This is a genomic window from Janthinobacterium sp. PC23-8, from assembly GCF_002250505.1.
Lineage (GTDB): Bacteria > Pseudomonadota > Gammaproteobacteria > Burkholderiales > Burkholderiaceae_D > Janthinobacterium.
On sequence record NZ_NJGY01000003.1, the window covers coordinates 432359 to 490029 of the forward strand.

The 57671-nt window shown below is 64.2% G+C and carries 54 protein-coding genes (2 of these 54 running past the window's edge); 38 read left to right on the forward strand and 16 right to left on the reverse strand.

What is annotated here, in order from left to right; all coding sequences use genetic code 11:
• Positions 1 to 136, reverse strand: the start of a protein-coding gene (locus tag CD932_RS21470) for a prolyl oligopeptidase family protein (protein ID WP_176461085.1). 1979 nt of this gene lie to the left of the window's left edge; only the first 136 of its 2115 coding nucleotides appear in the window; it begins with the start codon at positions 134 to 136; its stop codon lies beyond the left edge, outside the window.
• Positions 137 to 321: 185 nt separating this feature from the next.
• Complete coding sequence (locus CD932_RS21475) at positions 322 to 720, reverse strand: RidA family protein (RefSeq protein ID WP_094445307.1); 399 nt, start codon at positions 718 to 720, stop codon at positions 322 to 324.
• Between the two features lie 128 nt (positions 721 to 848).
• On the opposite strand from CD932_RS21475, the gene CD932_RS21480 reads away from it, so the two are divergent.
• Positions 849 to 1769 (forward strand): LysR family transcriptional regulator, encoded by a 921-nt coding sequence (locus tag CD932_RS21480; protein ID WP_094444829.1) that lies wholly within the window; start codon positions 849 to 851, stop codon positions 1767 to 1769.
• On the opposite strand, the gene CD932_RS21485 is transcribed toward CD932_RS21480, so the two are convergent.
• The gene (locus tag CD932_RS21485) at positions 1757 to 3385 is read right to left on the reverse strand and encodes a CehA/McbA family metallohydrolase (protein ID WP_094444830.1); all 1629 of its coding nucleotides are present in this window, start codon (positions 3383 to 3385) and stop codon (positions 1757 to 1759) included. The two genes, CD932_RS21480 and CD932_RS21485, sit on opposite strands and share 13 nt — an antisense overlap.
• A gap of 332 nt (positions 3386 to 3717) precedes the next feature.
• Here CD932_RS21485 and CD932_RS21490 point away from each other — a divergent pair, with 332 nt between their 5' ends.
• The 6 genes from CD932_RS21490 to CD932_RS21515 all read left to right on the forward strand — a co-directional run bounded on the left by CD932_RS21490 (position 3718) and on the right by CD932_RS21515 (position 14101).
• The gene (locus CD932_RS21490) at positions 3718 to 5010 is read left to right on the forward strand and encodes an MFS transporter (RefSeq protein ID WP_094444831.1); all 1293 of its coding nucleotides are present in this window, start codon (positions 3718 to 3720) and stop codon (positions 5008 to 5010) included.
• 22 nt (positions 5011 to 5032) lie between these two features.
• On the forward strand, positions 5033 to 7573 hold the full coding sequence (gene nirB, locus CD932_RS21495) for a nitrite reductase large subunit NirB (protein ID WP_303396101.1): 2541 nt from the start codon (positions 5033 to 5035) through the stop codon (positions 7571 to 7573).
• 3 nt (positions 7574 to 7576) lie between these two features.
• A complete protein-coding gene (gene nirD / locus CD932_RS21500; protein WP_094444833.1) occupies positions 7577 to 7939 on the forward strand; it encodes a nitrite reductase small subunit NirD in 363 nt (120 codons plus the stop codon).
• On the forward strand, positions 7936 to 9174 hold the full coding sequence (locus CD932_RS21505; protein WP_254926702.1) for an NAD(P)/FAD-dependent oxidoreductase: 1239 nt from the start codon (positions 7936 to 7938) through the stop codon (positions 9172 to 9174). Before nirD ends, CD932_RS21505 begins: the two co-directional genes overlap by 4 nt.
• A gap of 22 nt (positions 9175 to 9196) precedes the next feature.
• Positions 9197 to 11893: a nitrate reductase gene (locus tag CD932_RS21510; RefSeq protein WP_254926703.1), complete on the forward strand. Its 2697-nt coding sequence runs from the start codon at positions 9197 to 9199 to the stop codon at positions 11891 to 11893.
• A gap of 171 nt (positions 11894 to 12064) precedes the next feature.
• Positions 12065 to 14101: a diguanylate cyclase gene (locus CD932_RS21515; RefSeq protein WP_094444834.1), complete on the forward strand. Its 2037-nt coding sequence runs from the start codon at positions 12065 to 12067 to the stop codon at positions 14099 to 14101.
• On the opposite strand, the gene CD932_RS21520 is transcribed toward CD932_RS21515, so the two are convergent.
• Both CD932_RS21520 and CD932_RS21525 read right to left on the reverse strand, forming a co-directional pair.
• Positions 14098 to 14619 carry a MarR family winged helix-turn-helix transcriptional regulator gene (locus CD932_RS21520; RefSeq protein ID WP_094444835.1) on the reverse strand — a complete coding sequence of 174 codons (522 nt, stop codon included), beginning with the start codon at positions 14617 to 14619 and terminating at the stop codon, positions 14098 to 14100. The genes CD932_RS21515 and CD932_RS21520 overlap by 4 nt on opposite strands.
• 277 nt (positions 14620 to 14896) lie before the next feature.
• Entirely contained in the window at positions 14897 to 15658 is a 762-nt protein-coding gene (locus CD932_RS21525) for a DeoR/GlpR family DNA-binding transcription regulator (RefSeq protein ID WP_176461086.1), read from the reverse strand.
• A 139-nt stretch (positions 15659 to 15797) separates the two neighbouring features.
• Here CD932_RS21525 and glpD point away from each other — a divergent pair, with 139 nt between their 5' ends.
• From glpD to glpK, 8 genes are all read left to right on the forward strand, one after another.
• The gene (glpD, locus tag CD932_RS21530; protein ID WP_254926704.1) at positions 15798 to 17333 is read left to right on the forward strand and encodes a glycerol-3-phosphate dehydrogenase; all 1536 of its coding nucleotides are present in this window, start codon (positions 15798 to 15800) and stop codon (positions 17331 to 17333) included.
• A gap of 84 nt (positions 17334 to 17417) precedes the next feature.
• Positions 17418 to 18509 carry an ABC transporter ATP-binding protein gene (locus CD932_RS21535; protein ID WP_254926705.1) on the forward strand — a complete coding sequence of 364 codons (1092 nt, stop codon included), beginning with the start codon at positions 17418 to 17420 and terminating at the stop codon, positions 18507 to 18509.
• Position 18510: 1 nt separating this feature from the next.
• On the forward strand, positions 18511 to 19602 hold the full coding sequence (locus CD932_RS21540) for an ABC transporter ATP-binding protein (RefSeq protein WP_094444838.1): 1092 nt from the start codon (positions 18511 to 18513) through the stop codon (positions 19600 to 19602).
• Positions 19603 to 20472, forward strand: a complete 870-nt coding sequence (locus tag CD932_RS21545) for a carbohydrate ABC transporter permease (RefSeq protein WP_094444839.1) — start codon at positions 19603 to 19605, stop codon at positions 20470 to 20472.
• Positions 20472 to 21275 carry a carbohydrate ABC transporter permease gene (locus CD932_RS21550; protein ID WP_094445311.1) on the forward strand — a complete coding sequence of 268 codons (804 nt, stop codon included), beginning with the start codon at positions 20472 to 20474 and terminating at the stop codon, positions 21273 to 21275. The genes CD932_RS21545 and CD932_RS21550 overlap by 1 nt, the downstream gene beginning before the upstream one ends.
• 31 nt (positions 21276 to 21306) lie before the next feature.
• The gene (locus CD932_RS21555; protein WP_094445312.1) at positions 21307 to 21582 is read left to right on the forward strand and encodes a DUF2160 domain-containing protein; all 276 of its coding nucleotides are present in this window, start codon (positions 21307 to 21309) and stop codon (positions 21580 to 21582) included.
• 74 nt (positions 21583 to 21656) lie between these two features.
• Complete coding sequence (locus tag CD932_RS21560; protein WP_094444840.1) at positions 21657 to 23387, forward strand: ABC transporter substrate-binding protein; 1731 nt, start codon at positions 21657 to 21659, stop codon at positions 23385 to 23387.
• 75 nt (positions 23388 to 23462) lie between these two features.
• On the forward strand, positions 23463 to 24956 hold the full coding sequence (glpK, locus tag CD932_RS21565) for a glycerol kinase GlpK (protein WP_094444841.1): 1494 nt from the start codon (positions 23463 to 23465) through the stop codon (positions 24954 to 24956).
• 4 nt (positions 24957 to 24960) lie between these two features.
• Here the strand turns inward: glpK and CD932_RS21570 are convergent, their stop codons facing one another.
• Entirely contained in the window at positions 24961 to 25512 is a 552-nt protein-coding gene (locus tag CD932_RS21570; protein ID WP_094444842.1) for a YdcF family protein, read from the reverse strand.
• A 26-nt stretch (positions 25513 to 25538) separates the two neighbouring features.
• On the reverse strand, positions 25539 to 26171 hold the full coding sequence (locus CD932_RS21575; RefSeq protein ID WP_094444843.1) for a cysteine hydrolase family protein: 633 nt from the start codon (positions 26169 to 26171) through the stop codon (positions 25539 to 25541).
• Positions 26172 to 26266: 95 nt separating this feature from the next.
• Between CD932_RS21575 and CD932_RS21580 the strand changes: the two genes are divergently transcribed.
• A complete protein-coding gene (locus tag CD932_RS21580; RefSeq protein WP_094444844.1) occupies positions 26267 to 27280 on the forward strand; it encodes a GlxA family transcriptional regulator in 1014 nt (337 codons plus the stop codon).
• On the opposite strand, the gene CD932_RS21585 is transcribed toward CD932_RS21580, so the two are convergent.
• From CD932_RS21585 to CD932_RS21600, 4 genes are all read right to left on the reverse strand, one after another.
• Positions 27214 to 28611 carry a chemotaxis protein CheW gene (locus tag CD932_RS21585; protein WP_094444845.1) on the reverse strand — a complete coding sequence of 466 codons (1398 nt, stop codon included), beginning with the start codon at positions 28609 to 28611 and terminating at the stop codon, positions 27214 to 27216. The genes CD932_RS21580 and CD932_RS21585 overlap by 67 nt on opposite strands.
• A gap of 2 nt (positions 28612 to 28613) precedes the next feature.
• The gene (locus CD932_RS21590; RefSeq protein ID WP_094444846.1) at positions 28614 to 30335 is read right to left on the reverse strand and encodes a PAS domain-containing methyl-accepting chemotaxis protein; all 1722 of its coding nucleotides are present in this window, start codon (positions 30333 to 30335) and stop codon (positions 28614 to 28616) included.
• Positions 30336 to 30753: 418 nt separating this feature from the next.
• Positions 30754 to 31101, reverse strand: coding sequence for a hypothetical protein (locus CD932_RS21595; RefSeq protein ID WP_141213333.1), 348 nt, complete (start codon positions 31099 to 31101; stop codon positions 30754 to 30756).
• A 150-nt stretch (positions 31102 to 31251) separates the two neighbouring features.
• Positions 31252 to 31752: an Lrp/AsnC ligand binding domain-containing protein gene (locus CD932_RS21600; protein ID WP_065308736.1), complete on the reverse strand. Its 501-nt coding sequence runs from the start codon at positions 31750 to 31752 to the stop codon at positions 31252 to 31254.
• A 116-nt stretch (positions 31753 to 31868) separates the two neighbouring features.
• Here CD932_RS21600 and CD932_RS21605 point away from each other — a divergent pair, with 116 nt between their 5' ends.
• From CD932_RS21605 to CD932_RS21615, 3 genes are all read left to right on the forward strand, one after another.
• Positions 31869 to 33158 carry a D-amino acid dehydrogenase gene (locus CD932_RS21605; RefSeq protein WP_094444848.1) on the forward strand — a complete coding sequence of 430 codons (1290 nt, stop codon included), beginning with the start codon at positions 31869 to 31871 and terminating at the stop codon, positions 33156 to 33158.
• Between the two features lie 6 nt (positions 33159 to 33164).
• A complete protein-coding gene (gene alr, locus CD932_RS21610) occupies positions 33165 to 34313 on the forward strand; it encodes an alanine racemase (RefSeq protein WP_094444849.1) in 1149 nt (382 codons plus the stop codon).
• A gap of 98 nt (positions 34314 to 34411) precedes the next feature.
• A complete protein-coding gene (locus tag CD932_RS21615; protein ID WP_094444850.1) occupies positions 34412 to 34969 on the forward strand; it encodes an NADPH-dependent FMN reductase in 558 nt (185 codons plus the stop codon).
• Positions 34970 to 35009: 40 nt separating this feature from the next.
• On the opposite strand, the gene CD932_RS21620 is transcribed toward CD932_RS21615, so the two are convergent.
• The 4 genes from CD932_RS21620 to CD932_RS21635 are packed head-to-tail and all read right to left on the reverse strand — an operon-like array spanning position 35010 to position 37868.
• Positions 35010 to 35588: a YceI family protein gene (locus tag CD932_RS21620; RefSeq protein WP_094444851.1), complete on the reverse strand. Its 579-nt coding sequence runs from the start codon at positions 35586 to 35588 to the stop codon at positions 35010 to 35012.
• Between the two features lie 41 nt (positions 35589 to 35629).
• Complete coding sequence (locus tag CD932_RS21625) at positions 35630 to 36184, reverse strand: YceI family protein (RefSeq protein WP_094444852.1); 555 nt, start codon at positions 36182 to 36184, stop codon at positions 35630 to 35632.
• A 33-nt stretch (positions 36185 to 36217) separates the two neighbouring features.
• A complete protein-coding gene (locus tag CD932_RS21630) occupies positions 36218 to 36787 on the reverse strand; it encodes a cytochrome b (protein WP_094444853.1) in 570 nt (189 codons plus the stop codon).
• A 28-nt stretch (positions 36788 to 36815) separates the two neighbouring features.
• Entirely contained in the window at positions 36816 to 37868 is a 1053-nt protein-coding gene (locus tag CD932_RS21635; protein ID WP_094444854.1) for a porin, read from the reverse strand.
• A 239-nt stretch (positions 37869 to 38107) separates the two neighbouring features.
• Between CD932_RS21635 and CD932_RS21640 the strand changes: the two genes are divergently transcribed.
• From CD932_RS21640 to CD932_RS21730, 19 genes are all read left to right on the forward strand, one after another.
• The gene (locus CD932_RS21640) at positions 38108 to 38821 is read left to right on the forward strand and encodes a GntR family transcriptional regulator (RefSeq protein ID WP_094444855.1); all 714 of its coding nucleotides are present in this window, start codon (positions 38108 to 38110) and stop codon (positions 38819 to 38821) included.
• The gene (locus tag CD932_RS21645; protein ID WP_094444856.1) at positions 38818 to 40041 is read left to right on the forward strand and encodes a VOC family protein; all 1224 of its coding nucleotides are present in this window, start codon (positions 38818 to 38820) and stop codon (positions 40039 to 40041) included. Before CD932_RS21640 ends, CD932_RS21645 begins: the two co-directional genes overlap by 4 nt.
• Positions 40042 to 40204: 163 nt before the next feature.
• Positions 40205 to 41080 carry a fumarylacetoacetate hydrolase family protein gene (locus CD932_RS21650; RefSeq protein WP_094444857.1) on the forward strand — a complete coding sequence of 292 codons (876 nt, stop codon included), beginning with the start codon at positions 40205 to 40207 and terminating at the stop codon, positions 41078 to 41080.
• Entirely contained in the window at positions 41077 to 41526 is a 450-nt protein-coding gene (locus tag CD932_RS21655) for a DUF3237 family protein (protein ID WP_094444858.1), read from the forward strand. Before CD932_RS21650 ends, CD932_RS21655 begins: the two co-directional genes overlap by 4 nt.
• A 21-nt stretch (positions 41527 to 41547) precedes the next feature.
• The gene (locus CD932_RS21660) at positions 41548 to 42984 is read left to right on the forward strand and encodes an aldehyde dehydrogenase family protein (protein WP_094444859.1); all 1437 of its coding nucleotides are present in this window, start codon (positions 41548 to 41550) and stop codon (positions 42982 to 42984) included.
• A gap of 52 nt (positions 42985 to 43036) precedes the next feature.
• Positions 43037 to 44320, forward strand: a complete 1284-nt coding sequence (locus tag CD932_RS21665; protein ID WP_094444860.1) for a CaiB/BaiF CoA-transferase family protein — start codon at positions 43037 to 43039, stop codon at positions 44318 to 44320.
• A gap of 96 nt (positions 44321 to 44416) precedes the next feature.
• Positions 44417 to 45772, forward strand: a complete 1356-nt coding sequence (locus CD932_RS21670) for an MFS transporter (protein WP_254926706.1) — start codon at positions 44417 to 44419, stop codon at positions 45770 to 45772.
• Positions 45772 to 46233 (forward strand): cache domain-containing protein, encoded by a 462-nt coding sequence (locus CD932_RS21675; protein WP_094444861.1) that lies wholly within the window; start codon positions 45772 to 45774, stop codon positions 46231 to 46233. Before CD932_RS21670 ends, CD932_RS21675 begins: the two co-directional genes overlap by 1 nt.
• A gap of 21 nt (positions 46234 to 46254) precedes the next feature.
• Positions 46255 to 47085, forward strand: coding sequence for an enoyl-CoA hydratase-related protein (locus CD932_RS21680; RefSeq protein WP_094444862.1), 831 nt, complete (start codon positions 46255 to 46257; stop codon positions 47083 to 47085).
• Between the two features lie 193 nt (positions 47086 to 47278).
• Entirely contained in the window at positions 47279 to 48865 is a 1587-nt protein-coding gene (locus CD932_RS21685) for a diguanylate cyclase (RefSeq protein ID WP_094445314.1), read from the forward strand.
• A gap of 14 nt (positions 48866 to 48879) precedes the next feature.
• Positions 48880 to 49389 carry a hypothetical protein gene (locus tag CD932_RS21690; RefSeq protein ID WP_141213334.1) on the forward strand — a complete coding sequence of 170 codons (510 nt, stop codon included), beginning with the start codon at positions 48880 to 48882 and terminating at the stop codon, positions 49387 to 49389.
• Between the two features lie 33 nt (positions 49390 to 49422).
• Entirely contained in the window at positions 49423 to 49812 is a 390-nt protein-coding gene (locus CD932_RS21695) for a hypothetical protein (protein ID WP_094444864.1), read from the forward strand.
• An 88-nt stretch (positions 49813 to 49900) separates the two neighbouring features.
• The gene (locus CD932_RS21700; protein WP_094444865.1) at positions 49901 to 50215 is read left to right on the forward strand and encodes a hypothetical protein; all 315 of its coding nucleotides are present in this window, start codon (positions 49901 to 49903) and stop codon (positions 50213 to 50215) included.
• Position 50216: 1 nt separating this feature from the next.
• On the forward strand, positions 50217 to 51584 hold the full coding sequence (locus CD932_RS21705) for a TolC family protein (RefSeq protein WP_094444866.1): 1368 nt from the start codon (positions 50217 to 50219) through the stop codon (positions 51582 to 51584).
• Between the two features lie 2 nt (positions 51585 to 51586).
• The gene (locus tag CD932_RS21710) at positions 51587 to 52966 is read left to right on the forward strand and encodes a multicopper oxidase family protein (protein ID WP_094444867.1); all 1380 of its coding nucleotides are present in this window, start codon (positions 51587 to 51589) and stop codon (positions 52964 to 52966) included.
• Positions 52967 to 53132: 166 nt separating this feature from the next.
• Complete coding sequence (locus CD932_RS29690) at positions 53133 to 54782, forward strand: methyl-accepting chemotaxis protein (protein ID WP_094445315.1); 1650 nt, start codon at positions 53133 to 53135, stop codon at positions 54780 to 54782.
• Positions 54783 to 54856: 74 nt separating this feature from the next.
• Complete coding sequence (locus CD932_RS21720; RefSeq protein WP_094444868.1) at positions 54857 to 55378, forward strand: hypothetical protein; 522 nt, start codon at positions 54857 to 54859, stop codon at positions 55376 to 55378.
• A gap of 19 nt (positions 55379 to 55397) precedes the next feature.
• Entirely contained in the window at positions 55398 to 56696 is a 1299-nt protein-coding gene (locus CD932_RS21725; protein ID WP_254926707.1) for an NAD(P)/FAD-dependent oxidoreductase, read from the forward strand.
• Positions 56697 to 56724: 28 nt separating this feature from the next.
• The gene (locus CD932_RS21730) at positions 56725 to 57243 is read left to right on the forward strand and encodes a DUF6265 family protein (RefSeq protein ID WP_141213335.1); all 519 of its coding nucleotides are present in this window, start codon (positions 56725 to 56727) and stop codon (positions 57241 to 57243) included.
• 6 nt (positions 57244 to 57249) lie between these two features.
• On the opposite strand, the gene CD932_RS21735 is transcribed toward CD932_RS21730, so the two are convergent.
• Positions 57250 to 57671: the 3' portion of a sensor histidine kinase gene (locus CD932_RS21735; protein WP_094444871.1), read on the reverse strand. It continues 289 nt past the right edge of the window; only the last 422 of its 711 coding nucleotides appear in the window; its start codon lies beyond the right edge, outside the window; the stop codon is at positions 57250 to 57252.

Here is a 57671-nt window from a genome sequence, read left to right on the forward strand (position 1 = left end):
CCACGTCTTCCAGCCATTGCAGGGGATCGGTCGGGGGATGGGAAGCGGCGGCGGCATCAGGCGCTTGCGCATGGGCGACGCCCGCTGCGGCCATGCCGAGCAGCATGCTGCCGGCAAATTTGCGATAAAAAGACATGGACAGGGTTCCTTGACATGATCGGTTGTTGCGCGTTGCTTGTCAAAACGGCGCAGCCATGTTGCCATGGATTGCTTCAAGGAACCAGAGGCAGCAGGCACTTGGTCGGCAAAAGCCATGCTTTTCCAATATTGTTTGCTGCAATGGAAGACGGCCGCAGAATCTGCGGCCTGTACCACAGTGTGTCAGGCCTCCGGCAGCCTTGCCACCACCTTGATCTCGAAGTCAAAGCCATACAGCCACGTCACGCCCACCGCCGTCACGGTCGGATGCGGCGCCACGCCCCAATGGTCGGCCTGCACGATATCCCAGATACGCTGGAAGTTGGCCTCCGGGTTGACGATAAAGATGGTCACGTCCTGCACGTCGTCGAAGGTGCAGCCGGCGGCGGCAAGAATGGCGTTCAGGTTGTCGAAGGCGCGCCGGACCTGGGCGCCCAGCTCCGGTTCTGGCGAACCATCGTCGCGGCTGCCGACCTGGCCGGAGACAAACAGCAGGCCGTTGGCGCGCACGGCGGGCGAATAGCGGTTCTTTTCATACAGGGCCTGGCGGCCCGGGGGGAATACGACGTCGCGTTTCATCACGGTTCCTTTGTTGTTGCAGCCAAGTTGCTGCCTGGAGAACACTGTAGCTGTCAATTGCCTGCCGATAAAGCGGCCAGAATCGCCTGCACTGTTTGTATAATCCAAACAATCAAGTGGCAAAGGGATCTATGGACAGGTTTGATGCGATGCAGGCCTTCGTGCGCGTGGTCGAGACCGGCAGTTTTACAAGGGCGGCCACGACCTTGCACATGAGCCGCACCACGGTAACGCAGCTGGTGCAGCAGCTCGAAGCGCGGCTGCGCCTGAAACTGCTGAACCGCACCACGCGCAAGGTCCATGTCACGGCCGATGGCGCCGCCTATTACGAGCGCATCGTGCAGGTGCTCGATACGCTGGAAGAAATCGAAACGAGCTTGCCGCAGGCGGCTGCGCTGCCGCGTGGGCAGTTGCGGGTGGACGTGCCCAGCCCGCTGGCCGCCTTGCTGCTGGTGCCGGCGCTGCCGCGCTTTCATGCGCTGTATCCCGATATCGTGCTCGACATGGGCGCCAGCGACCGCATGGTCGACGTGATCGCCGACAATGTCGATTGCGTGATACGCGGCGGGGAACTCAGTGATCAGTCGCTGATGGCGCGCAAGCTGGCCGACTTGCCACTGGGCGTGTATGCGGCGCCCGGCTACCTGGAACGGGTGGGCACGCCGCTGCATCCGCTCGACTTGCAAAACAGCGCGCACCGCATCGTGCGCTTTCGCTGGGCGCGCGCTGGCAATGGCTTTCCGTATGTGATGCATCGCGAGGGAAAGAGCGTCAACATCGATGGCCAGCATGTGCTGTCGATTGACGACGGCAACGCGTATCTCGCGGCCGGGGTGGCGGGGCTGGGCGTGCTGTGGCTGCCCGACTATATGGCCAGGCTGCCTGTGGCTGCGGGCGAGCTTGTGCCGCTGTTCGACGGCTGGACCGTCGACGCCATGCCTTTGTTCCTCGCCTATCCGCCGAACCGCCATGTCAGCAAGAAGCTGCGCGTATTTATCGACTGGGTGGTCGAACTGATGGCCGATCCACCCGTGGCTACTCAGGGCAGCTGATCAACCCATACCGGCGCCGACCAGACGAGATTGCCATCGTCCTGGGTCACGCGCGCATAGTAGAAGTGCGGGCCGGGCGCAGGCGTGAAGTCGACTCTGGCCTGGTCCGACAGCGCGGTGACGCTGCCATTGGCGCCCGGGACGCCCTGGAAGATGGTGATCGCCGCCGGCTGGCGCCCGCGCGCGTTGCTGAAGCCCACCGCCAGCCGCAAGGGACCAAGATTATCAAAGCGCTCGCCCATCATCCTGCCGTTGGCCGTGAAGATCAGCTGTGCGTGCTTGTCCATGGTGGCGAACACGCGCCGCGCGCGCAGGGCCTCGAACACGCTGTCGCGCGACAGGGGGACGTCGCGTTTGACCAGGATGGCGCTGCGGTTGCCATACGCGGCGCCCCAGTTGGCGCAGTGGTTGTCCTGGTTGCTGCTGAAGGCCAGGTGGTAGCCGGCGGCGAGGGCGCGGTTGCAGGCCGCTTCGAAATTGCTGCGCCGGTTTTCCGTTTCCAGGTCGTTGGTGGAAAAGGCCGAGGTGTTCATCACTTCGCACAAGACCATGGCCGCGTCGCCATCGGGCGTGTAGCCCAGCGCTTCGCCGCCCACCAGGAACTGGCCCGAGCGGGCAGGGTGGTTGAACTGGCCCAGCCAGCCGCGCTCGCGCATCAGGGTGTAGAGGCCTGCATAATCGCCTTTCGGCGTGTCGATGTCAGCCAGCAGCTCGCCCTGGCCATTTCTTTCCCAGCCCAGCAACTGATCGCTGTTGAATATATTCAGATGGCCGCCCTTGTTGATCACGCCCCATTCCATGCCATACAGGGCCAGGAAGCCGGGATGTGCGGCCGTATAGGCTGCTGCTGCCGCCAGACCGTCGTGGTACAGGGTGATGGCGTCAAGCGGCCTGGCCGCCGCATTGGTGCCGTCGGAGCCGTCATACATGTGGTTGTGCTCGGAGGCCATCAGCACGTCCAGTCCATGCTCCTGCGCGTAGCGGTAGGCGTCCAGCGGGCCGTGGGGCGCCGATTGCGGCTCCTGCGCGCCCTTGCAGGCATCGAGCGCGGCGCCACCGTCGCTGTGGCTGGTCTGGCTGTGCAGGTTGGCGTAGACGATGCGGTACGGCGAGGTGCTGTCCAGCGCTGGCGGCGGCGCCATCGCCATCAGGCGCGGCGCGTCGGGGACGCCACGCTCGACGGCGATCTGCCATTGCTGCTCCACCGCATCTTCACCGCTGCCGGCCACCAGGCGCAATGTGTACAAGCCTTGCGGCGCCGGGCGGCGATGGTTGCCACGGCCATCCCAGTGCAGGCGCACCGTGGCGCTGCCGCCATCGAGCCGCTGCCGCCCCGACCAGCTGCGCTGCAACGGCCCTTGGGCGCCTGAACCGGGACCGGGACCGGACAGGGTCAAGCGCCAGTCGACGCTGTGCGTGCTGGCGTTATCGCGGTGATCGAGCTGCACGACAAAGGTGCGCGCCTGCGTGCGGCGCTGCGCCGGCGCGGCCCGGAACGGCGCAGCCACGGTTGCTTCCAGCTCGCTGTGCTCTTTCGGTTCCGCCGCCCGCGCTGACACGTCAAAGACCAGCAGACACGCCAGGCTGCCGAACACTTGCCGCCATCGTCCAGGCATGATCGCCTCCGCATCGGTGACTTCGATAGTGATTGGACAAGCTTTGCCATGTTTCGGTTCCCTTCGCGCACCACGAAGTGGCAATGCTGCACCGCGATAAACCATGCTCGGGCGCAAACAGCCATTATTTGACGCGCCAGCCCCTGTGCCGCCCCATAAAAAGCTGGCACGGCGTTTGCTAATGGATAGATACGGATCAACGGCGATCCCCTGAACAAACAACGGTCCAACGACGGACCACCATGGACAACGGCGTCCGCTCAAACTGATTTTGTGATCGGTGTGAGCGGGCGCCGTTTTTGTTTTTCTAACGGGATACTTCGGGAACCATCATGGCCAGCAAAGCTACCAGCATCGCGCTCTTCTCCCTCGCCACACCACCCATGCGCGTCTTCCATCTGACATGGATGGCGTTTTTCGTCTGTTTTTTCGCCTGGTTCGCCTGCGCGCCGCTGATGCCCATCATCAAGGGCGAGTTCGGCCTGTCGCTGGCGCAAGTGGCCAATATCAATATTGCGGCCGTCGCCATCACCATCCTGGTACGCCTGATCGTCGGCCCCATGTGCGACCGCTACGGCCCGCGCAAGACCTATACCGGCCTGCTGCTGCTGGGCGCCATTCCCGTGCTGGGCGTGGCTGCCTCGCAAAGCTATGAAAGCTTCCTGTTCTTCCGCCTCGGCATCGGCGCGGTGGGTGCGAGTTTTGTCATCACCCAATACCACACCTCGGTGATGTTCGCGCCGCGCGTGGTCGGCACGGCCAATGCCGCCGCCGCCGGCTGGGGCAATGCGGGCGGTGGCGCGGCGCAGGCGCTGATGCCGCTGTTGCTGGGCGTATTGGTGATGCTGGGCGTGTCCGAGTCGATGGGCTGGCGCATGGCGCTGCTGGTGCCGGGCGTGCTGATGCTGGTGATGGCCGCCCTCTACTGGCGCTTTACGCAGGACTGCCCGCAAGGCAATTACTCGGACATGCGCAAGGCCGGCATCGCCATCGAAGGAGGAAAAAAGGGTGGCTGGGACAGCTTCAAGGCCGCCAGCGGCAACTACCGCGTGTGGCTGTTGTTCGTCACCTACGGCGCCTGCTTCGGCATCGAAATCTTTATCCATAATATCGCCGCCGTCTATTACGTCGACCATTTCGGCCTGTCCCTGAAGTCCGCCGGCCTGGCCGCCGGCAGTTTTGGCCTGCTGGCGCTGTTTGCCCGCGCTTTGGGCGGCTGGCTCTCCGACAAGCTGGCGCTGCGCGGCAACCTCAACAGCCGCGTCACCCTGCTGTTCATGTTGATGATCGGCGAAGGCGTGGGCCTGCTGTGGTTTGCCAAGGTCGACAGCGTCACCTGGGCCGTGATCGCCATGCTGGTGTTCGGCCTGTTTACCCACATGGCTTGCGGCGCCACCTATGCATTGGTGCCCTTTATCGACAGCAAGGCTCTGGGCGGCGTGGCCGGCATTATCGGCGCCGGCGGCAATGTCGGCGCGGTGGCCGCCGGTTTCCTGATGAAGGGCACCGGCGACATCGGCCAGACGCTCATCATCCTGAGCGTGCTGGTGGTGGTGTCGGCCCTGTGCGCCATCGCGGTGCGTTTTACGAGCAGCGCGGCCGAATCGAAGATGGCTGCGGCCTGAGGAGAATATGATGAGCAACCCCCTGAAAATCGTCGTCCTGGGCCATGGCATGGTCGGGCATAAATTCCTCGAACGCCTGGCGCTGGAGAACAACACCCGCCTGTCCGTCACCGTCTTGTGCGAAGAGCCGCGCCCCGCCTATGACCGTGTGCACCTGTCGGAGTTTTTCAGTGGCAAATCGGCGCAAGACCTGTCGCTGGTGGCGCCCGGCTTTTTCGAGCGGGGCAATGTGGCGCTGAAATTGAATGCGCGCGCCATCGCCGTTGACCGTGCGGCAAAAACCGTTACCGTCAGCAGCGGCGAGATCCTGCCCTACGACAAGCTGGTGTTCGCCACCGGGTCGACCCCGTTCGTGCCGCCGCTGCCGGGCAAGGAGCGCGATGGCTGCTTCGTCTACCGCACCATCGAAGACCTGGAAGCCATGCTGGCCTGGGGCGGCAAGTCCAGAACCGGCGTGGTGATCGGCGGCGGGCTTTTGGGCCTGGAATGCGCGAAAGCGCTGCGCGACCTGAAACTCGACACCCACGTGGTGGAGTTCGCGCCGCGCCTGATGGCGGTGCAGGTCGACGAAGGCGGCGCGCGCGTGTTGCGCCGCAAGATCGAAGAGCTGGGCGTGACCGTCCACACGCAAAAAAACACGCTGGCCATCGTTGACGGCGAAGCGGCCACCCACCGCATGCAGTTTGCCGACGGCAGCCATCTGGAAACAGACATGATCGTCTTTTCCGCCGGCATCCGTCCGCGCGACGAACTGGCGCGCGCCTGCGGCCTGGAAGTGGGGCCGCGCGGCGGCATCGCCATCGACGACAGCTGCGTCACGTCGGACCCCGATATCTACGCCATCGGCGAATGCGCGCTGTGGGGCGGCCTGATTTTCGGCCTGGTGGCGCCCGGCTATGAAATGGCGCGCATTTGCGCGCGCCATGTGCTGCAGGAAGAGGGTGAAGCGTCGTTCAAGGGCGCCGACATGAGCACCAAGCTGAAACTGATGGGCGTGGACGTGGCCAGCCTGGGCGACCCGCACGGCCACGCGCCGGGCAGCCGCTCCTACCAGTTCATGGACGAGCGCAAGCAGATCTACAAGAAGATCGTCGTCTCCGACTGCGGCAAATACCTGCTCGGCGGCGTGATGGTGGGCGACGCCAGCGAATACGGCACGCTGCTGCAGATGATGCTCAATAAAATCGAGCTGCCCGAGTCGCCCGAGTTTTTGATCCTGCCGCAGGCCGACGGCCAGCAAAAGGCCGGCCTGGGCGTGGACGCCTTGCCCGATGGCGCGCAGATCTGCTCGTGCAATGACGTGTCGAAAGGCGCGCTGTGCGCGGCCGTGGCCGATGGCGCCACCACCATCGGTGCGTTGAAATCCTGTACCAAAGCCGGCACCGCCTGCGGCGGCTGCGTGCCGCTGGTGACGCAAATCATGAAGGCCGAAATGAAAAAGCAGGGCATGGCGGTCAACAACCATGTCTGCGAACACTTTGCCTATACGCGCCAGGAGTTGCACCACCTGGTGCGGGTCGGCAAGATCCGCAGCTTTGGCGAGCTGCTGGCGGCCCACGGCCACGGCCTCGGTTGCGACGTGTGCAAACCGCTGGCGGCCAATATCCTGGCTTCGTGCTGGAACGATTTCGTGTTGACGCCCGTGCACGCCAGCCTGCAGGACAGCAACGACTATTTTCTGGGCAATATCCAGAAGGACGGCACCTATTCCGTGGTGCCGCGCATGGCCGGCGGCGAAGTGACGGCCGATGGCCTGATTGCGGTGGGCACGGTGGCAAAAAAATATGGCTTGTACACCAAGATCACGGGTGGTCAGCGGGTCGACCTGTTCGGCGCGCGCGTCGACCAGTTGCCGGCCATCTGGGAGGAGCTGATCGCCGCCGGATTCGAGTCGGGCCATGCCTATGGCAAGTCGCTGCGCACCGTCAAATCGTGCGTCGGCTCGACCTGGTGCCGCTATGGCGTGGCCGACAGCGTCGGCTTTGCTATCCAACTGGAAAACCGCTACAAGGGCCTGCGCACGCCGCACAAGATCAAGTTTGGCGTCTCGGGCTGCACCCGCGAATGCGCCGAGGCGCAAGGCAAGGACATCGGCCTGATCGCCACCGAAAAAGGCTGGAACCTGTACGTGTGCGGCAATGGCGGCATGAAGCCGCGCCACGCCGAACTGATCGCCTCCGATCTCGATGAAGCCACCCTGGTGCGCTATGTCGACCGCTTTTTGATGTTCTATGTACGCACGGCCGACCGCCTGCAGCGCACCAGCGTGTGGCGCGACAACCTCGAAGGCGGCCTCGATTACCTCAGGCGCGTGATCATCGACGACAGCCTGGGGCTGGCGCAGGAACTCGAAGCGGACATGCAGCACGTGGTCGACACCTATGCCTGCGAGTGGAAGATGGCCGTCAACGACCCGCAAGTGCGCCAGCGTTTCCGCCATTTCGTCAACAGTGACCAGCACGATGAAAACGTGGTGTTCGTCGAAGAGCGCGGCCAGATCCGCCCGGCCACCGAGGTCGAACGCCGCAGTACCGTGATCCCCATCCTTGCCGTGGAGGCTTGATTCATGAACGCGATTAACGAACTTTCCGGCGTTACCGCCGACAACTGGATGGCCATCTGCCAGCTCGACGATATCGTGCCCGACACCGGCGTCTGTGCCTTGCTCAAGGGCCGCCATGTGGCCGTGTTCCGCGTCGGCGACGCCAGCGCGCAGGTCTTCGCCATCGATAATGTCGACCCGAACGCGGGCGCTTCGGTGCTGTCACGCGGGCTGGTGGGCAGTTTGGGGGAGCGCATCGTGGTGGCCTCGCCGATCTACAAGCAGCATTTCGATCTGCACACGGGCGAGTGCATCGAAGCGCCCGAACACTCGGTGGCGGCCTGGCCGACGCGCGTGTTTGGCGGCATGGTGTGGGTGGCGCTGTGAACACGCCAGCCAAGGCGCCCAATCGTCCGTCCCTGGTGGTGGTCGGCAACGGCATGGCCGGCATGCGCACGGTGGAAGAGCTGTTGAAGCTTGCGCCGGACCTGTACGACATCACCGTGTTCGGCGCCGAGCCGCACGGCAATTACAACCGCATCTTGCTCTCGCCCGTGCTGGCCGGCGAAAAGACGGTGGACGACATCATGCTGCACACGCGCCAGTGGTATGTGCAACACGGCATCACCCTGCACGCGGGCGACCCGGTGGTGCGCATCGACCGCAAGGCGCGCACCGTGCAATCGCTGTCGGGCGTCAAGGTCGCCTATGACCGGCTGCTGCTGGCGACCGGTTCCACCCCCTTTATCGTGCCGGTGCCGGGCCACGAGCTGCCCGGCGTGATCGGCTTTCGCGATATCGACGACGTCGACACCATGCTGCGCGCGGCGCGCGAGCACCGCCATGCGGTGGTGATCGGCGGCGGCCTGCTGGGACTGGAAGCGGCCAACGGCCTGCAGCGCCAGGGCATGGATGTCACTGTGGTGCACATGAGCGGCAGCCTGATGAACCAGCAGCTCGACGCGCCGGCCTCGATGCTGCTGAAAACGGCGCTTGAGGCGCGCGGACTGCGGTTTCTGATGGAAGCGCAGACGGCGGAAATTCTCGGCGCCGAGCGCGTGCAGGGCGTGCGCTTTCTTGACGGAAGCAGTATTCCGGCCGACCTGGTGGTGATGACGGCCGGCGTGCGGCCCAATATCACGCTGGCGAAAGACGCCGGCCTGCACTGCGAGCGCGCCATCGTCGTCGACGATTGCCTGCAAAGCTATGATCCGCGCGTGTATGCTGTCGGTGAATGCGTGCAGCACCGGCGCGCCACGTTCGGCCTGGTGGCGCCGATCTGGGAGCAGGCGCGCGTGTGCGGCGCCCACCTGGCCGGCGCCGGCCACCGCCGCTATGTGCAGCAGGCCAGCGCGACGAAACTCAAAGTGACGGGTATCGACCTGTATTCGGCTGGCGACATCATCGGCGGTGAAGGCAGCGAAGACCTGGTGCTGCGTGATCCGCGCCGCGGCATCTACAAGCGCCTGGTGGTGCAGGGCAACCGCCTGGCCGGCGCCGTGCTGTATGGCGACGTGCAGGACGGCCCGTGGTATTTTGACCTGATCCAGAAGCGCAGCGACATCAGCCGCCTGCGTACCCACCTTTTGTTTGGCCAGGCGCTGTGCGGCCAGGCCGCCTGACACTGCAGAACAGGACCGCACCATGACCACCAGCATGCCCGTGAAAACCACCTGCCCGTATTGCGGCGTCGGCTGCGGCGTCGAAGCGACGCGCCTGCCCGACGGCGCCATCCGCATCGCCGGCGACGCCAGCCACCCGGCCAACCTGGGCCGCTTGTGCGTCAAGGGCTCGGCGCTGGGCGATACCGTCGATCTCGACCAGCGCCTGCTGCATCCGCAGGTGCGCCTGGACGGCGAGGGCGGCGCGCTGGCGCGCGTATCCTGGGACGATGCGCTCGACAGGGTCGCCGGCGGCCTGCGCGCCATCATCGATGAACACGGCCCCGATGCGGTGGCGCTGTATGTCTCGGGCCAGCTGCTGACGGAAGACTATTACATCGCCAACAAATTCATCAAGGGCTATGTCGGCAGCGCCAATATCGACACCAATTCGCGCCTGTGCATGTCGTCGGCGGTGGCCGGCCACAAGCGCGCGTTCGGCGAAGACATCGTGCCGGGCTGCTATGAAGACCTGGAACTGGCCGACATGGTGGTGCTGGTGGGCTCGAATACGGCCTGGTGCCATCCGATCCTGTTCCAGCGCATCGCGCGCCTCAAGGAAAGCCGGCCAGACTTGAAACTGGTGGTGATCGACCCGCGCCGCACGGCCACCTGCGAGCTGGCCGACCTGCACCTGCCCGTTAAGCCGGGCACCGACGTCTGGCTGTTCAACGGCCTGCTGTGCTACCTGGCCAGCGAAGGCGTGATCGCCGGCGACTTCGTCACGCAGCACAGTCTGGGCCTCGACGAGGCGCTGGCCACCGCCCATGTCGACTGTTCAGATCCGCTGCAGGTGGCGAAAATCTGCAAGGTCGACCCGCAGGCGCTGCTCGGTTTTTACTGCGATTTCGCCGCCACGCGCAAGGTCGTCACGGCCTTTTCGCAGGGCGTGAATCAGTCCTCGAGCGGCACCGACAAGGTCAACAGCATCATCAACTGCCACCTGGCGACGGGGCGCATCGGCCAGCCAGGCATGGGGCCGTTCTCGCTGACGGGCCAGCCCAACGCCATGGGCGGGCGCGAAGTGGGCGGCCTGGCCAATATGCTGGCGGCGCATCTGGACCTCGACAAACCGGCACACCGCGAGGCGGTGCAAACGTTCTGGGATGCGCCGCGCATCGCGGACAAACCGGGCCTGAAAGCGGTCGACCTGTTCCGGGCCATCGAGGCTGGCACCGTGAAAGCCGTGTGGATCATCGCCACCAATCCTCTGGTGAGCATGCCCGACGCCGACCAGGTGCGCCGTGCGCTCGATCAATGCGAGCTGGTGGTGGTGTCCGATATCAGCGCGCAAGCCGATACCAATGACTATGCCGACGTGCTGCTGCCGGCCCTGGGCTGGGGCGAAAAGGACGGCACGGTGACCAATTCCGAGCGCCGCATCTCGCGCCAGCGCGCCTTTTTGCCGGCACCGGGCGAAGCGCGCGCCGACTGGCGCGTGCTGTGCGAGGTGGCCACGCGCATGGGCTATGACGGTTTTGATTTCGCCACGCCGCAGGCGATTTTCGATGAACACGCACGGCTGTCCGCGTTTCGCAACGAGGGCGAGACGGCGCGGCTGTTCAATCTGTCGCACCTGGCGGCGCTCAGTGCCGCGCAATACGATGCTTTGCTGCCGCAGCAATGGCCCGAGGGCCAGGCGCGATTGTTCGGCGACGGCCGCTTCGCCCATCCTGACGGGCGCGCACGTTTTATACCTGTCGCGCCGCGCGCGCCGCACAAGCTGCCGGACGAGGATTTTCCGCTGGTCCTGAACACGGGCAGGGTGCGCGACCAGTGGCATACCATGACGCGCACCGGCAAGGCGGCGAAATTGTCCGGCCATATCGCCGAGTCTTTTATCGACATCCACCCGCAGGATGCGCTGCTGTACAGCGTGCGCGAAGGCGAGCTGGCGCGCATTTCCAGCCGCTGGGGCGCGATGGTGGCGCGCGTGGTGCATGGCGGCGGCATCGCGCGCGGCCAGGTCTTCGTGCCGATCCACTGGAGCGACGCCAATGCGTCGGACGCGCGCGTGGGCGCGGTCGTCAATCCGGTGGTCGATCCGGTCTCGGGCGAACCCGAATTCAAGCACACGCCGATCCGCATCGAGCAGTTCCGCGTGCACTGGCATGCGTTCGTGCTGAGCCGCACGCCGTTGGCGCTCGACGGTGTGGCGCACTGGACGCGCGTGCAGGGCGAGCAGTTCCTGCGCTATGAACTGGCCGGGCGCAATCGGATCGACGACCTGGCCGGCTGGGCGCGCGGCCTGCTGGGCGTGACGGACCTTGACGCCGACTGGCTCGATTATGCGGACGCCAGCGCCGGGGTGTATCGCGCCGTGCACCTGATGGACGGCCGCATCGCGCAATGCGTGTATGTGTCGCCGCGCCCGGACCTGCCGTCGCGCGCCTGGCTGGCCGGCCTGTTCGCGCACGAACAGCTCGATGCCGCCGATCGGGCCGGCGTGCTGCTGGGCCAGCCGATCAGCAAGGGCGCGGACGCCGGCCCGACCGTGTGCTCGTGCTTTGGCGTGGGCCGCAATACCATCTGCGACGCCATCCGAAATAATAATTTGACAAGCACTGCGCAGGTGACAGCCTGCGTCAAGGCGGGCGGCAATTGCGGCTCCTGCGTGCCGGAGATACGCCAGCTGATTGCGGTGGTGGCGGCCGAAGCGCTGGCCGAGCGCGCCGCCTGAGCGGCGCCTGCCCTCACGCCCGATAGCCGGCGGGAGGGCACTGTGGCAAGTGCGCCCGTATTGCACAGAAGCGTGGACAATTTGGTATCATATCGCGCAACAACACCATAGTTTGCCTGCCGGCGCATGTGCGGGCAGTGGCAACGACGATAGCAGGGGCGCAGCACAAGCATGTCCCGCACCCCTGATTCCATGACAACGAGACTACGCAAGAGCATCAGCACGAGCCTGCCCACCAGCCTGAAGGCGCGCATGAGCGTGGTTGTCTTCCTGCTGGTGCTGGGCGCCGTCGCGCTGCTGGCGCTCGCTACCCTGGCCGTGGCCGAACGCGACATGCGCGGCGTGACGGGCCAGCAGCAATATGCGTCGCTGGTCAGTGCCGCCGTCTTCATCGATGAGGAATTGACCGCCAAGCGCAATGTGCTGCGCGTGATGGCCGACAGCCTGGCGGCGCAGGACGTGCAGGGAGCGCCCGGTTTGCAGCGTTTCCTGTCCGCGCAGACGGTGCTGGGCAAGGAATTTTTCACCGCTGGCGTGATTGACCGCGATGGCGGCGTGCTGGCCAGCCTGGGACCGGTCAAACCGCGCCCCGGCGCCACTGTCAGGGAGCGCCCGTATTTCATGCAGACCCTGGCCCGGAAGCGCTCGGTCATTTCCGAGCCGCTGCAAGGCAGCGTTTCGGGCATGCCGATCGTTGTCGTGACCCAGCCCGTGTTCGACGCGCACGGCGAGGTGCGGCTGGTGCTGGCGGCCAGCGTCAATTTGCGCCAGCCTGATTTTCTTGGCCGGCTCGACACCCTCAAGCCGGGGCCGGGCGGCCATCTGTACATCATGACGGAACAGGGCATCGTCATCGAGCATCCCGACAAGTCGCTGATCATGCAGCATATCGGCGCGCAGTGCGCGCCCAGCGTGCCGACGCTCAGCGCCATGCAAGGTTTCCAGGGGGCGATGGCGGGCAAGACCTGCTTTGGCGAAGACGCCCTGTTTGCCTACCACCGCATCGCCAGCACCGGCTGGATACTGGCTTCGATCTATCCCGCGCGCGAGGCATTTGCGCCGCTGCGCGCCATCCGCAGCAAGATCTTGCTGGCGGCCCTGATGCTGGCGGCGCTGGCGGGCCTGGCCGGCTGGCGCGTGGTGCTGCGCCTGTTGCACCCGCTCGAACGCCTGCGCAGCCAGGTCCACCAGATCCGCCGCCACCGTCTCGGCATCGACGCGCTGCAGATCGAACGGCGCGACGAGATCGGCGACTTGAGCCGAGATTTCTACACCCTGGTGGCCGAACGCGAACTGGCCGAGACGCAGACGCGCGACAGTGAACGGCGTTTGAAATTGCTGACCGATCACGTGCCCGTGGGGATCATGTATATCGACCGCGACCATCGCTACCAGTTCATCAACGCCACGTTTGAAAAATGGTTCGGCGTGTCGGCCAGGGACGGCATGCTGCGCTCGATCAACGAGGTGCTGGGCGAAGCGGCTTCCCGGCTGCGCGAACGGTATTTGCGGCGCGCGTTTGCGGGCGAAGAAGTCGAGTATGAATTCACCTTTGACGATCATGGTTCCGGCATCACCGGCAATGGCCGCGCCTTCCAGACCAATTATGTGCCGCACGTCGACGACAGCGGGGTGGTGATCGGCGTCTATGGCCTGATCCATGAAATCACCAAGGTCAAGGCGGCGCACTCGGCGCTGCAGTTCGCCGCCGCCACCGATACCCTGACGGGCATCGCCAACCGGCGCCGCTTCGACGAGCAACTGGCGCAAAGCCTGGCGCGTGCCCAGGCGGCGGGCGCGCCGATGGCGCTGGCCTACCTCGATATCGACCGCTTCAAGGCGATCAATGACAGCCTGGGCCACCAGGCTGGCGACGAAGTGCTCAAGGAGTTTGCCCGCCGCCTGCAGCAGTGCGTGCGCGCCAGCGACCTGGTGGCGCGCCTGGCGGGCGACGAATTCGTGATCGTCTTCGAGGGCGTCAGGAGCGCGGCCGAAGTGCGCCAGATCGGCGTCAAGATCGTTGGCGCCATCCGCGCACCGTTCGCGCTGGTCAGCGGTCCGCTGCTGGTCACCACCAGCATCGGCATTGCCATCAGCGGCGACGGCGAACCGACGCCGGAACAGCTGCTGGACCTGGCGGACCAGGCGTTGTACCAGGCCAAGCGGCAGGGCCGCGATGGCGTGGCGCTGATGGGTGGCGAGGTTTAGTTCAAGGGGGCGTTTTTGAGCTGATGCGTGCGCGCCACTTCCTTCATCGCCACCAGCAGGTTTTCGCGCAATTGCGGCGGCAACTGGCCGAAAAATTCCTCGTCGTTCTGGTCGGCCATGCCGGCCAGTACCGGCACCAGCGCTTCGCCCTCGCTGGTCAGCTCGATCGCGTGCTGGCGGCGGTCGGCCAGCAAAATCGATTTGCTGACCATGCCCTTGCCTTCGAGGCGGTCGATCAGTTTCGAGACGGCACCCTTGCTCATGCCGGCCACGTGCGCCAGCACGGTCGGCGAAGTGCAGCCGAGGCGGAACATCTCGCGCAGCACCACCCATTCGGACACCGTGACGCCATTGGCTTCGGCTTTTTTCTGGAAGCTGTGCGAGACGTGGTTGGAGACAAAGCGCAACCAGTAGCCCAGGTGGGCTTCCAGTTCGCTGACGCTGGCGGCGCTGGCGCCCTTGGCAGAGCTAGTGCAGGCGGCGGGCCGCACGGCGGCCGGTTCAAAATTATGGTTCATCGGTATTCCTTTACTGTGCGACGCATCGGCCAGGATCGTGGCGCTTGCAGGCCGCAGGGCGCCACGCTCCATGAGTGATCTTTCGCTTTTCCGCCGCACCAGGCAACCATGGCAAGCAGGAAACAGTGTTGCTAGATGGAAAGATTAAAAAATCAACTCATGTTGTAGCAATGGTAACAGGAATTTTTTTGGTATTGCTAACTATTTCACCTTGTTAAGTGAGATTGTCCACACATGGCCGCATTGCGACGCCGCTCCTGCCTGTTTGTAAAGCACCTCAGGCAGGCACCACCAGCTTGACGGCCGCGTCGCGCAGGACCTGGGCAAACTGCGCCGGCGGCGGCGCGTCGGTAAACAGCATGTCGATCTGGGCCAGGTCGGCCAGGCGCACCAGGGCTTTGCGGCCGAACTTGTGCTGGTCGGCCACCAGCCACACTTCGCGCGATTGCTCGATGATCGCTTGCGCCACCTTCACTTCGCGCGCGTCAAAATCGCGCAGGCTGCCGTCTTCGTCGATGCTGGAAATGCCGATGATGCCGATATCGACCTTGAACTGGCGGATAAAGTCGATCGTCGCTTCGCCGACGATGCCACGGTCGCGACCGCGCACCACGCCGCCGGCGACGATCACTTCGCAGCCCGGATTGTCGGCCAGGATGGCGGCCACGTTCAGGTTGTTGGTCACCACATGCAAGCCCGTGTGCTGGCCCAGCGCGCGCGCCACCTCTTCGGTGGTGGTGCCGATATTGATCAAGAGGGAGCAGCCATGCGGCACCTGCAGCGCGACGGCGGCGGCGATGCGCCGCTTCGCTTCGCTGTTCAGGATCTGGCGCTGGCTGTAATCGATGTTTTCCACCGACGAGGGCAGGCCGACGCCGCCATGGTAGCGCGCCAGCAGGCGCGCCTCCTCCATCTGCTTGACGTCGCGGCGCACGGTTTGTGGCGTCACTTTCAATTGCTGGGCCAGTTCTTCGACCGAGACGGTCAGATGCTGGCGCACGGCGTCGAGCAGGCTACGCTGGCGTGGATTGAGGATCATGGTGCATTCTTTCTTATAAGCGAACAGAAACGAACAAATACTGATGAAAATATGTTGCCATGAGTTCGTATTTTGGCGTAATCTTATTCATCTGGCATACGAATTATATCTTTATTGATCACAACGACACGGAGTTTTGATGGTGGCAGCACAGGCAAGCACGGTGATGGAATGCGATCTGCTGGTCGTTGGCGGCGGTATCAACGGCGCCGGCATCGCGCGCGATGCGGCGGGGCGCGGCCTGTCGGTGGTGTTATGCGAAAAAGATGACCTGGCCTCGCATACCTCGTCGGCCTCGACCAAGCTGATCCACGGTGGCCTGCGCTACCTCGAATATTATGAATTCGGCCTGGTACGCAAGGCCCTGATCGAACGCGAAGTGCTGTTGCGCTCGGCGCCCCACATCATGTGGCCGCTGCGTTTCGTGATGCCGCATGCCGAAGGCCAGCGTCCGGCCTGGCTGATACGCGCCGGCCTGTTTTTGTACGATATGCTGGCCAAACGCGAACTGTTGCCGGCCTCAAGCAGCATCGACCTGCGGCACCACCCGGCCGGCAAACCGCTGAAACCGCAGTTCAAGCGCGGCTTCGTGTATTCCGACGGCTGGGTCGACGACGCCCGCCTGGTGCTGCTCAACGCCATGGACGCGCACGAGAAGGGCGCCACGGTCCTGACGCGCACGTGTTGCACCGGCCTGGCGCGCGAAGGCGATCACTGGCAGGCCAGCTTGCAGCGCAGCGACGGCGCCATCGTGCAAGTGCGCGCGCGCAGCGTGGTCAACGCCACCGGCCCGTGGACGGCCGACTTCCTGCGCCAGGCGGCGCCCACCGCCCAGGGCCGCAATTTGCGCCTCATCAAAGGCAGCCATATTGTCGTCAAGCGCCTGTTTGACCACGATCACGCCTACATTTTCCAGCACCATGACGGGCGCATCGTGTTTACGATTCCCTACGAGCACAATTTCACCCTGATCGGCACCACCGACCTCGATTACCAGGGCGACAGCGGGAAAGTTGCGATCGATGATGCGGAAATCAGTTACTTGTGCGAACTTTCAAGTTATTATTTCAGCAAGCCCATCGTGCCTGCCGACGTGGTCTGGACCTATTCGGGTGTGCGCCCGCTGGTCGAAGATGCGTCGGCGCAAGCGAAGGCCGTGACGCGCGATTACCGTTTCGAGCTGGACCGTGAAGGCGCGCCGCTGCTGAGCATTTTCGGCGGCAAGATCACCACCTTCCGCAAGCTGGCCGAAGAAGCGGTCGACCTGCTTGCTCCCTTGCTTGAAAGCAAAAAAGGGCCATGGACGGCGCAAGCCTGTTTGCCTGGCGGCGACGTGGCCGGCAAGCTGCCCGACAATCGCGCCGTCAGCGGGTTCGGCGCCTTTGTCGAAGGCTTGCAGCGGCAATATGGCTGGTTGCCGGCCCAACTGGTGGCGCGCTATGCACGGGCCTATGGCACGCGCATCCATGCGCTGCTCGACGGGCGCACCGGTGTGGCACAGATGGGCGAGGAAGTGGCCAGCGGGCTGTACGCGGCCGAAATCGATTATTTGCGGCATCATGAATGGGCCGTCAGCGCGGCCGACATCTTGTGGCGGCGCTCCAAGCTGGGCCTGCATTTGCCGGCGGGGTCGGAACAGGCGCTCGATGCGTGGCTGGAGACGCATCCGGCATAGCAACAAGCAGCAAGCAGCAGAAACAAGCGGCAAACGACCATGCCCCGACAGAGGGCGCGGCGACCCCTATCTGGAGGAGACGACGTGCAACTTGATTTGAGCGAGATCAGCAAGCAGCAGGGTGCTGACACTTATCTGTATCCGATGTCGCTGGCGCTGGTGCCGGGCGCCATCAATGTCCTGCTGGGTACTACGCGTGCCGGCAAGACCACCCTGATGCGCGTGATGGCAGGGCTGGACAAGCCCACCGCCGGCAAGGTGGTGGCCGATGGCGTGGACGTGACGGGCGTACCCGTCAGCCGGCGCAATCTGGCCATGGTTTATCAGCAATTCATCAATTACCCCGCGTTTTCCGTCTACGACAATATGGCCTCGCCCTTGCGCCTGCGCAAGGAGCCGGAAGCGCAGATCCGCAGCAAGGTGCTGGCGCTGGCCGAGCGCCTGCATATCACGCCCTACCTGGAACGCCGGCCCGGCGAATTGTCGGGCGGCCAGCAGCAGCGCACGGCGCTGGGACGCGCGCTGATCAAGGACGCGTCCCTGCTGCTGCTCGACGAGCCGCTGGTCAACCTCGACTACAAGCTGCGCGAGGAATTGCGGCGCGAGCTGACGGAACTGTTTTCCAGTGGCAGCACTACCGTGGTCTATGCCACCACCGAGCCGCTCGAAGCGCTGCAACTGGGCGGCCATGTAGCCGTGCTGCACGAAGGCCGCTTGCTGCAGCAGGGCCGCACGCTCGACGTCTTCAACGCGCCCAACAGCATCGCCGTGGCGCGCACCTTCAGCGATCCGCCGATCAACCTGATCGCCGCGCAACTCGATGCGCAAGGCGTGGCGCAGGCCGCCGACGGCCTGTCCATCGCCTTGAGCGCGCAGCAACTGGCGGCCGTGGCCGGCCAGCGGCAAGTCACCCTGGGCGTGCGCGCCCACAGCCTGCATCTGGCGCCGCAGTCCGGCACTGACCTGGCGATCGCGGCGCAGGTGGACCTGGCCGAAATCAGCGGCTCGGAAACCTATGTCCACGCGCGCCGTGGCGCGCTGGCGCTGGTGGCGCAGCTCGCTGGCGTGCACGACCTGGACATCGGCAGCGCCTGCACCTTGTATTGCCAGCCGCAATCACTGCTGATCTTCGGCGCCGATGGCGCCCTGTTGTTCGCCCCACAGGGAGGTGCCTGAGATGGCGCGCATCGAACTCGTTGACCTGGCGCACGCCTACAAACCGCATCCTTGCGCACCCACCGACTATGCGCTGCGGCCGATGAGCATGAGCTGGCAGGATGGCGGCGCCTACGCCTTGCTGGGGCCGTCCGGCTGCGGCAAGACCACCTTGCTCAATATAATTTCTGGCCTGGTCAAACCGTCGCACGGCAAGGTGCTGTTCGACGGCAAGGACGTGACGCAACTGCCGACCGAGGCGCGCAATATCGCGCAGGTATTCCAGTTCCCCGTCATCTACGACACCATGACCGTGCACGACAACCTGGCTTTTCCACTGCGTAATCGCGGCTGGAAGGAAGCCGAGGTGAAAAAGCGCGTGCAGCAGGTGGCGCAGATGCTGGAATTGTCGGGCGACCTGAAAATGCGCGCCAGCGGGCTGTCGGTGGACGCCAAGCAAAAAATCTCGCTGGGCCGCGGCCTGGTGCGCCCCGACGTGGCGGCCGTGCTGTTCGACGAACCGCTGACGGTGATCGATCCGCACCTGAAATGGCTGCTGCGCCGCAAACTCAAGGAAATCCACCACGAACTGAAACTCTCGCTGATCTACGTGACCCACGACCAGGTCGAAGCGCTGACCTTTGCCGACCAGGTGGTCGTCATGACCCAGGGCGAAGTGGTGCAGACGGGCAGCGCGCAGGCGCTGTTCGAAGCGCCCGAGCACACGTTTGTCGGCTACTTTATCGGCAACCCCGGCATGAATCTGCTGGAATGCAAGGTAGAGGACGGCCAGGCGCGGGTGGCCGGGCAGGCGCTGGCCTTGTCCGAGGCGGCGCGCGCGGCGCTCGCTGGCGCGCAGGGCAAAATCACGCTGGGCGTGCGGCCCGAGTTTGTCGAATGCCTGGCCATGGATCAGGCAGGCGACGATACCGTGGCGGCCACTGTGCTGGCGGTGCGCAATATGGGCACGCACTACCTGGCCGAGTTCCGGCTGGGCGAGGCGACGGTTGCGGCCAGGCTGCGCGCTATTGATGCCAGCGCGGGCGACTGCGTGCGGCTGCGCTTTGCACGCGCGCGTACCTTGTACTACCTTAACGACAAACGGGTGGCTTGAATGAAAACCGATAACAACCGTGCCTGGTTTTTGATATTGCCCGTGCTGCTGTGCGTGGCGTTTTCCGCGATTTTGCCGTTGATGACGGTGATTAATTATTCCGTGCAGGATATTTTGAGTCCCACGCAAAAAGTCTTTGTCGGCACCGAATGGTTCCGCATGGTGATGCAGGACGGCGACCTGCACAGCGCCTTGCTGCGCCAGCTGCTGTTTTCCGGCTCGGTGCTGGCGATCCAGATTCCACTGGGCATTTTGATCGCCCTGTGCATGCCGGCCGACGGCTGGAAAGCCTCGCTGGCCCTGGTGCTGATCGCGCTGCCGCTGTTGATCCCCTGGAACGTGGTCGGCACCATCTGGCAGATCTTCGGCCGCGGCGATATCGGGCTGATGGGTTATACCCTCAATGCGCTGGGCATAGACTATAACTACAACGGCAATTCGCTCGACGCCTGGCTGACCGTGATGGTGATGGATATCTGGCACTGGACGCCGCTGGTGGCCCTGCTGTGCTATGCGGGCCTGCGCGCGATTCCCGACGCCTATTACCAGGCGGCGCGCATCGACGGCGCCTCGCGCCTGGCCGTGTTCCGCTATATCCAGCTGCCAAAACTGCGCAATGTGCTGATGATCGCCGTGCTGCTGCGCTTCATGGACAGCTTCATGATCTACACGGAGCCGTTCGTGCTGACTGGCGGCGGGCCGGGCAATGCCACCACCTTTTTGTCGCAATACCTGACGCAAAAAGCGGTGGGGCAGTTCGACCTGGGGCCGGCCTCGGCCTTCTCGCTGATTTACTTCCTGATCATCCTGCTGTTCTGCTTTGTGCTCTATACCTGGATGCAACGTGTTGGCACGGGAGACCAGAAATGATGCAGCATAAACTCAAGAGCCTGGTATTGGTCGCCTTTTTGTTCGCCTCCATGTTGCCGATCTACTGGATGCTGAACATGTCGCTCAAGACCAACGAGGAAATCGTCGGCGTGCTGAGCCTGTGGCCGCAGCAACTGACGTTTGCCAACTACCACACCATCTTTACCGACCCGTCCTGGTACAGCGGCTATATCAACTCGATGATCTATGTGGCGCTGAACATGGTGATGTCGGTCACAGTCGCCTTGCCGGCCGCGTATGCCTTTTCGCGCTACAATTTTGTTGGCGACAAGCATCTGTTCTTCTGGCTGCTGACCAACCGCATGACGCCGCCGGCCGTGTTCCTGGTGCCGTTCTTCCAGCTGTATTCGACCGTGGGACTGATGGACACCCACCTGGCCGTGGCGCTGGCGCACATGGTGTTCAACGTGCCGCTGGCCGTGTGGATACTGGAAGGCTTCATGTCGGGCGTGCCCAAGGAAATCGACGAGACGGCGTATATCGACGGCTACAGCTTTCCGCGCTTCTTTATCCAGATCTTCCTGCCGATGATTAAGTCGGGCGTGGGCGTGACGGCCTTCTTCTGCTTCATGTTCAGCTGGGTCGAACTGCTGCTGGCGCGCACCCTGACGTCGGTCAACGCCAAGCCGATTGCCGCCACCATGACGCGCACGGTCTCGGCGGCAGGCATGGACTGGGGCGTGCTGGCGGCGGCCGGCGTGCTGACCATCGTGCCCGGCGCGCTGGTGATCTGGTTCGTGCGGCATTACATCGCCAAGGGTTTTGCCATGGGGAGGGTGTGAGATGGAAAACAATAGCGATAGCACCGTCGGCCTGTTCGGCTGGATGGCCTGGACGCCGGAGGTGGCGATCTTCTTCATTTGCATCGGCCTGATGCTGGCCGGCATGACGATCTGGCAGATCCGCTCGCCCAGCATCGAACGAAAAGGTTTTTTGCCGATGCCGACCACGCGCGGCGACCGCCTGTTCGTCGGCCTGCTGGCGGCGGCCTACGTCAACCTGGCCTGGGCCGGTTTTACCGAATTTCAACAAACCATAGGAGCGGCGATCAGTTTTGTTTTATTGTTGGTAGTGATGCGTTGGGGATAAGTCGTAGAAGTAGTCGTAGATAAATGCACTGGCTGGTGCTACTGGCCGGATGACAACTATAAAGGAGAATCACGATGAAATTGAAGTACACGGTCTTTGCGGCGGCAGCCGCCTTGTTGCTGTCGAACACGGCGCTGGCCGACGTCAAGCAGGCGCAAACCTGGATCGACAAGGAATTCCAGCCATCGAGCCTGAGCAAGCAGCAGCAGCTCGACGAAATGAAATGGTTTATCGACGCCGCAGCCAAGCTGAAAGCCAAGGGCATCAAGGAAATTTCCGTGGTGTCGGAAACCATCGACACCCACGTCTACGAATCGAAGACGCTGACCCGGGCCTTCGAGGAAATCACCGGCATCAAGGTGCGCCACGACATCATCCAGGAAGGCGATGTCGTGGAAAAGCTGCAGACCTCGATGCAGTCGGGCAAGAGCATCTATGATGGCTGGATCTCCGACTCCGACCTGATCGGCACCCACTACCGCTATGGCGCCGTCGAGCCGCTGACCGACTATATGGCGGGCAAGGGCAAGGAGTTCACCAACCCCGGCCTGGACCTGAAAGACTTTATCGGCATCAGCTTTACCACCGCGCCCGACGGCAAGGTCTATCAATTGCCCGACCAGCAGTTCGCCAATCTGTACTGGTTCCGCGCCGACTGGTTTGCGCGCAAGGACTTGCAGGCCAAGTTCAAGGCCAAGTACGGCTACGAGCTGGGCGTGCCGCAGAACTGGTCCGCCTATGAAGATATCGCCGACTTCTTTACCAACGATGTGAAAGAAATCGACGGCAAGAAGGTGTATGGCCACATGGATTACGGCAAGAAAGATCCGTCGCTGGGCTGGCGCTTTACCGATGCCTGGCTGTCGATGGCTGGCGCCGCCGACAAGGGTATTCCGAACGGCATGCCGATCGATGAATGGGGCATCAAGGTGGCCCCCGACAAGTGCACGCCCGTGGGCGCGTCGATGTCGCGCGGCGGCGCCACCAATTCGCCGGCGGCCGTGTTTGCGCTGACCAAATATATCGACTGGATGAAGAAATATGCGCCGCCGCAAGCGAACGGCATGAATTTCTCGGAGTCCGGCCCGGTGCCGGCCCAGGGTGAAATTGCCCAGCAGATTTTCTGGTACACGGCGTTTACGGCCGGCATGGTCAAACCGGGCTTGCCGGTGGTGAACAAGGACGGCACGCCGAAATGGCGCATGGCGCCGTCGCCGCACGGCCCGTACTGGAAAGACGGCATGCAGAATGGCTACCAGGACGTCGGTTCCTGGTTCCTGTTCAAATCCACGCCGGACGACCGCAAGGCCGCCGCCTGGCTGTACGCGCAATTCGTCACCTCCAAAACCGTGTCGCTGAAAAAATCGATCGTCGGCGTGACGTTCATTCGCGACTCCGATATCCGCCACGATTACTTCACCAAGCACGCCAACGAATACGGCGGCCTGATCGAGTTCTACCGCAGCCCGGCCCGCGTCGCCTGGACGCCGACCGGCAACAATGTGCCCGATTATCCGAAGCTGGCGCAGCTGTGGTGGAAAAACGTGGCCACCGCGATTACCGGCGAAAAAACGCCGCAGGCGGCGATGGACAACCTGGCCGAGGAAATGGACCAGGTCATGTCGCGCCTGCAGCGGGCCGGCATGAAGGCCTGCGCGCCGAAGCTGAACGCCAAGGGCGACCCGAACCAGTATCTGTCGGACAGCCACGCGCCATGGAAAAAGCTGGCCAATGAAAAACCGAAAGGAGAGACCATCGCCTACGATAAACTGCTGCAAGCCTGGAAAGAAGGCAAGGTGAGGTAAGGCCGCGCCGTCATGAGGGCGCAAGCAGACCACGGCTTGCGCCTGTTTTTACCGGTTTTTTTGTAGTACCAGACAATGACTAAATATATACTCGCTGTAGACCAGGGCACCACCAGTTCGCGTGCCATCCTGTTTGACCATGCCGGCCACTTGCACGCCTGCGCCCAGGGCGAATTTCGCCAGATTTTTCCGCAGCCTGGCTGGGTAGAGCACGACGCGAACGAGATCTGGGACTCCCAGCTGAGCGTGATGCACCAGGTCATGCGCGACAGTGGCGTGGCCGCGACCGACGTGGCCGCCATTGGTGTCACCAACCAGCGCGAAACCACGGTGCTGTGGGACCGTGCCACGGGCCAGCCGGTGGCCAACGCCATCGTCTGGCAGGACAGGCGCAACGCCGCGTTCTGCGAGCAATTGCAAGCTGAAGGCAAGGCCGAACTGATCCAGCAAAAGACCGGGCTGGTGCTGGACGCCTATTTTTCCGCCACCAAACTCAAATGGCTGCTCGACAACGTCCCCGGCGCGCGCGCGCGGGCCGAACGGGGCGAGCTGGCTTTCGGCACGGTCGACAGCTGGCTGATCTGGAAACTGAGCGGCGCCCACCTGACCGACACCAGCAACGCCTCGCGCACCATGCTGTTCAATATTTACACCCAACAATGGGATGCCGACCTGCTGGCCCTGCTCGACATACCCGCCTCGCTGCTGCCGCAAGTGGTGCCATCGAGCGGCGTGGCCGCGCACACGCATGCCGAGTTGCTGGGTGTGTCGCTGCCGATCGCCGGCATCGCGGGCGACCAGCAGGCCGCCACCTTCGGCCAGGCTTGCCTGCAGCCGGGCATGGCGAAAAACACCTACGGCACCGGCTGCTTCATGCTGATGAATGTCGGCAAAAAGCCGCTGCCCTCGAAAAACCGCTTATTGAGCACGGTCGGCTGGCGCTTGGGCGATGGCCCTGACAGTACCGATTATTTGCTCGAAGGCAGCGCCTTTGTGGCCGGCGCGGCCGTGCAATGGATGCGCGACGGCCTGGGCATCATTCAACACTCGTCCGAAGTCGAAGCGCTGGCCACCAGCGTGCCCGACACGGGCGGCCTGGTGTTCGTGCCGGCGTTTGCCGGCCTGGGCGCCCCCTACTGGGACCCATATGCGCGCGGTACCCTGATCGGTATCACGCGCGGCACCGGCCGCGCGCATATCGCGCGCGCCGCGCTCGAAGGCGTGGCCTACCAGAACGTCGACGTGCTGTCGGCGATGCAGAAGGACGCCGGCATTGCATTGAGTGAATTGCGCGTTGACGGCGGCGCGGCCCGCAACGACATGCTGATGCAGTTCCAGTCCGATATCCTCAACGTGCCGGTGGTGCGTCCCGAGGTGACGGAAACGACGGCGCTGGGCGCGGCCTACCTGGCCGGCCTGGCCGTGGGCTTCTGGAGTTCACTGGAAGAAATCGCCGCCCAATGGCGCGTGGCGCGCCGTTTCGAGCCGGCCATGGCCGATGACGAACGCTTGACCCGCCTGCACAAATGGCAGCGCGCGGTGGAGCGCTCGCGCGACTGGAGCGAATGAGGTTTTACTTTTTCAGGTAATACACCGCGTAGCCGACGGCTTCGCGCGGTGTCGAATACAGGTCGCGCAGCTCGGCATAGGGTGCGTGTACCTGGGCGCTGACGGTGACGCCGGCGCGTTCCAGTGCCAGCCGCAAGCGCGGCACATGAAAATACTGCGTGGCCACCATGGCGGTCCTCAAGCCGTGCGCATGCAGGTAGCTGGCGGCATTGTTCGCCGTCGCCTGCGTGGTCCAACCCTGCTTGTCTTCGATAATGGCCGCAGCCGGCACGCCCTGGCGCTGCAAGTAGCCGGCCATGGCGGCGGCCTCGTCAAAGCCTTCCTTGCCGGTGCCGCCGCTGACGAAAATGCGCGGCGATTGTCGATCGCGGAATTGTTTTAGTGCGACATCGAGCCGCGCCCGCAGGCGCGGGCCCGGCGTGCCGTCCGGCGCCACCGTATTGCCTGGCACCACGATCATGTCGGCCGGCGCGATCCTGTCATCGAGACCGGCGGCAACGATGGCCGCCGACCCCAGCAGCAGCGAAGCGGGAAAAATCAGCAGGTATTTGAGCATGGCGCATCATACCTGCCAAGCACCGTTCAAGTCTGGCGCGCGCGCTGGTTGGAAAGGAAAATATTGTCCTTTTCCAAGGGCAGGCCTTGCTTGACGGCCGTTAGCCAGTCGGCCGTGCTGGCCACGGCGGCGAAATTCGAATGGAAGACGGTGCTGTAGACGCGGTGGATTTCCTCGGCGCTGGCCTGGCCGGCCGCGTTGGCGTAGGGCAGGGAGCCGGTGGCATCAAACAGGAATTCCACAGCCAGGCCGTCGTGCGACGCCTGGTAGATGGTGGCCGCGTCGCAGTTATGCGTCATGTAGCCGACGATGGTCAGGGTGTCGACGCCTTTGCCGGCCAGCCACTCGCGCAAACCGGTGCCGACAAAGGCGCTACCCATGGTTTTATGGATGTGGTGGTCGGCCTCGATGGCGGCCACTTGCGGGTGCAACTGCCAGCTGTCGCTGCCCCTGGCAAACACGGGCGAGCCTTGCGGCGCGTCGTGCTGCACCACGATCACGGGCACGCCGGCGGCGCGGGCCGCCTGCATGGCGGCGGTGATATTGGGCAGGGAAAGCGCGACCGGCGGATATTCGATCGGCAACTGGCCCGTGAAGTATTCGTTCTGCACGTCGATCACCAGCAGGGCGCGGCGGGGGTGGGCGGTGGTGTTGGTCATGCTGTTTCCTTTCAAGGTGGACGATAGCGCCATTCTGGCCCGTTCGAGCCATGCCCGGCAGTGGCCTGAAGGCCTGTCTGCGATATAATCGGGCCATGCTCAGTCTACCCGCCGCCCGTCCGCTTGTCGTTGCCGTGATCGCCTATGAAGGCATCACGCCGTTTCATCTGTCCGTGCCTTGCCTGGTGTTCGGTACCCGCTTCGACGCGCCCGACGCTCCCCTGTTCGAGGTGCACGTCTGCGCCGCCGAAACGGCGCCATTTGCCACGGCGGCCGGCTTTGCCATCGTGCCCGCGCATGACCTGTCGCTGCTGGAAACGGCCGATATCGTGATCATGCCGTCCTGGCACGACGACTGCCGCGCGGCGCCCGATGCGCTGATGACGGCGCTGCGGGGCGCCTGCCTGCGCGGGGCGCGCATGGTGGGCCTGTGCCTGGGGGCGTTTCCGCTGGCGCAGGCCGGGTTGCTCGACGGCAAGCGCGCCGCCACCCACTGGGCCATGGCGGCTATCCTGGCCGCGCGCCACCCACACGTCATGGTCGAGCAGGAAATGCTGTATGTGGACGATGGCGGCATGCTGACCTCGGCCGGCGTGGCCGCCGGGCTCGATTGCTGCCTGTATCTGCTGCGCCAGCTGGCCGGCGCCGAACTGGCCAACCGCGTGGCGCGCCGGCTGCTGGTGGCGCCGCACCGGCAGGGCGGCCAGGCGCAATTCATCGAGCGGCCGCTGCCGGTGTCAAACAGCGAAGGGCGCTTTGCCGAGGTGCTGGCCCACGTGGGCGCGCATTTGAGCGAGGCGCACGGCATCGACGCGCTGGCCGAACGGGCCGCCATGAGCCGGCGTAACTTCACCCGCCATTTTCGCCAGGCGACAGGCACCTCGTTCAAGCAGTGGCTGCTGGGCCAGCGCCTGGCACATGCGCAAGGCCTGCTGGAAAAAAGCGCCATCTCGATCGATATGGTGGCGCAAGCGTCCGGTTTTGGCACGGCCCTGTCGCTGCGCCAGCATTTTCGCGCCGCGTTGCAGACGTCGCCATCGGCTTATCGCAAGCTGTTTTGCAACAGGACTGCGGGTGCGGTCAGCGTGGCCAGATCCAGCACCCGATAGCTGGCCTGCCCGGTGGCGGTATCGACCGTGATGACCGTTTGCGCCTCGCCGCCGAACTGGCGGTAAGAGAGTTTGAGGGCGGCATGGGCCGGCACCAGCGTGACGAGGTCGCGTACCACCAAGCCAAGCTGGCAGCCATCGTGTTCAAGCACGACGATGCGCTCGGTCGGCGCGTCTTGTGGACCGAGCGCGAACAGCGGCAGCGTGCGCCCCTGCCAGGGGCAACTGCCGTCGGCCGCGCCGGTGGCATTGAAGGTGGGCGCCTGCATGTCGGCGGGCGCAACGATGATGCTCACGATGGCGGCCATCGGCACGGCCAGTTCCACGCCTGCGTCGCAAACGATGTAGGCCTCGGCGCTGCGCTTGTCCGCCGCCGGCGCCGCAGCGGTGCTTGCACAGGATGCTTGCGGACAAAGCGCCATCAGCGCCCTGTCATCGAGCACCAGTTGCGGCGGGCCGGCCGGCGCGCTGATGGTCGCCGCCACCAGAGCGTGGCCGCAGGGGCCCGCCGTGCCGTACTGTATCTGCGCGCAGGAAAGCGTCGCCACGGCCAGCGTGCGCTCGATGCGCAGTCCCAGGCAGCGGCCATCGCGCTCCAGTACCGCCAGCAGGGGCGGCGCCGCCGCCAGCGCCGGCAGGACGCCGTCGAACATGGCGCCATTGAGGATATACACTTCGCGTCCACGCCAGCGGATCACTCCTGCCAGTGGGCCATTCCAGCCGAGCACGGTATCGAGGGGCGGACAAGGCAACACTTCGGCAACCAGCATCGACGGCAGCGCCACTACGCGGCCCGACAGCTCGAAGCTTGCCAGCGACAGGCTGTCGCCGGCTGCCGAGGATGGGCCTGGCAAGTCGATCGCGGCGTATGGCCCGGCCTTTTCACTCCACGCTTGTGCCCGGCGCATCAGGCGCTCGGGCTCGAGCAAGTTCAGTATCTTGTCGTCGCCGGCGGGGCGCGCCACGAAACGGAAAAAATGGTCGCCATCCTCGCTGTGGCTTACCTGTTCGATGTGGGCGGCCTCGATTTCCCGTACGCTGGCGATGGCGTCGACCGCCAGGGCCGCCAGGCGGCCATCGCCCGCCAGCAACACCACATAGGGACAGGCAATCTCGGCAGGTTGTCCAAGCCAGCAGCGCAGGTCGATCAGGGGCACTGCACGCCCCTGGTGGGAAAATACGCCGATCACGGGGCCTGTGCCCGCTGGCATGGGCAGCAGGTCGGCGGGGCGCGCCAGCGCATGGCGTACATGACAGGCCTCGATGCCCAGGTGCAGCGAGCCGATGCGTACCTGCGCATAAGGGCGTGTGACCGAGGCGGTAGCGGACATGATCAGGGCGCCGTAGCGGTGGATGCCTGCAGTTCCATCAGCAATTGCGTCACATGCCGGCTGGAATCGACCTGGGTTGCCGTTGCCTCGTCGATCAGGCCGATCGAGCTGGTGGTGTTATGCACCGACATGCGTATCTGTTCGAAGGACTGGCGCACCTGTTCGGACAGCTTGCCGGTCTGGTCGACGCGGCTGATGGTCGTCTCGATCAGGCGTGCGATATTGCGTGCGGCGGTCCCCGATTTTTCCGCCAGCTTGCGGACCTCGTCGGCGACCACCGCGAAGCCCTGGCCGTGCGCGCCGGCACGTGCGGCCTCGACGGCCGCATTAAAGGCCAGCAAATTGGTCTGGATGGCAATCTCGCTGATGGTATTGACGATCTCGTGCACATCCTGCGATGATTTCTGGATCTCCAGGATCGATTCGATCGACTGGCCCAGCAATACACGCCCCTGCTGGGCATGCTGCTCGGTCTGCTGAGCGATGATATTCGCATGCGCGGCGCTCTTGCCGATGCTGTCGATGGCGCCAGCGAGCTCTTGCATGACAACGCCCATGCCGGCGACGCGGCTGCTGATGGCCTGCTCGCGCCTGACTTGCTGCGTGATATCCATGGCAAACTTGACGACCTTGCAGACGTGGCCGTCGGTATCGAGTACCGGATTGTAGGTCGCTTGCAGCCAGATGGCGGCGCCGTGCTTGCCCAGCCGGTGGAAGCGGGCGCTCTTGAACTTTCCTTCGCCGAGATCGGCCCAGAAGTGACGGTAGTCTTCGCTCTGCACCAGTTGCGGGTCACAGAACATGCTGTGGTGTTGTCCTACCACTTCGCCCACCGTATAACCGACGGCGCGCAGGAAATTGCCGTTCGCCGCGAGAATATTGCCTCGCATATCGAATTCGATCACGCCCTGGGAACGGGCGATGGCGTCGATCTTGCCCGCCGTCTCCGAGCTCAGACGCTTGGCGGCGGTGATATCGGTGGCAAACTTGACCACTTTCAGCGGCTTGCCGTCGGCATCGAGAATGGGGTTATACGAGGCCTGTATCCACACTTCGCGTCCGTGCTTGTCGATGCGGCGAAATTGGCCGGACTGGAACTGGCCGCGTGCGAGATTGTCCCAGAACTGCCCGTAGTTGGCCGCGCCTGCATCTTCCTCGGTACAGAACAGGCGGTGATGCTGGCCGAGCAGCTCTTCCTCCTGATAACTGAAGGCACGCAGAAAATTGTCGTTGGCACGCAGGATCTGGCCGTGCAGATTGAACTCGATCACCGCCTGGACCCGTTCGATGGCCTCGATCTTGCCAGAAAAATCGAGTTGCGCGCGCATGTCGGCGCTGATGTCGTCGATCAGGGCAATGACATCACCGGCGTGTTCCCGATCGCCCGGCAACGGTATGTAGTGAGCCTGGACCCACAGCTCGCGGCCTTGCCGGTCCACGCGGCGGTATTTGCCGGACTGGGCCTGTCCTTCGGCCAGCAGCCGCCACAATTCCAGCCCCGCACCCGCGCGCTCCTGCGTGGACGGGCACAGCACATGGTGGTGTTGACCCAGCAGTTCTTCGCGCTGATAGCCGAACAAGTCCAGTGCAAGCTGGTTCGCTTCGCGGACGATGCCGTGCAGATCAAATCTCAGCAGCGCCTGCATGCCGCTCAGCGCCCTGACGAGGCCGGTGCTATCGATGTCGGCCCCAGGCACGCGTGGCATGGTTGTCGGGTAATTCATTGCGCTCTCCATTATCTTGATTGCCAGGCTGGGCCACACCGGCATGCTGACGCAGGCGGCGCGACGGCATAGGGCGGGGGACGGGGACACCAAGCCGTATCAAATTAAATTAATTTTCGATGATTTATTCAATATTATACGAATAATTTGAATTCATCGATAAATAAATCAAATTTTGATGCTGGCTGGACACACCGCTGGCGCCAGGCCCGGCATCGGCAGGCGCGATGGCTGGCATGAAAGGGCAGGGGCGCATGCGTGGTTGGGGGCGACGGCTCGGCCGTGCTCCGTCCGGAGGGGGATGTCGGGCCGATGAGGCAGGAAGCCTCATCGTGGCGGCCGGTGTGCGGCCGCTTGGGGGCGCAGCATTTCCGCGCAGCCTGGCATCAGAGGCAAGCTGCGCGCAGACAGGGCCTGCCTACTTCCTTGGCTCGTGGATGCGAAACTTCCTGACCACGCCGGCGCGGTCGAACATTACCGCCACTTCGCGCGTGCCTTTGGCGCCCGGCAAGGGCAGGAAGCGGCTGGCGGAAGAGCCTTGCAGCTGGTTCTTGTAGACCCAGACTTCATAGCCGGGGTCGAGTTTGACCACGGTGGCGCTGCCCAGGGCGGCGTCGAGGTCGAGGCGGGTGGTCTTGCCGACGGTAATATTTTTATAGATGGCGCCGTCGGCGGGCGCGCGGTTGACGGTGTATTCGCTGGCGCTGCACACGGCCATGCTCACAGCCGCGAGGCAAGAAAACGCCAGTTTCAAAAAAGTAGTCATAGCAGTAGTCCCGGTGCGCATCACTGCTTCCAATCTCAGAGGGGACGGGCGTGATGTCGAGGGAGAGTGTGCTTGCATTTGTAACGATCTGCTACATGAATATACAAAGGAGCAGGAAACGATACCGATGGTACCGGAAAACGCACCTTTTCAGCGCCCTTGCAGTACCTCGGTCGATACCGCCAGGGTTTCCTTGATTTCTTCCATCACCACATAGCTCTTCGATTGCGCCGCGCCCGGCAGCTGCAGCAGCATGTCGCCCAGCAATTTTCGGTACTCGGCCATTTCATGGATGCGCGCCTTGATCAGGTAGTCAAAGTCCCCCGAGACCAGATGGCATTCCTGTACCTCGGGAATCTGCAGCACTTCGCGCCGGAATTGCTCGAAGGCCGAGGCCGATTTCTGATTGAGCGTGATTTCGACAAACACCAGCAATTTGGCGCCCAGCGCGGCCGGGTTGACCTTGGCGTGGTAGCCCGTGATGACGCCGTCGCGCTCCATGCGCTTGACCCGCTCGATGCACGGCGTGATCGACAAGCCGACCTGTTCTCCCAAGTCTTTCATCGAGATGCGGCCGTCCTGTTGCAGGATGCGCAGGATGTGCCGGTCCAGCTTGTCGAGGCCGCGCGACGACTCTTTTAGAATTCTCATGGATTTTTATGATTATTTGCTGAATATCTCGGTTTATACGTGAACATATGCTGGGCAGTTGGCAATATCATAGCGGTAAATCTGGCAATTTGCCCTAAAAATAAATCGAGGAAATTATGCGTATCGTGATTCTGGGTAGCGGCGTCATCGGCGTCACCAGTGCCTACTATCTGGCCAAGGCAGGCCATGACGTGACCGTCATCGACCGCCAGCCTGGTCCGGCACTGGAAACCAGCTTCGCCAACGCGGGGCAAATTTCTCCCGGTTACGCCTCGCCGTGGGCGGCGCCGGGGATTCCCTTGAAAGCCGTGAAATGGATGATGCAGCGCCATGCGCCATTGTCGATCTCGCTCGACGGCAGCATGGCGCAGCTGAAATGGATGTGGCAGATGTTGCGCAACTGCACCCCCGAGGCCTACGCCGTCAACAAGGAGCGCATGGTGCGCCTGGCCGAATACAGCCGCGACTGCTTCAAGGTCTTGCGTCTTGAAGCCGGCATTACCTACGAAGGCCGCCAGCAAGGCACGATGCAATTGTTCCGCACTGAAAAGCAGTACAACGACGCGGCCAAGGATATCGACGTGCTGCGCGACGCCGGCGTGCCGTTCGAGGTGTTGCAGCGCGATCAATTGTCGCGCGCCGAGCCGGCTTTGGCAGCGGTCAAGGACAAATTGTTCGGCGGCCTGCGCCTGCCCAACGATGAAACCGGCGACTGCCAGCTGTTTACCACGCGCCTGGCCGACATGGCCGTCAAGCTGGGCGTGCAATTTCGCTACGGTGTGGCGATCGACGCGCTCCTGACGCAGGGCGACAACATTGCCGGCGTGCAGTGCGGCGGCGAGGTGGTGAAGGCCGACGCCTATGTGGTGGCGCTCGGTTCCTATTCGACCACCTTGCTCAATCCCTTGCTGGGCATTCCCGTGTATCCATTGAAGGGCTATTCGATCACCGTGCCCATCGTCAATGCGGCCAAGGCGCCGGTGTCGACCATCCTCGACGAAACCTACAAGATTGCGGTGACGCGTTTCGATGACCGTATCCGCGTCGGCGGCATGGCCGAGATCGCCGGCTACGACCTGCGTTTGAATCCACGCCGCCGCGAAACCCTGGAAATGGTGGTCAACGACCTGTTCCCGGGCGGTGGCAATACCAGCGAGGCAAGCTTCTGGACCGGGCTGCGGCCGATGACGCCGGACGGCACGCCCATCGTTGGCCGCACGCCGCTGCGCAATCTGTACCTGAACACGGGTCACGGCACCCTGGGCTGGACCATGTCCTGCGGTTCGGCGCAATTGCTGGCCGACCTGATATCGTCGAAGCAGCCGGCGATCCAGGCCGACGACCTGTCCGTGGGCCGCTACAATGGCGGCGAGCAGCGCGGCAAGCTGCACTATGCGGAGGCGTAATCCCAGATGAGCAAGGTAACAGAGGCAACGAATAACATGACGGCGCAGAAGCGTAGCGGCGCCATCCTGACGATCGATATCGACGCCGTGCGCGCCAACTACCGGCTGCTGCGCGAGCGTGCGCATCCGGTCGCCTGTTCGGCGGTGGTCAAATCCGACGCCTATGGCCTGGGCGCGGCGCAAGTGGCGCCCGCCCTGTATGAGGAAGGTTGCCGGCATTTTTTTGTCGCGCACCTGGAAGAGGGCATCAGCCTGCGTCCGCACGTGGCGCCGGACGCGGCCATTTTTGTCCTGCACGGCCCGCCGGTCGGCACGGAGGGCGAATTCACCCGGCATGGCCTGGTTCCGGTGCTCAACAGCGCGCCGCAGGTGGCCGGCTGGCGCGCGCACGCCGCCGCGCTCGACCGTCAGCTCGACGCCGTGGTGCAGGTCGATACGGGCATGTCGCGCATGGGCATGTCGCCACAGGAAATCGACGACTGGCTGGCCGATGCGCATTATCTCGACGGCATCAAGGTGCTGTACCTGATGAGCCATCTGGCCTGCGCCGACGAGCGCTACCATCCGGCCAACGCCCAGCAGCTGGCGCGTTTCCTGGAAATCCGCGCGCGCCTGCCTGCGTTCCCTGCCAGCCTGGCCAATTCTTCTGGCGTGTTCCTGTCGCCCGACTACCATTTCGAGCTGGTGCGTCCTGGCGCGGCCCTGTACGGCATCACGCCGCAGGCGGGCGAGCCCAATCCGTTGCGATCGGTGGTGACCCTGCAGGGCAAGGTGATACAGACGCGCACGATTAATGCGGGCGAGCATGTCGGCTACAGCTGCCGCTATACGGCCACCGGGCCTTGCGTGGTGGCCACCGTTTCCGTCGGTTACGCCGACGGCTGGCTGCGCAGCATGAGCAACCAGGGCGTGGCCGTCATCGACGGCGTGCGCGTGCCGCAGGTGGGCGCCATTTCCATGGATTCGATTACGCTCGATGTGAGCAATATCGACGCCGCGCGGGTGGCGCCCGGGCAACTGGTCGACCTGATCTGCCCTGAGCACCCGGTCGACGCCGTGGCCGCCATGGCCCACACCATCGGCTACGAGGTGCTGACCAATCTTGGCGGACGGTATTTCCGCATATATACAGGTCTTGCCGTCCCCTCCAACTGACCTTCTGGCGTGCAGACGCCTGCAATACTTGTGTGGCAAGATAGGCCTGTCGTGATGTTCACTACAGGCCTTTTCTTTTTACCACACCGGAGGATTACATGAGTCTATATCAAGTCGCAATCATCGTTGGCAGCCTGCGCAAGGATTCCTTCAACCGCCAGCTCGCTGACGCCATCGTCAAGCTGGCGCCGCCCGAATTGTCGTTCAAGCAGATCGAGATCGGCGACCTGCCGCTGTACAACCAGGACGACGACGGCGCCCAGGCGCCGCAAGTGTTGCGCCTGAAGACCGAGATCGCCGATGCGCAAGCGCTGCTGTTCATCACCCCTGAATACAACCGTTCGATTCCCGGCGTGCTGAAAAACGCCATCGACCATGGCTCGCGCCCTTACGGCCAGAGCGTCTGGGGCGGCAAGCCTGGCGCCGTGCTGGGCGTGTCGGTCGGCGCCATCGGCACCGCCATGGCGCAGCAGCATTTGCGCAATGTGCTGGCCTACCTCGACGTGCCACTGTTGGGCCAGCCGGAAATGTTTATCCATGCCAAGGACGGCCTGTTCGATGAGAACGGCAATATCGGCGAAGCCAGCCTGGGCTTTTTCCAGGCCTGGATGCAGCGTTATGTCGAGTGGGTCAAGCAACACGCGATCCACGCCTGAACCCCCATGGCGACTGCGGCGCCTGGCCCGCGCCCGCCGTTCAATCGACCTTCAGCAAGCCTTCGGCCTGGATCGCCAGCTTGATCTCGGGCCTGAAGCCCAGGTCCAGGTTGACGGTCACGCCAAAGTCGGCGCGGTTGAAGCTGGCAAAGGCATTGACGCCGCATACTTCGCGCTTGTACAGCGGGCTTTGCATGCATTTGAAGCTGTCGATCTGCAGCTTGAGCGGCCTTGTCACGCCGTTCAGGGTCAGTTCGCCGATCACTTCCACCGGCCGCTCGCCGTCGAAACGCATGCTGCTGCCACGGTAGACGGCGGTCGGGTATTTTTCGGCGTCGAGGATGCGCGCCGACTTGAGCACGGCGTTCATGGCTGCATGGCCGACATCGACCGAGGCCGTCTCTACCGTCACCTCCAGGGTGCCGGTCCTGGCCTGGCGGTCCAGCACCACGCTGCCGCCGCTCCTGGTAAATTTGCCGCGCCATACCGACATGCCGCCCCAGTGATCGGTCTCAAAACTGGGATAGGTGTGGCTGGGCAGCAAGGTGTAGGTCTCGGCGGCACGGGCCGGCGCCGCCAGCGAGCTGGCCAGGGCGGCGGCGATCAGGATGGATTTCATGTGGTTTTTCCTTGTGGAAGCAATAGCTTGAGGGGAACAGCTCATTGGGACGCCGTGACCAGGCGCAGTTTCAACGTCACTTCATCGGCCACCAGCGAGGTGTCTTTCCACTCCTGTTCGCCGATATTGAATTGCAGCCGCTTGATCGGCAACGTGCCGTCGAACACCGACGCCTTGCCTGCCTGGCTCAGCTGCACAGGTATCGCCACCTCGGCTGTCTTGCCCTTGATGGTGAGCTGTCCTTGCACCGTGAAACGGCCGGGGCCGGTTTGCCTGACCGCGCTGGAAACGAACACCGCCTTCGGAAACGCGGCCGCATTGAACCAGGTCTTGCTGCGCACTTCGCGGTTATAGCTTTCGTCGCCAATATCAAAACTGTGCACATCGACTTCCAGGCGCACCCGCGCCTGCTCGGGCCTGGCCGGGTCGAATTGCATGTCGAGCGCATATTTCTGGAATTTGCCGTCCAGCGGCACACCCATTTGCCTGAAGCCGGCGACGATGCTGCTTTTTTGCATGTCGAGCGGCGTCTGGGCGCCGGCCACCAGCGGCGGAAGCAGGGCGAGGGCGGCAGCGCCGTAAAGAATGAAAGTCATGCGGGTTTCTCCTGAAAAAAAATCTGGATGCATTTATTGCTTGGGCCTGAGAAACGGCAACATGCGGGCGAGCAAGTTGTCGCGGTCGATGCACTGATGCTTGAGCGCGGCCAGCACATGCAGGCACACCAGCGCCAGCAAGCTGTAGTTGAGCAGCCAGTGCGCGCTTTTCAGCGCCGCCTTCCAGCCCGGGTCGGGGGCCATCAGGGCGGGAATGTCGAGCACGCCGAACAGCACCACCGGCACGCCGGCCGCCTGGCTGTACAACAAACCCGACAGCGGCACCGCCAATAGCAGGCAGTACAGCGCCAGATGCGCCAGGTGGGCGGCGCGCCGTTGCCAGCGCCCCATGGCCGCCGGCATGGCCGGCACCGCGCGCAGCAAACGCCACAGCAGGCGCGGCAGCATCGTCAGCAGCACGGTCAGGCCTATCCATTTGTGCCAGGAAAAGTACTTCAGCTTGGTGGGCGTCAGGCCGGGGATGTCGGTCATCAACAGCCCCAGTGCAAAGCAAGCACCCACCAGCAGCGCGGCCAGCCAGTGCAGGAAGATGGCCGTGCCGGCATAGCCCGGCGCGGCGTGGGGAAGGGTGGAGTGCGTCATGGTCATTCCTGGCGTGAAGTAAAAGAAATCAGAGACTGTGGCTCAAGCCCACCGTGATGCCGGTCTGGCTGGTCTGGCGCGTGGCCGGCACCAGGGCGCCGCGGTACAGATTGCGGTCCAGGTCCACGTACAAACGGCTGCGCTTGGACAGGGCGTAGTGGTAACTGAGGATGAAGAAGTCGCGCTCGCCCGTGGCCGTATGGCGATAGCGCGTCTGGTACCAGGCAGCGGCCAATTCCACCTTCGGCGTGACTTGATACAGCAGGCCTATCCACCCCAATTGATTGGCGTAGGTGCCAGCGGCAAGCGTCTGCTGCCGCTCTTTCGAGTAGCCTGCCTTGGCGATCACATCGCCCAGCTGGTAGCCGCCACCAACGGTCCAGGAAGTGTTGTCCTGGCCGGCGAGGGTTTTCTTTTGCGTATAGGCGCCGCCCAGGTTGAGCGGGCCTTCGGCGTATTTCAGGCCGACGGCCTGCGCGGCGCCATTGCGTACGCTGCCGGCTTGCTCGCCGGCCGCATATTCGGCCATCACCGTCACCGGCCCGGCCGTCAGCCGGTATTGCAGATCGTTATTGAAGCGCGTGCCGCTGGTGGCCGACGCGCCCAGGCCGGCCGCGATGGCCGCCGCCGGCAGCGTGGTGCCGGCGCCGCCGCCAACGGGGATCAGGCTGATGTAGCGGAAGGTGAACGGTTCATAGTCGCGCGCTGCGGCAAACGCCACCGTGTACTGGCGGCCTGCCATCAGGCTGCCCCATTTTCCCGCGACGCTGATCCAGGCGGCGCGGTTGAACAGCACGCCATTGGCGTTGTCCAGTGCGCCGGTGCCCGTATTGAAGCCCGATTCCAGCATGAATCTGATGTTATTGCCGCCACCTAATTCTTCGGTGCCCGTGAAACCCAGGCGGTTCGCCAGGTAGGTGCCGTTCGAGCCGGCCGACAGTTTGCTGTCGCCGGCCGCGTTGGTGTTGGTCAGGTTGCGCAGGCCGCCATCGAAGGTGCCGTAGATGGTGGCATTGCCTTGGGCCAGGGCGAGGGGGCTGGCCGAGGCGAGCAGGGCCAGTGCGTACAGGGTACGTTTCATTGTCGATCTCCATTGTTTTTATAGGGTGTGGGGCTGCACGCAGCGTCGTGTCGCGATGGCTTTGCTTACCACCGGCACTCGGTCTGCGCACGGAAATTATATGCATAAAAATGAATTTATGTATAAAAATAATTTTGTGCACAAAATTAAAAGTTATGCGTATAATCCGAAAAATGCTGAAAAATTGCTCCAGGAGTGGTATGTAGTAGGCCTTGCCAAATCTGTTGAGGAGTACCTGCATGGGAGCGAAAGAATTGATGGACTTGCCAGTGTCGGAGCGTGCGTTTCAGCTGTTGCGCGGAAAAATTTTGCGTTGCGAATATGCGCCTGGAATCAAGCTGAAGATCGACACGCTGCAGCGCGACCTGGGTGTGTCCAGCAGTCCCTTGCGTGAAGCGCTGAGCCGGCTGGTGGTCGAAGGCCTGGTGGTGAGCGACGAGCGGCGCGGTTTCAGCGCCGCGCCTGTATCGGTGAAAGACCTGCACGACGTGACGCGCTTGCGCCTGATGCTCGATTGCGAAGCGCTGGCCGAATCGATCGAGCATGGCGACGACCAGTGGGAAGCCAATATCGTCACGGCGTTTCACTGGCTGTCGCGCATCGAGGGCCGCCACGGCGAGGGGCCGCTGACGCTGGACGCGGACTGGACCGCACGGCACAAGGATTTTCACATGGCTTTGCTGGCCGGCTGTACCTCCGGCAAGCTCATGAAGTTGAGTTCGGCCCTGTTCGACCAGTCCGAGCGCTACCGCCGCCTGTCGATCCGGCACCGGGTGGAGCCGCGCCACAAGGCGGCCGAACATGGCCAGATGATGGAAGTGGTGTTATCGCGCAACAAGGCCGAAGCGGTAGCCCTGTTGCATGACCATATTTTTCGTACCGCCGAAAACGTTGCCGCCGTGCTGGGCAAGCCGTCGTCGGCGGACCTGATACCAAGAGGAGACAGTCGATGAGTACAAGCAAAAAAACATGCGTGGTCGGCGGGGTGACCCTGCCGCGCCCGTTCAAGGTGCGGCGCCTGGGGCATTTCGGCATCAATGTGCATGACCCCGAAGTGTCGCGCCACTTCTACGAGAAACTGCTGGGTTTTCGCATTTCCGACGTGCTCGATTTCGGCGGCCGCCTGCCCGAGGAAGAGATGGCCAAACACGGGCCCCATGTCGGCTACTTTGCCCGCCATGGCACCGAGCATCATTCCTTTGTCTTTTTCCCGCGCCGCGTCCTGAACGCCGTCTATGGTTTTCCGGCCGACTACCCGGAGGTGGTAAGCAACCAGATCACGTGGCAGGTGGGCAGCCTGCGCGAAGTGGTCGATGGCCACGACTGGTTCGTCAAGAAAGAGATGCGCATCCAGCGCTCGGGACGCGACTTGCCCGGCTCCAACTGGAACGTCTATCCCTTCGATCCGGACGGCCACGTGAATGAACTGTATTACGGCATCGAGCAGATCGGCTGGAATGGCCAAAGCAAGCCCTACAGCATGCACAAGGTGCGCTACACGCGCCCGCCCGACTTGCCGCATCCGTCCGAATACGCCGAAGTCCAGGCCTGCGTGCGCGAAGGCATCGACGGCAGCACCGGCTGGCAACAGCACGAAGCGATGCCGGAAACCTGGAATGTCGACGGCGTGCTGCTGGGCCGCCCCTACAAGATAACCCGCGTCGGGCCGGTGCGCCTGTTCGTGCAGGACATGGAACAGTCGCTGCGCTTTTACCGCGACGAACTGGGCCTGATGATCACCGAAGAGGTGGTGTGGAACGGCCACCGCTGCGTGTTCCTGCGCGCCAATACCGAACACCATTCGCTGGCGCTGTACCCGATGGCGCTGCGCGCCGAACTGGGCCTGAACCCGCACGCAACGCTGTTTTCCTTCGGCATGCAGGTCGCCAATTACCAGCAACTGCGCGACGCAGTGTCCTTCCTGACCGAGCAGGGCGTGACCATCAGGATGCTGCCGCCGGAACTGTTTCCCGGCATCGATTATTGCGCCTTCGCCCTCGACCCGGACGGCTTTGCGATCCAGCTGTACTACTACATGGAGCAGGTCGGCTGGGATGGCCGGCCGCGCCCGGCCGCGCTGCGGCCCGTGATCGACCCGCAGCACTGGCCCGACACCGTGCCGGCCGCGTCCGACAGCTACCTGGGCGAGCCCTATTTCGGGCCCTGGAGCTGAGCTGATCTCCAGCGCCTGAAACAGGCGCCGCCCTGACGGCGGCCCGGCCCATCATTCATTGTCTGCATGCAACAGGAGGCGCCCGCGCGCACCCTGGCGGAGCCGTGCGGCCGATTATTTTGTTCAACACTCATCTCGCCAGGCGGCGAGCGAAAGGATCACCATGAAACTGCTTTCTTTTACCTGCAATGGCCGTGACAGCTGGGGCGCCGTGGCCGGCGACGGCGTCGTTGACCTGGGCCAGGCATTTGCCGGCCAATACCCGTTGCTGCAGGACTTTATCGGCAGCGCCGATTTTGACCGCCGCGAGGAGCTGCTGGCGGGGCGCCAGGCGGATCTGCGCCTGTCCGACATCACGCCGCTGCCGGTCATCACGCGTCCTGAAAAGATCGTTTTGCTGGTAAGGAACTATCTCGATCACCACAATGAAGTGGTGGCCGCCGGCCTGAAGCGCGAAGTGCCGCAGTTTCCACCGCTGTTCCTGCGCGTGTGGCGCTCGCAGATCGGCCATGAGGCGCCGATCGTGCGCCCGGCCATTTCCGACCAGCTCGACTGGGAAGGCGAACTGGCCGTCATCATCGGCAAGGGCGGGCGCCATATTGCCGAAAGCGAGGCGCTGTCGCATGTCGCCGGCTATGCCTGCTACAACGACGCCAGCGTGCGCGAATGGCAATTCCATGCGCAGCAGATCGCGGCCGGCAAGAACTTCGTGGGCACCGGCAGCTTCGGACCGTGGATGGTGACGGCCGACGAGATCGCCGACCCGTCGCAGCTCAAGCTGCAAACCCGCCTGAATGGCGAACTGGTGCAGGACTCGCATACCAGCAACATGATTTTCGGCGTGCCGCGCCTGATCAACTATATCTCGACCATTTTCGACCTGGTGCCGGGCGACGTGATCGTCACCGGCACGCCGGCCGGCACCGGCTGGACCCTCAAGCCGCCGCGTTTCCTGCGCCCGTCCGACGTGGTCGAAGTGGAAATCGAAAAAATCGGCGTGCTGCGCAACGGCGTGATCGATGAGCAGGCCGCGTCATGATTGCAACCAAGCATTTGTTCGACCTGACCTTGCGCCTGGGCGCGCTGGTCTCGCTCGGCCCGCTGGCCGTCGGCGAGCGGCGCGTGGCCGGCATCGATGGCGGCACGCTGGCAGGGCCGCAGCTGCGCGGCGAATTGCTCTCCGGCAGCGATACCCAGTTGCTGCGCGCCGACGGCGTGCTGGAAATCGATGCCGCCTATGTCGTGCGGCTCGAGCACGGCGAGCTGCTGCGCATCGTCAACCACGGTTATCGCCATGGGCCGGCCGAAGTGATGGCGCGCCTGGCAAGGGGCGAAACGGTGGCGGGACATGAGTATTTTTTCCGCACCGTGATGCGTTTTGAAACCTCGGCGCCGGCGCTGGCCTGGCTCAATGGCGCCATTGCCGTGGCGCACGCCGAGCGCCAGGGCGGCAGCGTGGTGCTGCACGCCTGGCAAGTGCTGTGAATCCTGGCCTGACTGGAGACGATGATGACATATGATAATTTGATCGATGGCGCATGGGTGGGCGGCGGCGAGCTGGTCGCCAACCTGAACCCGTCCGATACGGCCGAGGTGGTCGGCGAGTACCGCTTTGCCACGGCGGCGCAGGCGCAGGACGCCATCGCGGCGGCGCGCGCGGCGTTTCCCGCCTGGGCGCGCGGCCCGATCCAGGCACGCGCCGACATGCTGGACCGGATCGGCACGGAAATCCTCGCGCGCAGCGCCGAACTGGGCCAGCTGCTGTCGCGCGAGGAGGGCAAGCCGCTGGCCGAAGGCGTGGGCGAGGTGGTTCGCGCCGGCAATATTTTCAAATTTTTTGCCGGCGAAGTATTGCGCAGCGGCGGCGAGACCCTGCCGTCGGTGCGCCCGGGCATCAGCGTCGAGATCAGCCGCGAGCCGGTCGGCGTGGTGGCCTTGATCACGCCATGGAATTTCCCGATTGCCATTCCCGCCTGGAAAATCGCGCCAGCCCTGGCGTATGGCAATTGCGTCGTCTTCAAGCCGGCCGAGCTGACGCCAGGCAGCGCCTGGGCACTGGCCGACATCATCGCCCGCAGCGGCGTGCCGGCCGGCGTGTTCAACCTGGTGATGGGCCGCGGCGACGTGGTCGGCGCGGTGCTGTCCGCCTCGCCCCAGGTGGACGCGATCAGCTTTACCGGCTCGCAAGGCGTGGGCCGGCAGGTGGCGGCGCAGGCGGTGGCCAACATGACCAAAGTGCAACTGGAAATGGGCGGCAAGAATCCGCAAGTCATCCTCGACGATGCCGACCTGGACACGGCCGTCAACGTCTCGCTGCAAAGCGCCTTTTATTCCACCGGTCAGCGCTGCACGGCGGCCAGCCGCCTGATCGTCACGGACGCCATCCACGACCGTTTTGTCGCCGCGCTGGGCCAGCGCGTGCAGGCCTTGCAGGTGGGCCACGCCTTGCTGGCAGGCACCGAGATCGGCCCGGTGGTCGACCAGCGCCAGCTCGACAAGGACCTCGACTTCATTGCCTCGGCGCACGCCGATGGCGCGCGCCTGGTGGCCGGCGGCGCACGGCTCGAGCGCACCACGCACGGTTTTTACCTGGCGCCGGCGCTGTTTGCCGACACCACGCCTTTAATGCGCCTGAACCGCGAAGAAGTGTTCGGCCCGGTGGCCGGCGTGATCCGCGTGCGCGATTACGACGAGGCGCTGGCGCTGGCCAACGACACGCCGTTCGGCCTGACGGCCGGCATCGCCACCACGTCGCTGAAATACGCCAGCCATTTCCGGCGCAACGCCCAGGTCGGCATGGTAATGGTCAACGTGCCTACCGCCGGCGTCGATTACCACGTGCCGTTTGGCGGACGCAAGGGATCGAGCTATGGCGCGCGCGAACAGGGCCGCCATGCGGCCGAGTTTTATACCACGGTAAAGACCGCTTATATTGCACCTTGATGAGGCTCGGAAAAATCATGATGGAGAATCGGATGAACAAGCGGAGCGGCGCATGAGCGGCGCACTGTCGCACCTGAAGGTGCTGGACCTGTCGCGCGTGCTGGCCGGGCCGCTGGCCGGCCAGATCCTGGCCGACCTGGGCGCCGAGGTGATCAAGGTCGAGCGCCTCGGCGTGGGCGACGACACGCGCGCCTGGGGCCCGCCTTATCTGCCTGGCGCCGACGGCCAGCCGACGGCCGAGGCGACCTACTTTGCCACCGCCAACCGCAACAAGAAATCGGTGGCGATCGACCTTGCGCATCCGGAAGGGCAGGCGCTGGTGCGCGCGCTGGCCGCCGAATGCGATGTGCTGATCGAAAATTTCAAGGTGGACGGCTTGCAGCGTTATGGCCTCGACCATGCCACGTTGAGCAAGATCAACCCGCGCCTCGTGTATTGCTCGATTACCGGCTTCGGCCAGGACGGCCCCTACGCGGCGCGCGCCGGCTACGACTTCCTGATGCAGGGACTGGGCGGCCTGATGAGCATTACCGGCCACGGCGGCGACCAGCCGGGGGGCGGGCCGATGAAGGTGGGCGTGGCGCTGACCGATGTGATGACGGGGCTGTACGCCGTGATCGGCGTGCTGGCGGCACTGTCGGCGCGCGCCGTATCGGGCAGCGGCCAGCATATCGACCTGGCCTTGCTCGACGTGCAGGTGGCCGGCCTGGCCAACCAGGCCATGAATTACCTGAGCACCGGCATGGTGCCGCAACGCATGGGCAATGCCCATCCGAGCATCGTGCCCTACCAGGATTTCGCCACCGCCGATGGTTTCATGATCATCGCGGTGGGCAATGATGGCCAGTTCGCGCGCCTGTGCCAGGCGCTGGGCCAGCCGGACTGGGCCGAGGATGCGCGCTTTTGCAGCAATGTGGCGCGGGTGGCCAACCGCGTCGAACTGATTGCCCTGCTGCAGGAGCAGACCCGGCGCCATGGCACCGCGCACTGGGTCGCGCTGTTCGAACGCTCCGGCGTGCCTTGCGGGCCGATCAACGATGTGCGCCAGGTGTTCGAGGACCCGCAAGTGGTCGCGCGCGGCATGCGGGTGAACATGGCCCATCCGGTGGCGGGCCAGGTGGCGCTGGTGGCCAACCCGATCCGCTTGTCGGCCACGCCCGTGAGCTACCGCCATGCGCCGCCGCTGCTGGGCCAGCACACGCGGGCGGTGCTGCGCGAGTTGCTGCAACTCGATGAGGCGCGCATCGATGCGCTGTGCGCCGCCGGCGCCATCGCCTGCCTGCAGGATGGGGACGCAGACGCAGACGCAGACGTGGAGGTGGCGGTACATTCTTAAAGCTGGGCAAGTCAAATAATACCAATACAGGAGACAAACTTGAACATGCCAGACCATCAGCGGGCGGCCCCGGGCACGCCTGCGACGGGAGCAATCGTGCTCTCGGATATCATTAACCGCGGCCGACTGGGCGCCTACCAAGTCCGCATACTGCTGCTGTGCGCACTGGCCGTCGTGTTCGACGGCTTCGACGTGCAAGCCATGGGCTTCGTCGCGCCCGCCATCCGGCAGGACTGGCACGTGGGGCCGGCCGTGTTCGGACCGATCTTTTCGGCCAGCCTGATCGGCATGGTGATCGGCTCGCTGATGCTGAGCGCGGTGGCCGACCGCTACGGCCGGCGCCCGGTGCTGATCGGCGCCGTCATCATGTCCGGCGCGGTAACTCTCGCCACCTCGTATGCGCAGTCGGTCGAAGCGCTGCTGGCGCTGCGTTTCATTACCGGCATCGGCCTCGGCGCCATCTTGCCCAATGCGCTGGCGCTGACCAGCGAATACAGTCCCGGCCGGCACAAGACCTTTCTGGTGATGATGATGGCCTGCTGCCTGTCGATCGGCGCGGCCGTCGGCGGCGCCACGGCGGCCCTGCTGATACCGGACTTGGGCTGGCGCGCGGTGTTCTTGGTCGGCGGCATCGGCCCCATCGTGGTGGGCGTGCTGATGCTGTTCATGTTGCCCGAGTCGCTGGACGTGCTGCTGCGGCGCCAGGGCGCGGCGCAGCGTGCGACCGTGCTCGGCATCCTGCGCCGCATTGCGCCGCAGGTGGCGCTGGCCGACGATGCACATCTCGTCTACGGCGAAGCGCGTCCAGCCGGCGCGCCGATCGGCCAGCTGTTCAGCGATGGGCGGCGCGCCACCACTTTGCTGCTGTGGCTGATGCATTTCGCCAATCTGGCGATCCTGTACTTCCTGGCCAACTGGCTGCCGACCCTGGTCAAGGATGCTGGCTTGCCGCTGCGCACGTCCGTGATCGCCGGCACCATCCTGCAGATCGCCAGCGTGTTCGGCGCCGTGTGCCTGGCGCGCCTGATCACCCGCTATGGCTATTTCCGCGTGCTGCCGGCCAGCTACCTGGCCGGTGCGCTGGCGATCGCCCTGATCGGCCAGGTGGCGACCTCGCCGCCGGCGCTGTTCGCGGTGGTGTTCGTGGTCGGCTTTTGCGCCATTGGCGGCCTGAACGGCATCAATGCGCTGGCGGTGGCCTCGTATCCCGTGTCCTTGCGCACCACCGGCATCGGCTGGGCGCTGGGCGTGGGCCGCTTCGGCTCCATCCTGGCACCGGTGCTGGGCGGCATCTTGCTGGCCAATCACTGGAGCATCTCGTCCCTGTTCCTGGTGGCGGCCGTGCCCGCCCTGGTGCTGGCCGGTGCGCTGCTGGTGATGCGCCGCCGCGCGCGCCAGGCCGAACAGGCCGAGGCCGGCACCGGGGCGGCGTGGCGGCGGAGGGACGCCTGATGCGCGCCCTGACACGGGCCGCGGCGCTGTTGCTGACCTTGCTGGCCCTGCTGGGTGGCGGCATGGCGCACGGCGCCGGGCGCGGCAGCGCCGCCGAGGCGCAGGCGATGGTCGGCAAGGCGGTGCTGTACCTGCAACAGCACGGCCGGCAGCAGGCGCTGGCCGAATTCAACCGGCCGCAAGGGCAGTTCCGCGACCGCGACCTGTACCTGGTGGTGTTCGACCTGCAGGGCAATGGCCTGGCACACCTGAATCCGCGCCTGGTCGGCAGGGCCACCGGCGATATCCGCGATGCCGATGGCAAGGCGATCTTTCAGGCGCAGCGCGCGCTGGCGCTTGACAAGGGGCGCGGCTGGGTCGACTACAAGTGGCCCAATCCGCAAAGCGGCAAGATCGAACAGAAATCGACCTGGCTGGAAAAGGCGGGCGACCTGATCATCATGTGCGGCATTTATCAATAACCATCATCGAAGGCGATCAATATGCACCAATCAAATACCCTTTCCTTGCCGCAGTTGCATGATGCGCTGCTGCAACTGGACGGCCGCGTGGCCACCCTGACCCTGAACCGCGACGACGTGCGCAACGAGCTGACCGGCACCCGGCTGGTCGACGACATCGAGGCCGTGGCGCGCTGGGTCAATGCCAACGAGGCCGTCTCGGCGCTGATCATCACGGGCGCCGGCAAGGCCTTCTCGGCTGGCGGCAATGTCAAGCATATGCTGGGCCGCGAAGGCACCTTTGGCGGCGACGTGTACGCGGTGCAAAAGCAGTACCGCGAAGGCATACAGCGCATCCCGCTGGCCATGCACCGGCTCGACGTGCCGGTCATCGCCGCCATCAACGGCGCGGCCATCGGTGCCGGTTTCGACCTGGCCTGCATGTGCGATATCCGCCTGGCCGCCGGCGACGCGGTCATGGGCGAGACCTTTGTCAACATGGGCATCATTCCCGGCGACGGCGGCGCCTGGTTCCTGCAGCGCCTGATCGGCTACCAGCGCGCGGCCGAGCTCACGTTCAGCGGCCGCGTGTTCGGCGCGGCCGAAGCGCAAGCGATGGGCATCGTGCTCGAGGTCGTCGATGGCGCAGCGCTGCTGGCGCGCGCGCAGGCGCTGGCCGCCGGTTTTGCCGCCAAGCCGCCCCAGGCGCTGCGCATGAGCAAGCGTCTGATGAAGTCGGCGCAGCGCCAGGAACTGGCCGACTTCCTCGATCAGTGCGCGGTGCTGCAGGGCGTGTGCCATAACACGGCCGACCACCTGGAAGCGGTCGGCGCCTTTCTCGACAAGCGCGCGCCGCGCTACACCGGCCGCTGACGCCGTGCCGCCGGGTTCGCGGCGGCGCACTTTTATCATGGAAAGCAAGCAATGCAGATTACGCATGCAGCCCAAATAAGGCCGTTGCTGGCGCATGGCTGCGGCGCGGTGCCTGGCGCAATAAACGGTTGCCATCGTCGGTTGTTGCCCTAAAGATATGTATAATGCGTGCTTTTCTGGCGCCGTCCTGCTCATGCCGCATCATCCCAAGCTGTCCTCTCGCATCAACTTGCGCCGTTTGATCGTGCTGGTGGCGTTTGCCAGCGCCATCCTTGCGCTGGCCAATACCTTTTATGCCAGCTATCGCGTGCAGCGCCAGTTGCTCATCGACAGCACCCTCGAAGCGAACCAGGCGTATGCGCACAAGCTGGCCGGCAGCACCGAGGATTTCCTGCAGGCGACGCGCCAGCAGCTGGCCTACAGCGCCGGCCTGCTGGCGCGCCGCTTTGGCGACGTGGCCGGCTTGACGGCCGAGGCCGGGCGCTTGCGTGCACAGACCAACAGTTTCAACTCGGTTCTTGTGGTCAACGCCAAGGGCATGGTGCTGGCGGCCTCGCCGGAAACCCTGGCGGTGCAAAATACGCAGCTGGCGTCGAGCGGCGCGCTGCAGGCGCTGCGCGAACGGCGGCCCCTGATCAGCCAGCCCTATCTGTCCTCGGCGGGCATCCTGGTGATCCTTATCTCTCATCCGATCTTTGCCCCTGACGGTAGCTACCTCGGTTATGTGGGCGGCTCGATTTACCTGAAGCAACAAAATATCCTGTCCAGCCTGCTGGGCCAGCATTACTACCGCGATGGCTCCTATTTATATGTGGTCGACCAGCGGCGGCGCCTGCTGTATCACCCCGATCCCGGCCGCCTGGGCGCCACCGCTGGCGCCAATGTGGTGATCGACGCCATCGTGCGCGGCGAAAGCGGCGCCGGCCCCAGCGTCAATACCCTGGGGGTCGACATGCTGGCCGGCTATGCCGTGCTGCCGTCGACGGGCTGGGGCATCGTGGCGCAGCGCCCGACCTTGGCCACGCTGGCGCCGTTGAACCAGCTGATGCGCGATACCCTGTGGCACAGCCTGCCGATCGCCTTGCTCAGCCTGCCATTGATCTGGTGGCTGGCACGGCTGATTTCGCGGCCGCTGGTGCAGTTGGCCGAGGGTGCCAGCCGCATGGATACCCCCGGCATGACCGAGCGCATCGGCAGCATTGGCGTGTGGTACCTGGAAGCGGCACAGATCAAGCGCGCCTTGTTGCTTGGCATGTCCTTGTTGCAGAAAAAAATAGGCAAGCTCAACAGCGACGTGCAGACCGATCCGCTGACGGGCCTGGCCAACCGGCGCGGCTTGTCGGCCGCACTGGAAGCTTGGCAGGCCCACGCGCGGCCGTTTTCCGTGATCGCCATCGATATCGACCACTTCAAGCAGGTCAACGACCGCCATGGCCATGCCGTGGGCGACGCCGTGATCCTGCGCCTGGCGCAGTTGATGCGCGCCGGTTCGCGCGACGCCGACGTGCTGTGCCGCAATGGCGGCGATGAATTCATCATGCTGCTGCCCGACGCCAGCCTGGACGTGGCGCTGCAGGTGGCCGAACGGCTGCGCGCCAGGGTTGCCGAAGCGCACATCCCTGGCGCCGGCACGGTGACCGTGTCGCTGGGTGTGGTATCGTCGAGCGAGCAGGACGGCGATAGCGCCTCGATCCTGCTGGGCGCCGACGCGGCCTTGTATGTGGCCAAGGAAAGAGGGCGCAACTGCGTTGGCGTCAAGGAACAACTGGCCCACCATTGATGAAAGAGGAAACCATGCAGCTTGCGCCAGCGATCGGCTGCGATGTGGCGGGGCGGCGCCTGGATCTGCGCTATCTTGGGTGCCGCGAGCTCGGCTATGGCCATCACAGCGCCTTGCCATTGCATCCCTTCGCGTTGCGCCTGCCTGCCAGCATGCTCGACAGCCTGGTCGGTGCAGAGTGCGATGCATTCGTGCAAACCTGCCGCGATGACGATGCCTTGCTGGGCGAGTGCGACTTGCCGGCGCTGCGTGACGCCGGCTATCCCAATCTTGCCGCCATGTTGCGGCGCCACCGGCCGCTGCTGGCCGAACTGCTGGTCGACTACCTGTACCGCGAGCTGCTGGAGGAAATCGCGCGCCGCTGTGGCGCCGAACCGTACCGCCCGCGCCGCAACGCTGATGGACGCGCTTACTTTACCGTCAACGCCCTGCAGGCGGTGCGTTATGTCGATGATGAGGTGCTGTTGGAAGGGCAAGGTTATTTCGGCGTTTATATTATCTGGCTGGAACAGATAAATGCTTGACCTTGCTGGCATGGGAAGGCTTATAGTGCTGCCATGAACCGCGTCTTTTACCGTTACTTGCTGCGCTCGCTGCTCTGGCTGCTGGTCGCCGCGCTGCCCTTGCAGGGTTTCGCTGCGGCCATGCGCAGCTGCTGCCTGCAGCAGGCCACTGCGGTGGCGGTGATGGAAAAGGCAGAAGCGCCGCATTGCCACGCCATGGCCGCGACGCAGGAGCATGGCGGCAAGTCCGTCGACACCGGCCATGGCCACGATTGCGACAATCATGGCGCATGCACCGCGGCCGCCACGGCGCCGCCACCGGTGCCTGCGCTGCATCCCTTGAGCCTCGGTGCGCAGGCGCCGCCGGCCGCATTGCCGCTGCTGTTTGCCGGCCATATCCCGGCCGGGCTTGAGCGTCCTCCCAGGCTTGCCCGCTTCGCCTGACCGTCGCTGAACCTGGCGTCCATTTCCTTTGCGCCAGCGTTTGTTTGCGTGCCTGCAAGGCACGACCGTCCTGTTATCGAGATACCCCATGAAGCTATTGTTCAGCCTTGCCCTGACTGCTTTCCTGCCGCTGGCCGCCCATGCCGAGCCCGCGCCGCAAGACGCGCAAGCAAGCGTGCCGTCCGTCGTTTACCGTTCCGCCTTTGACACCTATCGGCCCGCCGTGGAGGACGAGGCCACGCCCGATGAAACCTGGCGCGCCGTCAACCGCAAGGTGGGCGACGCCGGCGGCCATAGGGGCCAGATGATGAAAGACCATAAAATGCCAATGAAAATGCCGATAGCCAAGCCTTCCGCGCCCGAGGCCAAGGCTGAGCTGCATCATGAACACCAGGGGCACTGAGATGGCGAACTTCCACAGCTATTTACGACTCCTGACGCCGCTGACTGCCGCCTTGCTGCTGGCCGGTTGCGCCAGCTTCAGCCCCGATGGCGGCATGGGCGAGGTTGCCGCGCTGGCCGACGCCCGTACCGGCGTGCCAAACGCCTTGTCCGCTGGCGATGGCGAAGACCGTCTTGCACCGTTGCTGGCCCAGTCTATGACCGCCGACAGCGCCGTGCGCATCGCGCTGATGAACAATCCGGGCATGAAGGCCGCGTTGGCCGCGTTGGGCGCCTCGGAAGCCGACCTGGTGCAGTCCGGCCGCCTGCGCAATCCCGGCCTGTCGTTTGGCCGCTCGCATGGCAGCGAGGGCAATGAAATCGACCGCAGCGTCAGCTTTGACCTGGCCGGTTTGCTGACGATGCCGATGCGCGTCAATATCGAGCGCGGCCGCTTCGAGCGGGCCAAGCTGCAGGCCGCCAGCCAGGCCGTGCAACTGGCCAGCGACACGCGCCGCGCGTACTTCACGGCAGTGGCCGCAGTGCAGCGCGAGCAGTTCATGCAGCGCGCGCTGGTGTCGGCCGAGGCCGGCGCCCAGCTGGCCACGCGCTTGCGGCAGGCGGGCAACTGGAGCCGGCTCGACCAGGCGCGCCAGCAAGTCTTTTACGCCGATGCCGTCAGCGATCTGGCGCGCGCGCGGCACCAGGCCCTGGCCACGCGCGAACGCCTGACGCGCTTGCTCGGTCTGTGGGGCCGGCAGGCCGCGTTCAGCCTGCCCGAGCGCTTGCCCGACTTGCCGGCCAAGGCCGAGGAGCCCGGCAATGTCGAGGCGCAGGCGATGGCGCAGCGGCTCGACGTGCGGATGAGCAAACTCGATGCGCAAGCGACTGCCAGCGCGCTGGGCCTGTCAACGGTGACGCGCTTCGTCAATGTGCTCGAGGTGGGCTACACCAACAAGAGCACCAGCGCGGCGCCGCGCGAAAACGGCTATGAAGTGTCGCTGGAACTGCCGCTGTTCGACTGGGGCACGGCGCGCCAGGCGCGCGCGCAGGCCGTCTACGAGCAGGCGCTGCAGCGCACGGCCGCCACGGCCATCAACGCCCGCTCGCAAGTGCGCGAGGCCTATTCCAGCTACCGCACGGCCTACGACCTGGCGCGCCACTACCGCGATGAAGTCGTGCCGTTGCGCAAGACGATTTCGCAGGAAGTGCTGCTGCGCTATAACGGCATGCTGGCCAGCGTGTTCGAACTGCTGTCGGACGCACGCGAGCAGGTCGCCAGCGTGCAGGGCGCGATCGACACCCAGCGCGACTTCTGGATTGCGCAAACCGAATTGCAATCGGCCATTGATGGCAATGGCAACGGCGCCGCAACTGAGATCAAGGAATAATGATGATTACGCGTAGAAATTTTTTCATGAACGCGGGCGCCGTCGCCCTGAGCGCGGCCGCCGTCAGCCGGGTCGGCGCGGCGTCCTTGCCGGAAGCGGCCAGCATGGCCGGCGCGCAAACGAAGGCGCCGCCGCCGCCGCCCAATGGCCGGCCGTTCAACCCGGTGGTAACGCTCAATGGCTGGTCCTTGCCCTGGCGCATGAACAACAATGTCAAGGAATTCCATCTGGTGGCCGAGCCCGTCGTGCGCGAACTGGCGCCCGGCATGTTGGCCAACTTGTGGGGCTACAACGGCCAGTCGCCGGGCCCGACCATCGAAGTGGTGGAGGGCGACCGCGTGCGCATCTTTGTCACCAACAAGCTGCCCGAACACACCAGCGTGCACTGGCATGGACAGCGCTTGCCGAACGGCATGGATGGCGTGACGGGGCTGACCCAGCCCGGGATTGCTCCCGGTAAAACCTTTGTCTATGAATTTGTCGCCAAACGCCCCGGCACCTTCATGTATCACCCGCATGCCGATGAGATGACGCAGATGGCGATGGGCATGATGGGCTTCTGGGTCACGCATCCGAAAGACCCGAATTTCATGAAGGTGGACCGCGATTTCGTGTTTTTTCTGAGCAATTACGATATCGATCCCGGCAGCTATACGCCGAGAATCATGACCATGACCGACTTCAATCTGTTCACCTTCAACAGCCGCGTGTTTCCCGGCATCGACCCGATGGTGGTACGCCAGGGCGACAAGGTGCGCGTGCGCGTGGGCAACCTGACGATGACGAATCACCCGATCCACATGCACGGCCATGAGTTCGAAGTGACGGGCACCGATGGCGGCTGGACCCGGCCGGAATCGCGCTGGCCCGAAGTGACGACCGATGTCGCCGTCGGCCAGATGCGCGCGGTGGAATTTACCGCCACCGAGCTGGGCGACTGGGCCTTTCATTGCCATAAATCGCACCATACGATGAACGCCATGGGCCACGACGTGCCGACCATGATCGGGGTCGACCACCAGGGCGTGGCGGCGAAGATCAATCAACTGGTGCCCGGTTACATGGTGATGGGCGAGCGCGGCATGGCCGATATGGGCGAAATGCAGATGCCGATACCCGACAACACCTTGCCGATGATGGCCGGCGACGGCCCGTTTGGCGCCATCGGCATGGGCGGCATGTTTACCACCGTCAAGGTGCGCAAGGATCAAGCAGCGGGCGACTACCGCGATCCGGGCTGGTACCGGCATCCGCAAGGCAGCCTGGCCTACGAATGGACGGGCGCCTTGCCGGAACCGGCGCGGGGGCAGGGCGCCGGCAAGCCGGCGGCGGCCGCCGTGGAAATGAGCGTGAGAAAACCCACTGGTCACGCCGGACACTGATTTTCTTCAGTGAATATTGCTTGCCTGGTTGGCACAACAGCAATCTGATTGTGTTGCGCCGCATCAAGAAATTATCGCGGGGTGACAATGCGAGCATATGTTTGGCAAATTTTTCTTTATATTCAATGCCTTAAGGCGCAGGCCGCAATGCTGGACGGGAGAAAACATGTTGAATCAAATGAAAGTGGGAACGCGGCTGCTGGCGGCGTTCTTTTGCGTTGCCTTGCTGGGCGCCATCGTGGCCGGCATCGGCATTTACAACATGGGCAAGATCGATAACATGGCCGGCCAGATGTACCACAATGAATTGCTGGGACTGTCGCATATCAAGGAAGCCAATATTGCCCTGATCAAGGCGGGCCGCGCGCGCAGCAATTTTTTGCTGGCGAGCACCGATGAAGACCGCGCCGCACGCCGCGCCATGATCGCCAAATTCCTCGCCGCCAACAAGGACAGCCTGGCCAGGGCGCAGCCGCTGTTTGTCTCGCCGCAGGCCAAGCAACTGTTTGCCCGCTTTGCCGTGGTCGAGGCCGATTATGCCCGCGGCATGGCGCAGGTGCTGACGATGGCGGCGGCCGGGCCGCTGGCGCAGCGCAGCGCGGAACTGAGCGACCTGCTCAATACAACGCGCGCCCATGCCGATGAACTCGACAGCTTGCTCGAACAACTGTCGCAGCTGAAGGAATTACGGGCCAGGGAAGCGGCCGAGCAGGCTTCCAGCGTGTACCAGACCAGCCGCAGCTTCATGATCGCGCTGGTGCTGGGCAGCGTGGCGGCAGGCCTGTCGCTGGGCGTGCTGATCACGCGCAGCCTGACGCGCCAGCTTGGCGGCGAACCGGCCTATGCGGCGCGGATTGCCGGCGCGATTGCCGCAGGCGATCTGACGGTGGCCATCCACACCCGCAACGGCGACAGCGGCAGCTTGCTGTTCGCCATGCAAACCATGCGCGACAAGCTGGTCGGCATCGTCAGCCAGGTGCGTGCCGGCACCGAAACCATCGCCACCGCGTCGAGCGAAATCGCGCAGGGCAACCTGGACCTGTCCTCGCGCACGGAGGAGCAGGCCAGTTCGCTGGAAGAAACCGCCTCGTCGATGGAAGAGCTCACCTCGACCGTGCGCCAGAATGCGGACAATGCGCGCCAGGCCAACACCCTGGCCGGCGCCGCCTCGGACGTGGCCGGCAAGGGCGGTGCCGTGGTGGGCCAGGTGGTGCGGACCATGGAATCGATCAATGCGTCCTCGCGCAAGATCGTCGACATCATCAGCGTCATCGACGGCATTGCCTTCCAGACCAATATCCTGGCCCTGAACGCCGCCGTGGAAGCGGCGCGCGCCGGCGAGGAAGGGCGCGGCTTTGCCGTGGTGGCGGCCGAGGTGCGCAACCTGGCGCAACGCTCCGCCAGCGCGGCGCGCGAAATCAAGACCCTGATCGGCGACTCGGTCGAGCAGGTGGAAGTGGGTGCCAGGCTGGTGCATGACGCCGGCCTGACGATGGATGAGGTGGTCTGCAGCGTGCGCCGGGTGGCCGACATCATGCAGGAAATCACCGCCGCCAGCAGCGAGCAGAGCGCCGGCATCGAGCAGGTCAACATGGCCATCGTGCAGATGGACCAGGTGACCCAGCAGAACGCGGCGCTGGTGGAGCAGGCCGCCGCCGCCGCTGCATCAATGCAGGACCAGGCCACCACCCTGAGCGAGATCGTCAGCGTATTTCGCCTGAACGGCACGGCGCCCGGCGCCGGGCGCGCCAGCAATGTCATGCCGTTGCGCCGTCCTCCCGCCGCCAGGCCGCAGCCCCTGCGCCGCATTGCCTGAGCTTATGTGTCCTTGCGAACATACGTGCATTTAGGCAAAGAATACACTGGGGACCTTCCATAAGGAGTGTCCCCATGAAAAACTTCGTTCTTGCCGCCAGCCTGCTGGTCGCCGCCGCCAGCGCGGCCACCGCCACTGCCGCCGTCACGGTCAGCATCGGCCAGCCCGGCTTTTACGGTCGTATCGACGTGGGCAACTATCCCGCACCAGAACTGATCTACGCCCAGCCGGTGATCGTCGAGCGCCCGCAGTATTATTCGGCGCGCCCGATCTACCTGCGGGTGCCGCCCGGCCACGCGAAGAACTGGTCCAAACACTGCCGCCAGTATAATGCCTGTAATCAGGAAGTGTATTTTGTCCAGGATGGCTGGTATAACAAGCAATATGCACCGCGTTACCGCCAGGAGCATGCGCGCCCGCCGGCTCACCGTCCACCGCCGCCACATGGACGTCCAGGCCCTGAGCGCCATGACGATCGCCGCGACGACCATCGTGACGACGGTCCCGGCAAAGGCCATGGCCATGACAATGGTCGCGGCAACGGCAACGGCAACGGCAACGGCAACGGCAATGGCAACAACGGACACAGGAATTAAATCATCACAAGGAGGAGCTTTGCACAGCAAAATCGTGATCGTCGGTGGCGGGGCAGGCGGGCTGGAACTCGCTTGCAAACTCAGCCGCAAGCTCGGCGCCGGCCAGGTGACCCTGGTCGACAGCCGCCTCTATCATATCTGGAAGCCCTCGCTGCATGAAGTGGCGGCAGGCACGCTCGATATCCACCAGGAAGGTTTGTCCTACCAGATGCTGGCGCACGACAATGGCTTTTGCTATGTGTACGGCCCCTTGATCGCCCTCGATGCGGCGGCGAACAGCCTGACGGTGGGCGCGATCGCCACCGACAAGGGCGAGCAATTGCTGCCCGAGCGGCAGGTTCGCTATGACCAGCTGGTGCTGGCCGTCGGCAGTACCTCGAATTACTTTGGCGTACCGGGCGCGCAGGAAAACACGATTTCCCTCAATGCCACCGAAGACGCCGAGCGCTTCCGCCTGACCTTGTTAAAGCTGCTGGCGATGGCCGAGCAGCGCCGTGGCGACGCCGGCCACCCCGGCGTCGATATCGTCATCATCGGTGGCGGCGCCACCGGCGTCGAGCTGGCGGCCGAACTGCGCGAAGCGAGCGATGTATACGCGGCCTATGGCTTCCAGAACCTGAATGCCATCAAGGACGTGCGCATCACCCTGCTCGAAGGCGCACCCCGCATCCTCGCGCCCCTGCCCGAGCGCGTCGCGCGCGCCGCCAGCAAATTGCTGCTGCAGCATGGAATTACCGTGGTCGCCGATACGCGCGTTACCTCGATCGCGGCCGACAAGGTCAATGTCGCCACCGGCACCGGCTACGCGTTTGACATCTGCGTGTGGGCCGCCGGCATCCGCGCGCCTGAATTGCTCGCCACCCTGGGCCTGCCGACCAATCGCGCCGGCCAGCTCGAAGTGACGGGCATGCTCAATGTGCAGGGTCACGCGCATATCTATGCGCTCGGCGACTGCGCCGCCTGCATGGGCGCAAACGGCAAGCTGGTGCCGCCGCGCGCCCAGGCCGCCCACCAGCAGGCCGATTACCTGCTGAAGACATTTTTGCTGCAAGCGAAGGGCAAGCCGGCGCAAACCAGGCCGTATGCATATCGCGATTACGGTTCGCTGGTCTCGTTCGGCCGCACCACTTCGGTCGGCACGCTGATGGGGTCGCTCAAGGGCCTGAGCTGGTTCGTCGAAGGCTTTGTCGCGCGCATGATGTATGTCAGCCTGCACCTGATGCACCACAATGCGGTGCTGGGCAGCGTGCGCACGGCCGTGATGGCCATGGGCCGCTTCCTGATCAAGCGCAGCACGCCGCAGGTCAAGCTGCATTGAACGCGCACGCCGGCGCACGGGAGACGAGATGAAACGTTCTTTGGCTATCTTGATTGCACTGTCCATGTGCTGGGGCGTGGCCAGGGCGGCAGAGACAGTGCCGCCGCCGGAAACCGTCCACAAGTTCTCCTGGCTGACCGGCTGCTGGCAGGTCGATGACTTTGAACCTGGTTCCGGCGAACAATGGAGCACGGCGGCGGGCGGCACCATGCTGGGCGCCAGCCGCACCGTCAAGGGCGGCAAGACCAGCGCCTTTGAATTCGTGCAGATCCGGCTGACGGCGCCGGGCCAGTTGGCCTATATCGTGCAGCCTGGCGGCGGGGCGCCGGTCGAATTCAATCTGCTGCGCCAGGACAAGCCGAATGAATTCATCTTCGCCAACCTGGATAATGATTTCCCCAGCCGCATCATTTACCGCCACGAGAATGATCGCAAGATACACGCCAGCATCGTCGGCACCTTGAAAGGGAAGTTGACCACCATTGACTTCCCCATGACGCGCACGCGCTGCGATGCGCAGGCCGGCGAACGTTCCAGGTACGCTTGAGCAGGACTACAGCGTTGCGCCGCGCGGCAGCACCACCGTCAGGGCGGTGCCGCCTTGCGGATGGGCTGACAGCGCCAGGGTGCCGCCCATGTAATTCACGCGTTCGCGCACGCTGCGCAAGCCGTGCTTGTGCAGGTCGACCGGCAGGCTGGCCGGCAAGCCGACGCCGTTATCCCTGACCGTCATCATCAGCGCCTCGTCATTGTCGTCGACGATGATGTCCACTTCCGTGGCCCGGGCATGGGCGGCGATATTGGCCAGCGCTTCTTCGAGGGTGCGCAGCAGGGCCACGCCTGCATTGCGCGGACACACCAGTTCATCTTCGGGCAGGCTGCAGCGCACGGTGATTTTGTGCTGTTCGGCAAATTGCGCCGCCAACTCACCGAGCGCGACATTGACGCCCAGGAATTCCAGTTTGTCATTCCACA

Coding starts and splice junctions, on each gene's coding strand:
- CD932_RS21520 (WP_094444835.1), bottom strand. CDS start 14,619: ATGAACCATAATTTTGAACCGGCCGCCGTGCGGCCCGCCGCCTGCACT.
- CD932_RS21575 (WP_094444843.1), bottom strand. CDS start 26,171: ATGACCAACACCACCGCCCACCCCCGCCGCGCCCTGCTGGTGATCGAC.
- CD932_RS21620 (WP_094444851.1), bottom strand. CDS start 35,588: ATGAAATCCATCCTGATCGCCGCCGCCCTGGCCAGCTCGCTGGCGGCG.
- CD932_RS21655 (WP_094444858.1), top strand. CDS start 41,077: ATGATTGCAACCAAGCATTTGTTCGACCTGACCTTGCGCCTGGGCGCG.
- CD932_RS21540 (WP_094444838.1), top strand. CDS start 18,511: ATGGCGCGCATCGAACTCGTTGACCTGGCGCACGCCTACAAACCGCAT.
- CD932_RS21525 (WP_176461086.1), bottom strand. CDS start 15,658: ATGATCCTCAATCCACGCCAGCGTAGCCTGCTCGACGCCGTGCGCCAG.
- CD932_RS21510 (WP_254926703.1), top strand. CDS start 9,197: ATGACCACCAGCATGCCCGTGAAAACCACCTGCCCGTATTGCGGCGTC.
- CD932_RS21695 (WP_094444864.1), top strand. CDS start 49,423: ATGAACCGCGTCTTTTACCGTTACTTGCTGCGCTCGCTGCTCTGGCTG.
- CD932_RS21580 (WP_094444844.1), top strand. CDS start 26,267: ATGCTCAGTCTACCCGCCGCCCGTCCGCTTGTCGTTGCCGTGATCGCC.
- CD932_RS21625 (WP_094444852.1), bottom strand. CDS start 36,184: ATGACTTTCATTCTTTACGGCGCTGCCGCCCTCGCCCTGCTTCCGCCG.
- glpD (WP_254926704.1), top strand. CDS start 15,798: ATGGTGGCAGCACAGGCAAGCACGGTGATGGAATGCGATCTGCTGGTC.
- CD932_RS21720 (WP_094444868.1), top strand. CDS start 54,857: ATGAAAAACTTCGTTCTTGCCGCCAGCCTGCTGGTCGCCGCCGCCAGC.
- CD932_RS21730 (WP_141213335.1), top strand. CDS start 56,725: ATGAAACGTTCTTTGGCTATCTTGATTGCACTGTCCATGTGCTGGGGC.
- CD932_RS21630 (WP_094444853.1), bottom strand. CDS start 36,787: ATGACGCACTCCACCCTTCCCCACGCCGCGCCGGGCTATGCCGGCACG.
- CD932_RS21690 (WP_141213334.1), top strand. CDS start 48,880: ATGCAGCTTGCGCCAGCGATCGGCTGCGATGTGGCGGGGCGGCGCCTG.
- CD932_RS21490 (WP_094444831.1), top strand. CDS start 3,718: ATGGCCAGCAAAGCTACCAGCATCGCGCTCTTCTCCCTCGCCACACCA.
- CD932_RS21590 (WP_094444846.1), bottom strand. CDS start 30,335: ATGAATTACCCGACAACCATGCCACGCGTGCCTGGGGCCGACATCGAT.
- CD932_RS21485 (WP_094444830.1), bottom strand. CDS start 3,385: ATGCCTGGACGATGGCGGCAAGTGTTCGGCAGCCTGGCGTGTCTGCTG.
- CD932_RS21645 (WP_094444856.1), top strand. CDS start 38,818: ATGAGTACAAGCAAAAAAACATGCGTGGTCGGCGGGGTGACCCTGCCG.
- CD932_RS21635 (WP_094444854.1), bottom strand. CDS start 37,868: ATGAAACGTACCCTGTACGCACTGGCCCTGCTCGCCTCGGCCAGCCCC.
- CD932_RS21600 (WP_065308736.1), bottom strand. CDS start 31,752: ATGAGAATTCTAAAAGAGTCGTCGCGCGGCCTCGACAAGCTGGACCGG.
- CD932_RS21665 (WP_094444860.1), top strand. CDS start 43,037: ATGAGCGGCGCACTGTCGCACCTGAAGGTGCTGGACCTGTCGCGCGTG.
- CD932_RS21680 (WP_094444862.1), top strand. CDS start 46,255: ATGCACCAATCAAATACCCTTTCCTTGCCGCAGTTGCATGATGCGCTG.
- CD932_RS21685 (WP_094445314.1), top strand. CDS start 47,279: ATGCCGCATCATCCCAAGCTGTCCTCTCGCATCAACTTGCGCCGTTTG.
- CD932_RS21585 (WP_094444845.1), bottom strand. CDS start 28,611: ATGTCCGCTACCGCCTCGGTCACACGCCCTTATGCGCAGGTACGCATC.
- CD932_RS21660 (WP_094444859.1), top strand. CDS start 41,548: ATGATGACATATGATAATTTGATCGATGGCGCATGGGTGGGCGGCGGC.
- CD932_RS21700 (WP_094444865.1), top strand. CDS start 49,901: ATGAAGCTATTGTTCAGCCTTGCCCTGACTGCTTTCCTGCCGCTGGCC.
- CD932_RS21570 (WP_094444842.1), bottom strand. CDS start 25,512: ATGCTCAAATACCTGCTGATTTTTCCCGCTTCGCTGCTGCTGGGGTCG.
- CD932_RS21705 (WP_094444866.1), top strand. CDS start 50,217: ATGGCGAACTTCCACAGCTATTTACGACTCCTGACGCCGCTGACTGCC.
- CD932_RS21515 (WP_094444834.1), top strand. CDS start 12,065: ATGTCCCGCACCCCTGATTCCATGACAACGAGACTACGCAAGAGCATC.
- CD932_RS21480 (WP_094444829.1), top strand. CDS start 849: ATGGACAGGTTTGATGCGATGCAGGCCTTCGTGCGCGTGGTCGAGACC.
- CD932_RS21605 (WP_094444848.1), top strand. CDS start 31,869: ATGCGTATCGTGATTCTGGGTAGCGGCGTCATCGGCGTCACCAGTGCC.
- CD932_RS21650 (WP_094444857.1), top strand. CDS start 40,205: ATGAAACTGCTTTCTTTTACCTGCAATGGCCGTGACAGCTGGGGCGCC.
- CD932_RS21560 (WP_094444840.1), top strand. CDS start 21,657: ATGAAATTGAAGTACACGGTCTTTGCGGCGGCAGCCGCCTTGTTGCTG.
- CD932_RS21550 (WP_094445311.1), top strand. CDS start 20,472: ATGCAGCATAAACTCAAGAGCCTGGTATTGGTCGCCTTTTTGTTCGCC.
- alr (WP_094444849.1), top strand. CDS start 33,165: ATGAGCAAGGTAACAGAGGCAACGAATAACATGACGGCGCAGAAGCGT.
- CD932_RS29690 (WP_094445315.1), top strand. CDS start 53,133: ATGTTGAATCAAATGAAAGTGGGAACGCGGCTGCTGGCGGCGTTCTTT.
- CD932_RS21595 (WP_141213333.1), bottom strand. CDS start 31,101: ATGACTACTTTTTTGAAACTGGCGTTTTCTTGCCTCGCGGCTGTGAGC.
- glpK (WP_094444841.1), top strand. CDS start 23,463: ATGACTAAATATATACTCGCTGTAGACCAGGGCACCACCAGTTCGCGT.
- CD932_RS21615 (WP_094444850.1), top strand. CDS start 34,412: ATGAGTCTATATCAAGTCGCAATCATCGTTGGCAGCCTGCGCAAGGAT.
- CD932_RS21710 (WP_094444867.1), top strand. CDS start 51,587: ATGATTACGCGTAGAAATTTTTTCATGAACGCGGGCGCCGTCGCCCTG.
- CD932_RS21640 (WP_094444855.1), top strand. CDS start 38,108: ATGGGAGCGAAAGAATTGATGGACTTGCCAGTGTCGGAGCGTGCGTTT.
- CD932_RS21545 (WP_094444839.1), top strand. CDS start 19,603: ATGAAAACCGATAACAACCGTGCCTGGTTTTTGATATTGCCCGTGCTG.
- CD932_RS21675 (WP_094444861.1), top strand. CDS start 45,772: ATGCGCGCCCTGACACGGGCCGCGGCGCTGTTGCTGACCTTGCTGGCC.
- nirD (WP_094444833.1), top strand. CDS start 7,577: ATGAACGCGATTAACGAACTTTCCGGCGTTACCGCCGACAACTGGATG.